48 protein-coding genes (2 of these 48 only partly in view) are annotated in these 57,671 nt (G+C 53.7%); 30 read left to right on the top strand and 18 right to left on the bottom strand.

The genetic code is table 11. The features are described 5' to 3' along the window. Positions 1–19, top strand: the 3' end of a protein-coding gene (locus ACFQPC_RS09140; RefSeq protein ID WP_382271557.1) for a catalase family protein. The gene continues 992 nt to the left of window position 1, outside the view; only the last 19 of its 1,011 coding nucleotides appear in the window; its start codon lies beyond the left edge, outside the window; its stop codon occupies positions 17–19. Between the two features lie 74 nt (positions 20–93). On the opposite strand, the gene ACFQPC_RS09145 is transcribed toward ACFQPC_RS09140, so the two are convergent. Genes ACFQPC_RS09145 through ACFQPC_RS09155 form a run of 3 tightly spaced genes read right to left on the bottom strand, consistent with a single transcriptional unit; the run spans position 94 to position 2,924 of the window. Next, complete coding sequence (locus tag ACFQPC_RS09145; protein WP_382271558.1) at positions 94–1,623, bottom strand: Dyp-type peroxidase; 1,530 nt, start codon at positions 1,621–1,623, stop codon at positions 94–96. A 12-nt stretch (positions 1,624–1,635) separates the two neighbouring features. Then, complete coding sequence (locus ACFQPC_RS09150; protein WP_382271559.1) at positions 1,636–2,331, bottom strand: hypothetical protein; 696 nt, start codon at positions 2,329–2,331, stop codon at positions 1,636–1,638. Positions 2,332–2,333: 2 nt separating this feature from the next. After that, the gene (locus ACFQPC_RS09155) at positions 2,334–2,924 is read right to left on the bottom strand and encodes a hypothetical protein (RefSeq protein ID WP_382271560.1); all 591 of its coding nucleotides are present in this window, start codon (positions 2,922–2,924) and stop codon (positions 2,334–2,336) included. 413 nt (positions 2,925–3,337) lie between these two features. Between ACFQPC_RS09155 and ACFQPC_RS09160 the strand changes: the two genes are divergently transcribed. Together ACFQPC_RS09160 and ACFQPC_RS09165 are read left to right on the top strand one after the other, a co-directional pair. Then, positions 3,338–4,912 (top strand): response regulator, encoded by a 1,575-nt coding sequence (locus tag ACFQPC_RS09160; protein ID WP_382271561.1) that lies wholly within the window; start codon positions 3,338–3,340, stop codon positions 4,910–4,912. A 156-nt stretch (positions 4,913–5,068) separates the two neighbouring features. Beyond that, a complete protein-coding gene (locus ACFQPC_RS09165) occupies positions 5,069–5,407 on the top strand; it encodes a hypothetical protein (protein ID WP_382271562.1) in 339 nt (112 codons plus the stop codon). 34 nt (positions 5,408–5,441) lie between these two features. On the opposite strand, the gene ACFQPC_RS09170 is transcribed toward ACFQPC_RS09165, so the two are convergent. The 3 genes from ACFQPC_RS09170 to ACFQPC_RS09180 are packed head-to-tail and all read right to left on the bottom strand — an operon-like array spanning position 5,442 to position 8,316. Then, positions 5,442–6,524 (bottom strand): GGDEF domain-containing protein, encoded by a 1,083-nt coding sequence (locus ACFQPC_RS09170; RefSeq protein WP_382271563.1) that lies wholly within the window; start codon positions 6,522–6,524, stop codon positions 5,442–5,444. Positions 6,525–6,569: 45 nt separating this feature from the next. Then, on the bottom strand, positions 6,570–7,316 hold the full coding sequence (locus ACFQPC_RS09175) for a sulfite exporter TauE/SafE family protein (RefSeq protein WP_382271564.1): 747 nt from the start codon (positions 7,314–7,316) through the stop codon (positions 6,570–6,572). A 7-nt stretch (positions 7,317–7,323) separates the two neighbouring features. Then, positions 7,324–8,316: a serine/threonine protein kinase gene (locus ACFQPC_RS09180; protein ID WP_382271565.1), complete on the bottom strand. Its 993-nt coding sequence runs from the start codon at positions 8,314–8,316 to the stop codon at positions 7,324–7,326. 131 nt (positions 8,317–8,447) lie between these two features. On the opposite strand from ACFQPC_RS09180, the gene ACFQPC_RS09185 reads away from it, so the two are divergent. After that, positions 8,448–9,152 (top strand): UPF0149 family protein, encoded by a 705-nt coding sequence (locus tag ACFQPC_RS09185; protein WP_382271566.1) that lies wholly within the window; start codon positions 8,448–8,450, stop codon positions 9,150–9,152. Positions 9,153–9,231: 79 nt separating this feature from the next. Here the strand turns inward: ACFQPC_RS09185 and orn are convergent, their stop codons facing one another. Further along, positions 9,232–9,819: an oligoribonuclease gene (orn, locus tag ACFQPC_RS09190; protein WP_382271567.1), complete on the bottom strand. Its 588-nt coding sequence runs from the start codon at positions 9,817–9,819 to the stop codon at positions 9,232–9,234. Between the two features lie 50 nt (positions 9,820–9,869). On the opposite strand from orn, the gene ACFQPC_RS09195 reads away from it, so the two are divergent. From ACFQPC_RS09195 to ACFQPC_RS09230, 8 genes are all read left to right on the top strand, one after another. After that, entirely contained in the window at positions 9,870–11,129 is a 1,260-nt protein-coding gene (locus tag ACFQPC_RS09195) for a M48 family metallopeptidase (protein WP_382271568.1), read from the top strand. Positions 11,130–11,140: 11 nt separating this feature from the next. Beyond that, complete coding sequence (locus ACFQPC_RS09200; RefSeq protein WP_382271569.1) at positions 11,141–11,503, top strand: 4a-hydroxytetrahydrobiopterin dehydratase; 363 nt, start codon at positions 11,141–11,143, stop codon at positions 11,501–11,503. After that, on the top strand, positions 11,503–12,393 hold the full coding sequence (gene rsgA, locus ACFQPC_RS09205; RefSeq protein WP_382271570.1) for a ribosome small subunit-dependent GTPase A: 891 nt from the start codon (positions 11,503–11,505) through the stop codon (positions 12,391–12,393). Before ACFQPC_RS09200 ends, rsgA begins: the two co-directional genes overlap by 1 nt. A gap of 109 nt (positions 12,394–12,502) precedes the next feature. Next, complete coding sequence (gene argF / locus ACFQPC_RS09210; protein ID WP_382271571.1) at positions 12,503–13,417, top strand: ornithine carbamoyltransferase; 915 nt, start codon at positions 12,503–12,505, stop codon at positions 13,415–13,417. Positions 13,418–13,488: 71 nt separating this feature from the next. Continuing rightward, positions 13,489–14,832 carry an argininosuccinate synthase gene (argG, locus tag ACFQPC_RS09215; protein WP_012078711.1) on the top strand — a complete coding sequence of 448 codons (1,344 nt, stop codon included), beginning with the start codon at positions 13,489–13,491 and terminating at the stop codon, positions 14,830–14,832. Between the two features lie 32 nt (positions 14,833–14,864). Beyond that, complete coding sequence (gene ppnP / locus ACFQPC_RS09220) at positions 14,865–15,179, top strand: pyrimidine/purine nucleoside phosphorylase (protein ID WP_012078710.1); 315 nt, start codon at positions 14,865–14,867, stop codon at positions 15,177–15,179. A gap of 94 nt (positions 15,180–15,273) precedes the next feature. Then, on the top strand, positions 15,274–16,308 hold the full coding sequence (gene trpS, locus ACFQPC_RS09225) for a tryptophan--tRNA ligase (RefSeq protein ID WP_382271572.1): 1,035 nt from the start codon (positions 15,274–15,276) through the stop codon (positions 16,306–16,308). A gap of 625 nt (positions 16,309–16,933) precedes the next feature. Continuing rightward, positions 16,934–18,190, top strand: a complete 1,257-nt coding sequence (locus tag ACFQPC_RS09230; protein ID WP_382271573.1) for a hypothetical protein — start codon at positions 16,934–16,936, stop codon at positions 18,188–18,190. Here ACFQPC_RS09230 and ACFQPC_RS09235 read toward each other — a convergent pair whose 3' ends face one another. Beyond that, positions 18,191–19,057: a helix-turn-helix transcriptional regulator gene (locus ACFQPC_RS09235; RefSeq protein ID WP_382271574.1), complete on the bottom strand. Its 867-nt coding sequence runs from the start codon at positions 19,055–19,057 to the stop codon at positions 18,191–18,193. 142 nt (positions 19,058–19,199) lie between these two features. Between ACFQPC_RS09235 and ACFQPC_RS09240 the strand changes: the two genes are divergently transcribed. The 7 genes from ACFQPC_RS09240 to ACFQPC_RS09270 all read left to right on the top strand — a co-directional run bounded on the left by ACFQPC_RS09240 (position 19,200) and on the right by ACFQPC_RS09270 (position 30,532). Beyond that, positions 19,200–22,268: an N-6 DNA methylase gene (locus tag ACFQPC_RS09240; RefSeq protein WP_382271575.1), complete on the top strand. Its 3,069-nt coding sequence runs from the start codon at positions 19,200–19,202 to the stop codon at positions 22,266–22,268. Beyond that, complete coding sequence (locus ACFQPC_RS09245; RefSeq protein ID WP_382271576.1) at positions 22,265–22,966, top strand: hypothetical protein; 702 nt, start codon at positions 22,265–22,267, stop codon at positions 22,964–22,966. The genes ACFQPC_RS09240 and ACFQPC_RS09245 overlap by 4 nt, the downstream gene beginning before the upstream one ends. A gap of 342 nt (positions 22,967–23,308) precedes the next feature. After that, positions 23,309–24,478 (top strand): hypothetical protein, encoded by a 1,170-nt coding sequence (locus ACFQPC_RS09250; RefSeq protein ID WP_382271577.1) that lies wholly within the window; start codon positions 23,309–23,311, stop codon positions 24,476–24,478. Continuing rightward, positions 24,478–26,739 (top strand): hypothetical protein, encoded by a 2,262-nt coding sequence (locus ACFQPC_RS09255; RefSeq protein WP_382271578.1) that lies wholly within the window; start codon positions 24,478–24,480, stop codon positions 26,737–26,739. The genes ACFQPC_RS09250 and ACFQPC_RS09255 overlap by 1 nt, the downstream gene beginning before the upstream one ends. A gap of 94 nt (positions 26,740–26,833) precedes the next feature. Continuing rightward, positions 26,834–27,052 (top strand): TA system antitoxin ParD family protein, encoded by a 219-nt coding sequence (locus tag ACFQPC_RS09260; RefSeq protein ID WP_382271579.1) that lies wholly within the window; start codon positions 26,834–26,836, stop codon positions 27,050–27,052. Positions 27,053–27,532: 480 nt separating this feature from the next. Beyond that, positions 27,533–29,191 carry a hydantoinase/oxoprolinase family protein gene (locus ACFQPC_RS09265; protein ID WP_382271580.1) on the top strand — a complete coding sequence of 553 codons (1,659 nt, stop codon included), beginning with the start codon at positions 27,533–27,535 and terminating at the stop codon, positions 29,189–29,191. A 36-nt stretch (positions 29,192–29,227) separates the two neighbouring features. Further along, a complete protein-coding gene (locus ACFQPC_RS09270) occupies positions 29,228–30,532 on the top strand; it encodes a histone deacetylase family protein (protein ID WP_382271581.1) in 1,305 nt (434 codons plus the stop codon). 51 nt (positions 30,533–30,583) lie between these two features. Here the strand turns inward: ACFQPC_RS09270 and ACFQPC_RS09275 are convergent, their stop codons facing one another. Next, entirely contained in the window at positions 30,584–30,901 is a 318-nt protein-coding gene (locus ACFQPC_RS09275; RefSeq protein ID WP_382271582.1) for a DUF1294 domain-containing protein, read from the bottom strand. A gap of 16 nt (positions 30,902–30,917) precedes the next feature. Beyond that, positions 30,918–31,946 (bottom strand): UDP-N-acetylmuramate dehydrogenase, encoded by a 1,029-nt coding sequence (murB, locus tag ACFQPC_RS09280; protein ID WP_382271583.1) that lies wholly within the window; start codon positions 31,944–31,946, stop codon positions 30,918–30,920. 122 nt (positions 31,947–32,068) lie between these two features. Here murB and ACFQPC_RS09285 point away from each other — a divergent pair, with 122 nt between their 5' ends. Continuing rightward, a complete protein-coding gene (locus ACFQPC_RS09285) occupies positions 32,069–32,554 on the top strand; it encodes a YajQ family cyclic di-GMP-binding protein (protein ID WP_175625305.1) in 486 nt (161 codons plus the stop codon). Between the two features lie 43 nt (positions 32,555–32,597). After that, on the top strand, positions 32,598–33,230 hold the full coding sequence (locus ACFQPC_RS09290; RefSeq protein ID WP_382271584.1) for a retropepsin-like aspartic protease family protein: 633 nt from the start codon (positions 32,598–32,600) through the stop codon (positions 33,228–33,230). 75 nt (positions 33,231–33,305) lie between these two features. Here the strand turns inward: ACFQPC_RS09290 and aroG are convergent, their stop codons facing one another. The 4 genes from aroG to ACFQPC_RS09310 form a co-directional block, all read right to left on the bottom strand. After that, positions 33,306–34,373, bottom strand: coding sequence for a 3-deoxy-7-phosphoheptulonate synthase AroG (aroG, locus tag ACFQPC_RS09295; RefSeq protein WP_382271585.1), 1,068 nt, complete (start codon positions 34,371–34,373; stop codon positions 33,306–33,308). 288 nt (positions 34,374–34,661) lie between these two features. Then, on the bottom strand, positions 34,662–36,122 hold the full coding sequence (gene tldD, locus ACFQPC_RS09300; RefSeq protein ID WP_382271586.1) for a metalloprotease TldD: 1,461 nt from the start codon (positions 36,120–36,122) through the stop codon (positions 34,662–34,664). Positions 36,123–36,207: 85 nt separating this feature from the next. Beyond that, a complete protein-coding gene (locus ACFQPC_RS09305; RefSeq protein ID WP_382271587.1) occupies positions 36,208–37,017 on the bottom strand; it encodes a carbon-nitrogen hydrolase family protein in 810 nt (269 codons plus the stop codon). A gap of 33 nt (positions 37,018–37,050) precedes the next feature. Beyond that, the gene (locus ACFQPC_RS09310) at positions 37,051–41,241 is read right to left on the bottom strand and encodes a YhdP family protein (protein WP_382271588.1); all 4,191 of its coding nucleotides are present in this window, start codon (positions 41,239–41,241) and stop codon (positions 37,051–37,053) included. Between the two features lie 132 nt (positions 41,242–41,373). Between ACFQPC_RS09310 and glnE the strand changes: the two genes are divergently transcribed. Continuing rightward, positions 41,374–44,094, top strand: coding sequence for a bifunctional [glutamate--ammonia ligase]-adenylyl-L-tyrosine phosphorylase/[glutamate--ammonia-ligase] adenylyltransferase (gene glnE / locus ACFQPC_RS09315; protein WP_382271589.1), 2,721 nt, complete (start codon positions 41,374–41,376; stop codon positions 44,092–44,094). Between the two features lie 270 nt (positions 44,095–44,364). Here glnE and gap read toward each other — a convergent pair whose 3' ends face one another. The 3 genes from gap to tkt are packed head-to-tail and all read right to left on the bottom strand — an operon-like array spanning position 44,365 to position 47,954. Then, positions 44,365–45,375, bottom strand: a complete 1,011-nt coding sequence (gap, locus tag ACFQPC_RS09320; RefSeq protein ID WP_382271590.1) for a type I glyceraldehyde-3-phosphate dehydrogenase — start codon at positions 45,373–45,375, stop codon at positions 44,365–44,367. Positions 45,376–45,420: 45 nt separating this feature from the next. Beyond that, positions 45,421–45,963 carry a GNAT family N-acetyltransferase gene (locus tag ACFQPC_RS09325; protein WP_012078696.1) on the bottom strand — a complete coding sequence of 181 codons (543 nt, stop codon included), beginning with the start codon at positions 45,961–45,963 and terminating at the stop codon, positions 45,421–45,423. After that, positions 45,960–47,954, bottom strand: coding sequence for a transketolase (gene tkt, locus ACFQPC_RS09330; protein WP_382271591.1), 1,995 nt, complete (start codon positions 47,952–47,954; stop codon positions 45,960–45,962). Before tkt ends, ACFQPC_RS09325 begins: the two co-directional genes overlap by 4 nt. A gap of 229 nt (positions 47,955–48,183) precedes the next feature. On the opposite strand from tkt, the gene ACFQPC_RS09335 reads away from it, so the two are divergent. From ACFQPC_RS09335 to ACFQPC_RS09365, 7 genes are all read left to right on the top strand, one after another. Beyond that, a complete protein-coding gene (locus ACFQPC_RS09335; protein WP_382271592.1) occupies positions 48,184–48,909 on the top strand; it encodes a 16S rRNA (uracil(1498)-N(3))-methyltransferase in 726 nt (241 codons plus the stop codon). 141 nt (positions 48,910–49,050) lie between these two features. Next, positions 49,051–50,028 (top strand): bifunctional riboflavin kinase/FAD synthetase, encoded by a 978-nt coding sequence (locus ACFQPC_RS09340; RefSeq protein ID WP_382271593.1) that lies wholly within the window; start codon positions 49,051–49,053, stop codon positions 50,026–50,028. Positions 50,029–50,086: 58 nt separating this feature from the next. Next, positions 50,087–52,963 carry an isoleucine--tRNA ligase gene (ileS, locus tag ACFQPC_RS09345; protein ID WP_382271594.1) on the top strand — a complete coding sequence of 959 codons (2,877 nt, stop codon included), beginning with the start codon at positions 50,087–50,089 and terminating at the stop codon, positions 52,961–52,963. A gap of 90 nt (positions 52,964–53,053) precedes the next feature. Next, positions 53,054–53,551, top strand: coding sequence for a signal peptidase II (gene lspA, locus ACFQPC_RS09350; protein ID WP_382271595.1), 498 nt, complete (start codon positions 53,054–53,056; stop codon positions 53,549–53,551). Between the two features lie 55 nt (positions 53,552–53,606). After that, on the top strand, positions 53,607–54,800 hold the full coding sequence (coaBC, locus tag ACFQPC_RS09355) for a bifunctional phosphopantothenoylcysteine decarboxylase/phosphopantothenate--cysteine ligase CoaBC (RefSeq protein WP_382271596.1): 1,194 nt from the start codon (positions 53,607–53,609) through the stop codon (positions 54,798–54,800). A gap of 50 nt (positions 54,801–54,850) precedes the next feature. Next, positions 54,851–55,300, top strand: coding sequence for a dUTP diphosphatase (gene dut / locus ACFQPC_RS09360; protein WP_382271597.1), 450 nt, complete (start codon positions 54,851–54,853; stop codon positions 55,298–55,300). 19 nt (positions 55,301–55,319) lie between these two features. Continuing rightward, complete coding sequence (locus ACFQPC_RS09365) at positions 55,320–56,408, top strand: M48 family metalloprotease (RefSeq protein ID WP_382271598.1); 1,089 nt, start codon at positions 55,320–55,322, stop codon at positions 56,406–56,408. A 97-nt stretch (positions 56,409–56,505) separates the two neighbouring features. On the opposite strand, the gene cynR is transcribed toward ACFQPC_RS09365, so the two are convergent. Next, positions 56,506–57,375 carry a transcriptional regulator CynR gene (gene cynR / locus ACFQPC_RS09370; RefSeq protein WP_382271599.1) on the bottom strand — a complete coding sequence of 290 codons (870 nt, stop codon included), beginning with the start codon at positions 57,373–57,375 and terminating at the stop codon, positions 56,506–56,508. 237 nt (positions 57,376–57,612) lie between these two features. Between cynR and ACFQPC_RS09375 the strand changes: the two genes are divergently transcribed. Beyond that, positions 57,613–57,671: the 5' portion of a Bug family tripartite tricarboxylate transporter substrate binding protein gene (locus tag ACFQPC_RS09375; protein ID WP_382271600.1), read on the top strand. Its footprint extends 916 nt past the window's final position; the window shows 59 of its 975 coding nt (coding positions 1–59); the start codon lies at positions 57,613–57,615; the stop codon falls past the right edge of the window.

Raw genomic sequence — 57,671 nt, forward strand, 5'->3', positions numbered from 1 at the left:
GGGCAGCTGGGAAATCTGAACCATCATTCAAACCACAGCTGAAATAAAAAAGGGAAGCCGCTTGGGCTTCCCTTTTCCTTTCCGGCCCTTGTATCAAGTCGGATCGACAATACCCTTCGCAATCATGCGCAATGCAGTCATGCTCGGGATGAAGAAGTAATCGCCACCACGCGTTTCAACCAGGCGTGGAATCTTCGACAGGAAGTACGGTGCTTCGTCACTATCCGCTGCTACCTGCAACACCGCCTTGCTCGGATGCTCGTCATCATGGTTACCGAGGATGATTTCCTTATCGTTCGCTGCGCGGAAATCATTGCCGTAGTTGATCCACTGCTGCTGCACGAATTCAAACTGGCGATTGATGCTGGAGTTCAGCATCATGATGACGATGCCGTGATTGCCGTCATCGCGCGCCGGATTTTTCACTTCACCATACGGCAAGCCGCGCCGTATCACGCGACGGCGGTTCGCCAGTGCACCCGGCGTATCGAAGGCATTCGGCGTCAACTCCAGCGACGCACGCGGGTTGATGCGGCGCATATGCGAGCTGAATGGGCACTTGGAGCCATCCATATCGTCATCAAAAGTGAAACCGCTCAACATGCGATCGCGTTCAGCCGGGGTAGCGGCGGCGAATTTGGCATCCCATTGCGCCTTGCTCGCGACATCCGGTGCCGACACGATAGGTGCGCCATTGTCACGCCAGCGGCCGACGAATTTCGCCGCCAGCAATTCCTTGCCGCCCGGGTACTTCGCACCTTCCTGTTCCAGGTAGGCATTGAAAGTACCGACATTTTCATGCAGCTTGCGATACACCATGAAGGTGCCGTTACGCGATAACAATTGCGGTGCCGGTGCGATCGGATACTCTTCCGCTTCATCCCGATGCCCGAGGATAAATTCGCCGGTAGCCAGCGGCACCCATTTGCCGCCCTTGAGTTGCTTGCCACGTCCCACCACACGTTCCGGCTTGCCCGGCAAACCTTCGAAGACAGGATCGCCGATACCGTCGGTATAGCCGAAGTGCTCCTTGCTGGTCGCCTTGCCGTTTTCGAATACCGCATGTACATCCTGGAACGGCAGGTGCTCGGCCCCGTCGTCACCCCTATGACCGGACAGGATGGCGACACCGCCGGCGCTGTCATGCACTATTTTTTGCAGCCATTCATAACTCTGTTGCATGGCCTCGCGCGTTTGCCCATTGATCGAAATCCACACATGTACGTCTTTATGACGGTCATGTTCACGGCTCTCTTTCCAGATCGGGTCCCAGTATTCGGGGGCGCTGCGCTTATCGTCACCGAGGATATCGACACGCTTTTTCATCCCCATCACGAATTCCATCGGGAAGCCGATCAGCGATGCGCGCGGCAATTCCAGCGTCTTCAGGCCGGGATAAGTGAAGGCGACATTCACGGTCGACATCGGTTTTTCTATCGGGTTGGGTCCCTGCCCCCAGTTCACGGCAGTCGTAACCTGCTCGGTCACCTTGCGCACGAACTCACGTCCGCGTGCCCCGTCACGGATATTCAAAAATACATAGCGTGCATAGGGAAAATTGTAGCGGCCATAGGCACGGATCACGTTGCCTTGGATATCCATCAAATCCAGAACTTTGCTCACAAGAAGATCCTTCTACGATTGTTTATTGACAGTGGATTGCCCGGGGAGCCAGGTCGGCTCCTGCAAATTGGTCGGGGCTACCCGCTGGATAAATGCCTGGTATGCCTGCTGCAGCTCGGCTGCCGGCAAGCCCTGGTGTTCAGTGACGAAACGCGAGAACTCCTGCTTCAGGTAGAGTCCCTTCAATTGTTCCGGCAACGGCTCATCGTTGGAACCAACGAAGAACAAGGCGGCTTTCAATTGGCATTTCTTGATGTAGGCAATGAAACTATCGGCATCCGATACATGCTCGAAACCATAGCAAAAGCCCCACAGGTGACGGATGTCATCACTGATGGCACTCCACATTTCGCGCAGGTAGGTATCGGGATCGCCGTGGATATTGCAGCACCAGACCAGGTATTTCGATTGCAGGTGGTCTTCTTCCGGCAAGGCGGCACGACGGAAACGATCGGAGAAGATAGACAGGAAGTCGTACCAGGTGCCGCCGAAGTCGGTGCCGGGCAGTGATTCGTAGTACACATCGTCGAGCACAAAGTAGCGGCACAGATATGTCTGCGGCACTTTCGCCATCGGGCTCATTTCATTCAAACCCCAATCCTGCAAACGACGCCGCACTTCATCACTGTAGGCGGTACCGCCGATATGGCCTTTCTGGATCGGACACAGGCAGGTAATTGCATAAGCATTTTTGCTGACATTCCCCATGCTTATTCCCCCTTCGCCTGGTCGGCCAGGCTGACAATCGGCGTTGGCTGCATATCGCCCAGGTCATGCTGCAGGCTGCGCAACAGGGTCTTGTATTGCTTGAGGAATTGCTCCGGTTCCGCTTTACCGAAATTCGCATCGAAAGCGATTAATTCGGCTTTCAATGTTTTCGCCGCCTTCACATCATTCGCCGCCGCCATCGGATAGGCGTTGTAATAGTGATCGGTCTGGACCTGGTTGAATTGGATATAGGAGTGAAACGGCGTCAGCGGGACTGACTTTGGATAGCGGATATTCCATTTCCAGAACAGATCCAGGCCACTTGGAATAGCAAACGTGAAGGAATCAACGTATTGCGCCCAGCTACCGTTGAAATTACTGAAAAACAGCATGTACGCGTAATTCAGTTTTTCCTTCGGTTGCCGTTCATCCAGGTGCGGAAACTGATTCTTGCCGATAATGACCCAGCGCGCATAGTGTATCAGTGACAGGGTAATCAAACCCTTGAGGGTGGCCGGCTTGCGCAGCGCCACCCAGAAAATTATCTTGTTGATCCAAGTCATATACCAACGGATCGGCGTGATCACGTTCATGGCATATGCCTTTCCAGCAATATTGGACATGCATTTCCCCTAGTTGCAGCAGCTAAATAAAAAGCGCACAGGTATGCCACCGCATACCAAATGCGCTCGCTTTACCAACATGCCTGTACATCCGTCGATTAGGTGCTACTTAGGCCCTATGCTCGGCACGCCTATGGCGTTCCGGCCCCGATCCGGCACAGACAAATGCAATCTTTTCCTTCAATAGCATTTCCGCACGGAAAATAACTTTCGCAAGACTACATGAGAAAATGCGCTTTTTGCAATTCAAAACAGGGGGAAACACGGGGCCAGCGCAGGTTTTTATTTAGGTTTACGCTTGAAACCGTGCTTTGATATATTCTTTCCCTGGAGCCAGCCTTTGCTGGTCCAGCTCACGATGCAGGCTTACCCGTCGGGAAATCATGTCTTCATATCTGCCGTTCACAACAAAAAAAATAAGTCCGGCGCAGCGCCAGCGCATAGCGCGACGTCGGGAACATCAGAACAGTACGCTGAGCAACACCCAGCTGGACGAGCGTTTGCTCGATGACCTGCAACGCGTGGTCAACAGCCAGATGAACGGCATCATCGGTGCGCTGGAAATGATCCGGCAAAATGACCTGGCTCCCGACCAGCGCGAAATGATCCACCTGGCACAAAGCAGCGCCGACAACTTGCTGCTTAATATCGAACAATTACTGGAATCGAATACCGACCTTGGCATCCACCAGCTCGCGACCGGTAGCGCCCTGGGCTCACTCAACGGCATACGCATGCTGTTTATAGACGCCAACGAAGAATCGCGTACCCATGTCGTGCGCGAACTGCAGCAGCGTGGCGCACGCATCGAAGGCTTTGATATACCAAAAGTGGCACTGGCGGCATTGGAAAGCGCCGCCATTGCCGGTGATCCCTACCGCATCGCCCTGTTCGATCAAAACATCCCGGGTATCGATGGTGAAACGCTGGGCACCGCCATCGGCAGCTCCCCGCTGTATCGCGATACCCTGGTAGTCTTGATCAGCAACGAACATACGCGCCACGATGCGGATCGCCTGGCACATGCCGGCTTCTCCGCCTGGCTGCCGAAGCCGCTGCAGCAAACCATGTTGCTGGATACGGTAGCGATGCTGTGCACTTGCATTGCGAAGAAAGATGCGCCGCGCTTCGTGTGTGCCGGGGTACATTTAAATGCCGAGTATGTGGTGTCCGACAATGCCCACGCCTTCACCCATACCCGCGTGCTGGCGGTCGACGACAACCCCGTCAACCTGCAAATTGCGGAGCGCATGCTGGCCCGCTTCGGCTGCCAGGTTGATACTGCAGGCGACGGCCAACAGGCTTTGCGCATGGTGCATGTACGGCAGTACGACCTGATCCTGATGGATTGCCAGATGCCGAATATGGACGGCTATCAAACGACTGCCCTGCTGCGCGCCGCAGAAACCGGCGACGAACATGTCCCTATCATCGGCTGGTCATCAGGTGTCAACCGCAGCGAGCGCGATACCTGCCTGGCGATTGGCATGGATGATTTTATTTTTAAACCAATACGCATGCGCCCCTTGAGCGACATGTTGAGCCGCTGGCTGAAGCCGGCGTCCACGGAGCGTTCTATGGTACGTAATGATGATGACCTGGAAGCCACCCAGGCGATGTTTGGCACTGACTTTGCCGAGCTGGTCGACCTGTTCCTGACCGATAGCCCGAAACGTTTTGTTTTCCTGCACGAAGCCATCCTCGCCAATGATGCATTAACGGTTGCCAAGTTTTCCCATGTCTTGTGCGGCAGTACTTCGTCGATCGGTGCAACAACACTGGCCGCCTTGTGCCGTGAACTGGAAATCCGCGCGAAGAATAATATCCTCGGTGACGCCAGCCTGCGCCTGACGGAAATCGAACTTGAATATGCGCGTATAGATAAAAAACTGCGCGAGATGCTGGCCCGTACCGCACCGCATATAGAACTGCCACCGGGTGCACACAATAAACTCTAGCGGTATCCGGCCATCAGCGACCTGCCCCCGACTTCAGCTGAAACCTCTGCTATCTGACACCGGATATGCATTTCTATTCCTGCGCAGCGCCGCATATCACTACAATAGCCACACAATATTTATCCTACGATGAAACAAGCCGGAGCAAGTACGCACATGAGTCCTATCCCTGAATCAAAGAAGAATCACCTGTGGCGCAAAACGATCTGGTACACCGATCCGGAAGCGTATCCGCTCGGCCCGCATCATTCGGCAGAGGTGTATTGCTGTGAAGAATCGAATGGCTATGCCGTCTGGTATGCACGACGCCTAGCCAAGGATGACAGCCGCAATGTATCCAAAACGGAGAATGGCGATTACCTGCTGGCTTACTTTGCCAGTACCAAGCGCGATGATGCAATCGAGTTTGCGGTGCTGATCGCGAATAGCGATAAGGATGTGGACCAGGTCATTGCCAAGCTGGATGCACTGGCCGGCAAGGCGCAAAAAATCTGAAGCCGGGATTGCGGCGGCCGCATTAGCTCAGTAATCAGGCCGCCATTTTCCGGAATTGCTTTTTACCGCCTGCTTTGGCTTCATACATCAGGCGATCTGCCGCCTTCAGTATCTCGTCATAAGTCTGTAACCCGGGGTGCGGCAACACGCATATCCCTATGCTGGCACCCAGGCGCAGATCGCTACGCGGTGCAGTCACCTCGGCGATTGCTGCGAGTATCTTTTCCGCCACCAATTCGACGTCCCGGTCCTGGCTGATATGCCGCAACAGTATCCCGAACTCATCGCCACCCAGTCGTGCCACCCGGTCCGATGCACGTACACAGCCACTGAGTGCGAGCGCAACCTTTTGCAAGGTTTCATCACCGGCCGCATGGCCGCAACCGTCATTGATTGCCTTGAAGCCATCCAGGTCCAGCAACAACACGGCACTGATTTCCCGGGGCTCCATGCGCGACTTCAGTGACCTGAACAAATCATCAAACACATCGGCGAAACCGGCACGGTTCAACAGACCCGTCAGGTGGTCATGCTTGGTCGCCTCTTCGAAGTGCGCCGCACGTTGCTCGAACGCGTACTTATCCTGTTCCAAGCGCTTGACCAATACCACGACGTACAGCGGCACCAGCACATTGAATAACACGATGCCGGTCGCGACACCCGGGATCGTGTGCCATTCCGGTGAAAAATAAAATGCGATCGCCATCAACGCGCCGCCAACCACCGACGACAGCCAGGTGTAACGTGTACCGAAACGCAAACCGTTACCGATCGAACCCAGCGCCGGCACCCACGCTACCAGCCCGGCCAGGAAACCCGCCAGGTACATACCCAGCGCCGGCAAAGCCTGGTCCAGTATGCTTGCCAGGGTGCGACGCAAGCTCGTGTTAAAGATCGAAAAACGAACGACAGCCACCCAGATCAGCGCATAGGCAATGTAACCGGCAGCGCCAATAACCACACTGACGGGTATTGCCTGCCATTGAAAATACCAGGCGAGGATGAGGTACAAGCAAAAAGGTGTGACATTGATGACACGGAACCTGGCCTGGCCAAGTTCGGTACCGATCGCGGACGGCTGGGGGGCAAAACTGGATAACCAACTAAAGCTGCGCATAGATCAGACCATCTTCTTCATCGTGGTTTTTATTAAAGCCGGCTTCTAGGCTAATAGCTTGGGCAAGGACGAACTCAGTAATGCTATGCCGGACAAGGTGAGCAGGCTCAAGACCAGGCGACGGAATGCGACATCAGATATCCGATGATACAGCCTCGCTCCGAGTAGCGACGGTATCAGCATCGCCGGAGCCAGTACCGCAAAATAAGGCAACATGGTGACCGTGATAATGCCCTTGTACAAATAAGCGAGCATGGTGAATATCAGCGCACCCAAATTAAAATTTTGAATGATGACGCGCTGCTTATCCTTGCCCATACCCTGCAGTGTGCACCATAAAGTCGGCACGATCCCGGCAAATCCGCCAAAGCCACTCATCACACCGCCAATCAGGCCGATCGCGCCATCTGCGACACGCCCTTTCGGCTGGAGCTTGGGAAAGCGGGAAACGAAGAGCATGGAAGGACACCAAATGATCAGTATCGCGCCCAGCAGTGCCTTGAACATATCCATATCCAACATCGGCAATAGCAGGACGCCCACCGGGATACCAATTGCGCCGCCGACAAAGAATGGCAGCAAGAGTTGCCAGTCAAAGCCGCGCTTCACGGTGAATGCCGCAATGATTTGCCCGGTCAATGCACCGAACACCGCCAGCGATGCGGCAATCACCGGATCCATGCCCCAGGCCCAGAATGACATGGCCGTCATGCCAAATGCGAAACCTGACAAACCCTGGACGAAGCCTGCAGCGATGCCACCGACTATGATGAAAATGTAGATGGCATCCATCAGATATTCAATTCGTCCACAAGGGTGCTTCATCCATCAACGCCACCTGCTCACGCAATTCCAGTATCCGGTCTTGCCAGTAGCGTTGCGTATTGAACCAGGGGAAAGCCACCGGAAAAGCCGGATCGTCCCAGCGCCGCGCCAGCCACGCCGCATAATGGATCAGGCGCAAGGTACGCAAGGCTTCGATCAGGTGCAATTCACGCGTATCGAATTCGGCAAAATCCTCATAGCCGACCAGCAAATCAGTAAATTGCCGCACCATATCGCGCCGCTCGCCAGACAGCAGCATCCATAAATCCTGGATCGCCGGTCCGCTACGGCTATCGTCAAAGTCGACAAAGTGCGGCCCGGCATCGGTCCACAGCACATTGCCGCAATGGCAGTCGCCGTGCAGGCGCAAGCTGCGCACATCCCCGGCCCGATCAAAGCAGCGACGCACACCGTCCAGCGCCTGCGTCACTACACTGCGATAGGCGTCCAGCAAATCCGGCGGGATGAAATTATGCGCGAGCAAATAATCGCGCGGCTCTTCGCCGAAGGTCTGGATATTCAATGCCGGCCGGTGTTCAAAGCTTTTCAGCGCGCCGACGGCGTGGATGCGGCCGATGAAACGCCCCAGCCACTCCAGCGTCGCCGGATCATCCAGCTCCGGCGCGCGTCCGCCATGCCGTGCAAACACCGCGAAGCGGAAACCGGCAAATTCATGCAAGGTCTTGCCGTTTGCGAGGGTAGTCGCCGGTACTACCGGGATTTCGCTTTCCACCAACTCATGTACGAAAGCATGTTCTTCCAGGATGGAAGCATCGGTCCAGCGTGCCGGCCGATAGAACTTGGCAACCAAAGGCGGCCCGTCTTCCATACCAACCTGGTACACGCGGTTTTCATAACTATTCAGGGCCAATAAGCGGCCATCGCTATACAGGCCGACGCTTTCCAGCGCGTCCAGTACGCAGTCCGGCGTAAGTGTAGAAAAAGACAAGGGAGTGGAATCATTCATTTGAGCATTGTACGGTGCGATGCCTGCTTGCCGCCGCCTGATTGAATAGATTTCATTGCTGCCCAAGCATCGCTTCGGCAAAGGCGTACTGTTACACTGTCGCCCTGATCATCATTGAAGAAAATCCCGCCATGCATCTCGACCAGCCCCTCTCCGACAAGGAATTCGACGAACTCGACAAATTCCTGCTTTCCGACCGCACTGCAGACGACTGCATGGCGATGGATTCGCTGCATGGCTACCTGACCGCCCTGGTGGTCGGCCCGGAAGAAGTGCCGCTGGCTGAATGGCTGCCGCATGTCTGGGGTGAAAACGCGGAAGCGATCCCGAAATTCAAGAACGACAAGGAATACGAACGCATCGTCGGCCTGATCGCACGCTTCATGAATGAAATCGCCATCACGCTGGAAGTCGCACCGAAAGAATACGAACCGCTGTTCTGTGAACACGAATGGGAAGGCAAGCCGGTACTGGACGGTGAAGCCTGGGCCTGGGGCTTCAACCTCGGCATGAGTTTGCGCGCCGAAGCATGGGAGCCTATCAATAGCTCGAATATCGCACCGCTGATGCGCCCTATCTATCTGCTGGGTGCGGAAGAAATCGAAGAAGAAGAAATCGTCCTGGTCGATAATCCGGTCAAATGCCACAAGCTGACGATAGAAATCGAATCGGCGATCCCGGAAATCCACAAGTTCTGGCTGCCGCATCGCAAATCAGCAGTCAAAACCGTACAGCGCGAAGAACCGAAAATCGGCCGCAATGACGAATGCTCATGCGGCAGCGGCAAGAAATACAAGAAATGCTGCGGTGCTGCTACCGAAGGCGGGGCAGAATAAAATATAGAAGTCCAATAAAAAGCCGGCAGTAGCCGGCTTTTTTGCGTCAGGGCGGGCGGCATAGCGCCGCCCACGGTCCTTATTCCTTGATGAAATGTTCGCGGTAGTAACGCAATTCTTCGATCGATTCGAGGATATCGGCCAGCGCCGTGTGCTTTTGATGCTTCTTGAAACCGTTCACCAATTCAGGTTTCCAGCGGCGGCACAGTTCTTTCAGTGTCGACACATCGAGATTGCGATAATGGAAGAAGGCTTCCAGTTTCGGCATGCCACGCGCCATAAAGCGTCGGTCCTGGCAAATCGTATTGCCGCACATCGGCGATTTGCCGCTAGGCACGTATTTCTTCAGGAATTCAATCAGCGCGGTTTCCGCCTCGGCTTCAGTCACAGTTGACGCCTTGATACGATCAATCAGGCCGGAACGACCATGCGTTCCTTTATTCCACGCATCCATGCCATCCAGCACTTCATCCGATTGATGGATTGCAAATACCGGGCCTTCGCCTAGTATGTTTAAATTCGCATCGGTCACCACTACGGCAACCTCGATAATGCGGTCCTTGTCTGGATCGAGTCCGGTCATTTCCATATCGACCCAGACCAGGTTGAACTCGTTCGGGCGTAATGGGGCTGCGGATGACGACTCTAATTCAGTAGCTTGTGACATAATTGTTTTCCTTTAGCCTGCTCAATCCGCCATTTTCTCACAGGAAAAGAATGTCATCGCTCGCGTTTACCGTTTTGTTTGTCACTTTTCTGATTATCAGCCTGCTGGTACGCTTTTGGCTGGCGTCGCGCCATATCCGCCACATCATGGCCAATCGCGCTGCGGTCCCGCCGCAATTCGTCGGCAAAATCCCGCTGGAAGCGCATCAGAAGGCCGCTGACTACTCGGTCGCCAAAACCAAATTCGCACTTTTCGTCGTCATCCTGAATGCCGCCACCCTGATCGGCTTCACGCTGATGGGTGGCTTGCAATGGCTGGCGGAAGGCTCGCTGTTTATCTTCGGCCCGGGCTACCGCTATCAATTGGCACTGGTGCTGTCGTTCGCACTGATCTCCGGCCTGATCGAACTGCCGTTTGATTACTTCCGTCAATTCGTGCTGGAAGCGCGCTTCGGCTTTAACCGCATGTCGCCGCGCCTGTTCTTCACCGACTTGATGAAAAGCACCGTCATCTCGCTTTCGCTCGGCCTCGGCCTGGTCTGGATCACCATCATTCTGATGGAAAAATCCGGCGACCTGTGGTGGCTGTATGCATGGATACTCTGGTGCTCGTTCCAGATGCTGATGCTGGTCCTGGTGCCGCTCTTCATCGCGCCGATGTTCAATAAATTCAAACCGCTGGAAGATGAGAACCTGCGCACCCGCATCGAAAACCTGATGCAGCGCATCGGCTTCAAGGCCAGTGGCCTGTTCGTGATGGACGGCTCCAAACGCAGCGCGCACGGCAATGCCTACTTCTCCGGCTTTGGCGCGGCGAAACGCATCGTCTTCTTCGACACCCTGCTGGAACGCCTGGCACCGAATGAAATTGAAGCAGTGCTGGCACATGAGCTGGGCCACTTCAAACTCAAGCACATCGTCAAGCGCATCGTCGTCATGTTTGCCGCTTCGCTCGCTTTCCTCGCCGTGCTCGGCTATCTGAAAAACCAGACCTGGTTCTACACCGGCCTCGGCGTCGAACCAATGATGGGTGCCAGCAACGACGCGATGGCATTGATCCTGTTTGCCCTGGTCTTGCCGGTCTTCGCCTTCCTGTTCTCGCCGCTGACTTCGCTTAGCTCGCGCAAACATGAATTCGAAGCCGATGCCTTTGCAGCGCAACACACCAATTCGCAAGACCTGGTCTCGGCCCTGGTCAAACTGTACGAAGACAATGCGTCGACACTGACGCCGGATCCCTTGCATTCGGCCTTCTACGACTCGCATCCGCCTGCCACCGTGCGTATCAATAAACTGCTGGCGGCCGGTTGAAGCCGGAACTCATGACCAGCGCCGCCGAATTACGCCTGCAAACATGCCAGCCACAAACACTGGCATTGTCTGCAGACGAGGTGGCTGCGCGCTTGCAGGCACTGCCCGAATGGCAGCTGCAGGATGGCAAAATCGTCCGTGAGTATTCCTTCCAGAATTACTACCTGACACTGGCCTTCGTCAATGCCATCGCGTACACAATCCATACCGAAGACCACCATCCGGAGCTTGTCATCACCTATAAACAATGCGTGGTGAAATACGACACGCATTCGGTCAATGACGGCAAAGGCGGCCTGTCGCAGAATGATTTCATCTGTGCCGCCAAACTGGATGCCATTTATGCGCAATCCGTGCCACGGAATGTGAATTGATGGAACTCATTACAGGCACCGTCATTGCCGCCCATGGCCGTCATTACCTGGTCCAGACCGAAAGCGCCAAACTGCAATGCGTCACGCGCGGCAAGAAAAGTGACGTCGCGGTAGGCGACCTCGTCAAACTGAAATTGACGTCTGCCAACCAGGGCGTGATTGAAGAAATCACCGAACGGCAAACCCTGCTGTATCGCTCCGACCAGTACAAATCCAAGCTGCTGGCGGCGAATGTCACGCAACTCTTCATCGTGGTCGCGACCGAGCCGGGCTTCTCCGATGACCTGGTCTCGCGTTCACTGGTGGCGGCGGAAGCTGCCGGCGTCAAGGTCCACATCATCCTCAACAAGATAGACGTGGTCGCTGCGCTGGAAAAAACCCGGCAGCGCGTCGCCTTCTATGCGGGCCTAGGCTATCCGGTGCATGAAGTATCGGCTACCACCCAGCCGGAAGCGACCTGCACCGCCCTGCTGCCCTTATTAAAAGGACATTCGACTATCCTGATCGGCCAGTCCGGCATGGGTAAATCGTCGATCATCAACCTGATCGTGCCGGATGCCGACATTGCAGTGCGTGAAATCTCTGCCGCACTCGATACCGGCAAGCACACCACCACCTTTACGCGCTTGTATGTAATCGATGAAGAAACATCGATTATCGATTCGCCCGGCTTCCAGGAATTCGGCCTTTATCATCTGACCGAAGGCATGCTGGAACGGGCTTTCCCGGAATTTGCCTCGTACCTGGGACACTGCAAGTTTTATAACTGCCATCATTCGAATGAACCTGAATGTGCGATCCGTACTGCGGTCGCGGCAGGGTCCATTGCCCCCATGCGACATGCGCTCTACCTGCAGTTATTGCATGAATCATCACAAAAGCTTTACTAAAGTCGGCTCAGGCACCGGCCTTAACGCTGGCTTTTAGATGGAAATCCCTTATAATTGAAGCAGTTACAACAATCGGCGGCAGGCGCCAACCTAGCCGCCGTTTTCAATTATGGCAATCAAACACTTTCTGCAGTTTTCCGATTTAACGCTGGATGAATTCGAGCACGTCATCGAACGTACCCGTGTCATCAAGCGCAAATTCAAGAACTACGAACCCTACCATCCGCTCAGCGACCGTACGCTGGTGATGGTGTTCGAAAAGAATTCCACCCGTACCCGCCTGTCCTTTGAAGCCGGCATGCACCAGCTCGGCGGTGCGGCGATTTACCTCAATACCCGCGACAGCCAGCTTGGTCGCGGCGAACCGGTAGAAGATGCGGCACAAGTCATGTCCCGCATGTGCGACATCATCATGATCCGCACCTTCGGCCAGGAAATCATCGAGCGTTTCGCCGCCAATTCGCGCGTGCCGGTGATCAACGGCCTGACCAATGAACACCATCCCTGCCAGGTGCTGGCCGATGTATTTACCTACATCGAACAACGCGGTTCGATCAAAGGCAAAACAGTGGCCTGGATCGGCGATGCCAACAATATGCTGTATTCGTGGCTGCAAGCGGCGCAAGTATTTGACTTCCACGTCAATGTCTCAACGCCGAAAGGATATGAAATCGATCCGACGCTGGTAGCGCAGGACAATACGCATTACACACTGCATGCTTCACCATCCGACGCCTGTGCCGGCGCACACCTGGTCACCACCGATGTCTGGACCAGCATGGGCTTCGAAGAAGAAAACGCAGCGCGCCTGAAAGCCTTCGACGGCTGGATCGTCGATGCCGCCAAAATGAAACGGGCGCAGCCTGATGCCCTGTTCATGCACTGCCTGCCGGCCCATCGCGGCGAAGAAGTGGCCGCCGAAGTCATAGACGGTCCACAATCGGTAGTCTGGGATGAAGCAGAAAACCGTTTGCACGTGCAAAAAGCGCTGCTCGAATACCTGGTCCTCGGCCGGCTCGAATAAGCCAGGACATCATTTATCCGCTCAGTCACGACTGACCCATCAACACATTCCAAGTACGCGAAGCAAACACCATGTCGAATATCCTCCAATCCGTTCCCGTCAATCAAAAAGTAGGCATCGCCTTTTCCGGCGGCCTGGACACCAGCGCAGCCTTGCACTGGATGCGTCAAAAAGGCGCGATTCCATATGCTTACACTGCGAACCTCGGCCAGCCTGACGAAACCGATTACAACGCGATCCCGGAAAAAGCCAAGGCTTACGGTGCCGAACTGGCACGCCTGATTGACTGCCGTGAACAACTGGTAGCGGAAGGTATTGCAGCGCTGCAAAGCGGCGCATTCCACATCTCGACCGCTGGCGTCACCTACTTCAACACCACGCCGCTGGGTCGTGCTGTTACCGGCACCATGCTGGTCGCTGCGATGAAAGAAGATAACGTCGATATCTGGGGCGACGGCAGCACCTTCAAGGGCAACGACATCGAGCGTTTCTATCGCTACGGCTTGCTGATGAATCCGGCGCTGCGCATCTACAAACCATGGCTGGATGACACCTTCATCCAGGAATTGGGCGGCCGCAAGGAAATGTCCGAATTCCTGATCAAGTCCGGCTTCGACTACAAAATGTCAGTGGAAAAAGCATACTCGACCGATTCCAACATCCTCGGTGCGACGCATGAAGCGAAAGACTTGGAAGAATTGAGCAGCGGCATGAAAATCGTGCAGCCGATCATGGGTGTGGCCTTCTGGCGCGATGACGTCGAAGTCAAACGCGAAGAAGTCACCGTCCGTTTTGAAGAAGGCCGTCCGGTCGCCTTGAATGGTGTGGTCTATTCCGACCTGGTGGAACTGATGCTGGAAGCGAATCGTATCGGCGGCCGTCACGGCCTCGGCATGAGCGACCAGATTGAAAACCGTATCATCGAAGCAAAGAGCCGCGGCATCTACGAAGCTCCGGGCCTGGCATTGCTGTTCATCGCTTACGAACGCCTGGTCACCGGCATCCACAACGAAGACACCATCGAGCAATACCGCGAAAGCGGCCGTCGCCTCGGTCGCCTGCTGTACCAGGGCCGCTGGTTCGATCCGCAAGCCATCATGTTGCGTGAAGCGGCACAGCGTTGGGTCGCACGTGCGATCACTGGTGAAGTCACGATCGAACTGCGTCGCGGCAATGATTACTCCATCCTCAATACCGTCTCGGCCAACCTGACCTATGCGCCGGAACGCCTGTCGATGGAAAAAGTCGAAGATGCACCATTCTCGCCGGCTGACCGTATCGGCCAATTGACCATGCGTAACCTCGACATCACCGACACCCGCCAAAAGCTCGGCATCTATAACGATGTCGGCCTGCTGACCGGTAACACTTCGGTTGCCTTGCCACGCATAGGCAAAGACAGCGACAAGAAATAATTTTTAATTTATTTACATATCAGAGTCTATCCATGAGCACACAATTCGACCAAGTCAGCGTCATCAAGAAAGCCAATATCTACTTCGATGGTAAATGCGTATCGCACAGCGTCCTGTTCGCTGACGGCACCAAAAAAACCATCGGCGTAATCTTCCCGTCGACGCTGAAGTTCAACACCGGCGCAGCAGAAATCATGGAATTGAATGCTGGCAAATGCCGCATCCGCCTGGCTGGCGCAACTGACTGGGAAACCTATGAAGGTGGTCAGCAATTCAACGTACCGGCCAACTCCAGCTTCGATATCGAAACCATCGATACCCTGGACTACGTTTGCCACTTCGTCTAAAAAATTTCGTCTGACGCAAGCGACAAAGACCGGATAAACCAACCGGTCTTTGTGCTTTTTTGCCGGACGCATAGTCGCATATCACGGAGTAAACATGTCTTCGAACGCCCCATCGGCAGCAGCCACTTCCCCTGCGATCGTCCTGACCGGCGACCGCCCTACCGGTCCTTTACACCTCGGACATTACATAGGCTCATTGAAGTCGCGCCTGGAACTGCAGGACACACACAAGCAATTCATCCTGCTGGCCGATACGCAAGCCATGACGGACAACGTCGGCCGCCATCAACGCGTGACCGAGAACGTACTCGAAGTTGCACTCGATTACCTGGCCGTCGGCATAGACCCGGAAAAGTCCACCATCTTCATCCAGTCCCAGATCCCTGAACTGTATGAACTGTCCATGGTGCTATTGAATCTGGTGACGGTGTCGCGCCTGGAGCGCAATCCGACCATCAAGGAAGAAATACGCCTGCGCAATTTTGAACGCGATATCCCTGCCGGTTTCCTGACGTATCCAGTCAGCCAGGCCGCTGACATCACCGCGTTCAAAGCGACCCTGGTACCAGTCGGTAACGACCAGTTACCTATGATCGAACAAACCAATGAACTGGTGCGCAAGTTCAACAGCGTGGTCGGCAAAGATATCCTGGTCGAATGCAAGGAACTGCTGTCGGCGACCAGCCGCCTGCCTGGCATCGATGGCAAGGCCAAGATGAGCAAATCACTCGGCAACTCCATCGCACTGGGTGCAAGCGCTGCGGAAATCAAAAAAGCCGTCAATGCGATGTACACCGACCCGAATCACCTGAAGGTGGAAGATCCGGGCCAGGTCGATGGCAATGTCGTGTTTTCATTCCTCGATGCCTTTGATGACGACAAGGCGGCAGTGGAAGAACTGAAGGCACATTATCGCCGTGGTGGCCTGGGTGACAGCGTGGTAAAGCGCCGCCTGGAAGCCCAGTTGCAAGCCATGATAGAACCGATACGCACCCGCCGTGAAGCGTATGCGCAGGATAAAGGCGAAGTACTCGCCATGCTCAAACGCGGCACCGAACGGGCACGTGCAGTCGCAGCCAAAACACTGTCTGAAGTCAATGCTTCGATGGGACTGAACTACTTTGACTGAGCTATTCCATAGGATCAAATAGCAAACAAAAAGCCCGCCTTTGTCATGACTAGCCGTTCTATTAAAGTGTAAATTTTAAATTTGCAAGCTAAAATCCCCCCGTTAATCCTACGAGGGGATTTTTTTGTCTGCTAAAACTAAACATCCACGCATTCCGTTACCAGTCGACGGTATCCAATCCAATTTTTGCAAAACCCCGCGCTGCCTGAATTTTGGTGTTCCACCGTCAAATCATTCGTTAAGAGGACGCTTGCCTGCGGGGCAAGGGTCTGAGGCGCGGGATTCATATGTGTTGACAGGCGGCGGCGTTTCTCGACAGGTCTACGGCTGCAGATTATGTAAAGGTAAAGTGCGATTCAAGAGCAACCGCGCTATTGCGGAGGAGTTCACTCGCCTCATGAAAGTTAACCGAGCGCCGACTGAAAGCAGTTGCCCGACTCAGGACTGCGAAAATCAAGGCCGCAGTATAGTCCTACACCCAAGTTGCTACCGGGCGCATGGAAAGACACTAGCAGGATCCGATCGAATTCAGTGTCGAGCATGCAGGATAACCTTCACACTGAATGCCAAGAACATACGAAAGTCCAAGCGCCCAGATATTTCACTTGTAGTGTTCAAGCTGCTAATGAACAAAATGCCCATGCGGCGAATTTGCGAGACTGCAGAAATTCAGCCTGCGACCCTATATGGGAAAATTCGTCAGATTCATGCCAAGAGCGTTGCATTTTCTGCCAACTACGAGAAGATGTTTGATAAGAATTTACGTGTTTCCCGTCTCTATTTAGCAGTTGATCGACAGGAATACATTTTTAACTGGGGAACCGAACTCGATCGTCGAAACACAATCCTATTAGCCATCGGCAGCGCCGACAATTCCACTGGATATGTGTTTGGTATGCACCTCGATTACGATCCTGAACTTGATGCCGAGACAGTAGAGCGTGATGCGATCCTACGGGGGGACTACGACCAATTTCATCATAATCGTCATTATGCGCGTGTCTGGCTTCAGCGTGAGCATTTAGAAGAGTTTCGAGTGTACGACCGAGAAAAAAGCCGAAAAGGAACGCTGGCGCAACGTATTGCAGACGGTTACAACGATAGCGAAAGCGGGAATCAAGCACCAATAGCTTCTGCGAACTATCGACTGCCACCGCAAGGTATACAGATCCACGCTGAATACACCATGGCAGCGCATTTTTATTATCTAAATGCGCTTACAAAAAACGTCGACAAGATTCGATTCTTTCTTGATCAAGACACGGGCATGCGTACCTCATGTCTAGGAGCATTTAGTGATCGAATAAAAGATCGTTCCGTCGATGCTTTCTTAGTTCGTATCGGTAAAGCTTATACGACAAGTAAAAAAATGTTGCTAAAGGCTAAAAGCGGCACTGCGTTTACAAAAGCAAGGAACGAATGTCCAAGCTTGAATAAAACTGAAATAGAACGTCTGCTTATGAGAAACAGCATTGAACAGATGCAGTTTATCGGCGAAAGTCGCGATCGTTGGCTAATGCATCCGTTCCCAGACATGAGTGAGCCTGAAAAAGCGGTTTGCTATCTCACCGATTTTGAGGATTACGATCTGGATCATCTGGCATCGTTATATCGAAAAGCCAGCCTTCATTCGATTGACCGATTCTTCATGCAATTAAGGCGTCGGATATCGATCCTCGAACGCCCCTTTGTCTCCTCAAGCTCAAATAGAACCTGGTATGGCTATGCAGCGTATAACCCAGCGGTCGCGATACAGCTCATGGAGACTTTTCGCGTAGTCTATAACTTTGTACTTATTGGGAAGGATGGCCTAACGCCTGCAATGCGATTGGGTATCGTTGATAGGCCAATGACGCTTGGCGATTTACTGGGAGAAGCTTGATTATAGAAATTTAAAGCGAGTCGCTAACGCGGGGTCGGCTAGGCATATGTGTGGGTGCGACTCAGATCGATCATCCAAGCGCAGAGCGATTAATAAATATCCCACCAGTGAACGACGCACTTCACATCGGCAGACCCAACCAATTTTTTTCTCTTTGTGCATTCCGTATTCCGCAGCCACGATCATTTTCTGTGTGTCACTCAAATCTGGTTGAGTCCGTATTTCAACTGTCTCGATCGCGTTCCAGTTCACATCGTTCTGCACTGGAACGGTGCTAGTACGATTCAAGGGCTTGGCATCCAATATCCGTAATAAAACGAGATCCACAAAATCTTCGCGAAGGCCATCATAGGCGCGTACGTGCCATCGAAGTCCTGCAAAAACCAGTGCATGAGGCCATACTTCACGCTCGCTCGGTTCGGGATTTGAAAAAGACTGGTAGCTAATGCGCAGGCCCATCCGTTGACTCAACGCCCGTGTCATCTCTCGTAGCACTTTAGGATTAATTGTGCCGCTTGGTATTGGTAGGCCAACCGTTGTCACACCATTTCCGATGGGTGGCAATAGTGTTGCTGACTTCGATTCGTGAAATGCGCGCAGCATAGCTAAATACTCTTCACCTGAACCAGTAGCAATTTTAGGCTCGAAATCTCTACCTGGCCGATATGCGCGCGCAGAGGGGTCATAGGCCAGGTTGTCGGGGAACGCAGTCCGATAAGCCGTGAAATCTTTTGTAATGTGGTTTTCGCTTAATTCAAAGGCGTGCGAAACCCGCGGACGGTCAACCATCCCCTCCCAATACGCAACAGACTCGATGTATTGCAGTCGCTGACGCTGGGCATAACCGAATGATTCAGACAGTTCCATGTATGGTAATCAAAAGATGTATTGTAAATTTATTCGTTGCTACAATTTATTTGATTATTACACTTTATTTAATTGTAGTACATGTATAATTGTTGATACGCAATTTAATTAGTATAAAGCATAATTTCGCGAGCGCTTGAAAATGACGACCCCTACCGATAAATGGCTGCGCACACTGGGCTATACCAATAGCCCGGCGGACGTATATACGCGCGGCCAATTACCTGCAGAGCATGCATATGGGTCAGAAATTGAAGCGCTTCTGGAAGATTGCGCCGGCATTGGTGCCACTGCTGTATACACAGTAGATGGCTTGCCTACCGTTTGCTTTGTTGAGGCGCCAACGGTAACTGAGCAGCCGGGCGATTTGATCGACTTGATTCGGCAGAAAATCTGGAATCAAAGTTTGATTTCTTTGATCATAGTGGTTGATGATCAAACGGCACAGCCATTATCTGTGGCAAAAAAAGGAAAGAGCGCGACGTGCCTTAATCTAGCTGAGGCTTCGCAGACTGGTCCGTACTCAGCAATCGACGTCATGTCAGGCGCAATCGAGGAGCGACATCCTGATTGGTTTTCTGAGGAGGGACGCGTCGATCGTGATTTACTTCGCAATTTGTCCCTAGCAGTGGAACAATTGCAAAAATTCGGAATGGGCCGCCAGCCAGCGCAATACGTACTGGGCCGTTGCTTATTCGTTTCATTTCTGGAGCACCGCGGAATCGTCGGACCTGACTATCGTGAACGTCGCAGTGTGGGGCAACTCCATGAGCTGATTGCTCAGCGCGACCGTACTGGCCTGGCCAAATTACTCAATAGCTTGAAGGATGATTTCAACGGCGATTTTTTGCAGCCGGAGAAGGATGTTCCACTCGACTGGAAACCGTTTTCAGATGATGTACTGGGTAGCTTGGATAACTTCCTCAGTCGAGTGGATTTGGAAACTGGACAGCGGTCTTTTTGGGCATATGATTTTAGGTACATCCCAGTCGAGCTCATCTCAGGTATTTACGAAACATTCTTAGACCATGAAAGCAAAAAGCTTTCTGGTGCCTATTACACGCCGCGACACCTCGCTAATTTTGCAGTCGATCAGGTCTTTGCAGATTCTAAAGATGTCTGCGAGGAGGTGGTCTATGATGGGTCGTGCGGCTCAGGAATTTTGCTAGCTACCGCGTACCGTCGCATGTTGAGGGTAGCGTCCCGGCGATCTGGCGGGAACATTAATTTTCAGCGGCGCTGTGAGCTACTGCTCACACACATCCATGGAAGTGACATCGACGAAACTGCCTGCCGTGTTACGGCATTTAGTTTGTACCTGTGTTTGCTGGAAAATCTCCAACCTGTTGATATCGCGCTTCTCCAAGAAGACGAAAAGGTCAAACTCCCACCGCTACTCGGCAGAACCATCTTTTTCGGAAATGAGCAGGGCGACTTTTTCTCTGAAAAAAATCCTTTCGCCTCCAAGAAGAGTTGCACCATTTATTTGTCCAATCCACCTTGGTCTGAGCCGCAAGGCGCGTCGGCGAAATTATCCTTTGAAACTTGGTCGAAGAGTCACGGTAAAGCGATGTCTTACCGGCAGATCGCCATTGCGTTCGCGCATAAGGCACCCCTCACTGTGGTTGATGGTGGCCGTTTCTGTTTAATTTTGAATGCAAAGCCGTTTCTATCTCGGTCAAGCCAGCCTTTTTTAACGCAATGGCTCAGAGACTGGAAATTGTCGCGCCTTATCAACTTTTCCGATATTCGAAAGTTGCTTTTCCCTGCGGCCAGCCATCCTTGCGTGGTTGCTGTCGGAAGTCCGCGCGCGAACGAACCGATGTCTGGCGCTGAAGAATTCGAATATTGGGTACCAAAGAGCGACGTGAGTTTAGCATTCGGCAGACTCACAATCCATGGGATCGATCGCCAACGTGTGCAGACAAGTGCCATTGCGCGAGACAACCAACGTCTGAGGTCATTCTTCTGGGGCGGCCCTCATGATCAAGCCTTGATTGCGCGTCTACGTTTGAGTGGCACGGTACAAGATCTATTGGACCGGCAAAATAAATCAGCCCCTCGCTGGATAAGTGGTAAGGGCTTTCATCATATTGACAAGACGGTGACTCCAAGCCCACCAGGGAAGCTTGCAGCCATCCCATTTTACGATGCGAATCGCAAGCCTTCGCTGCCTGTACTTGACACGCAAATTTTGCAGCCATTCCCGGCAAAATTTTTCGAAGTTGCGTCGTTCGGTGCGCATGACGGTCAATTGTTCCACGGACCTCGCGTCATCTTCAATGATGGCGCCTCCGATGAATTTGAACCGCAAGCTTTTTTTTCGGACCAAGCATTTAGCTTTCAAAGCTCTGTTGGGGCATTTGCTGGCCCGGAGCATGATCGCGGTCTGTTGAAGTTTTTCGCCGTCTATTTACGCTCTAGTCTTGCTAAATATGTGTTGTTGCACACATCGTATGCTCTAGCGACAGAACGCACGCGTGTATCGATGACAGAGGTCGCAACCTTGCCGTTTGTCGTGCCCGAAAAGCATCGGAATCCAGATGCGGCAGCCAAAGCAGTTAATCGTGCCGCAGTGCAGGTAGACATGCTTGCAAAGATGACCGCGTTCGGGCAACAGCAAACTTATGAAGAGCTGCGTCGTACTCTAGACGAAATCGTGTTCGACTATTTTGGGCTAAATTCTGCAGAGCGCCTTCTAGTCATAGAAGCGGTTAACACGTTGATTCCAAGTGTGCAACCAAGTTCTTTAGCGACGTTGCGCAAACCAACATTGAAGCGCGCAACAGAAGCCGATATCCAACAGTATGCAATGACGCTGCAGGTTGAACTTCGGCGAATTCAGGGACAGATCGGTGGCGAAGGTGAGATCGCTCTAGATACATTGGTCCAACCTTATGACGGGATTGGATCGATCGGGATCTGCCGTATTTCGCTTGCGAAGCAAGCGTCGAAGCCCACTGTTAAAATTGGTAATAAAGTGGTATTAGAAACACTGGACTGGTTACGCGAGCAAGAAGTGCTTCCGATGCCAGTAGGTGAGTCCTTTAGTTTAGTGTCGGATTTTCTTTTCTTCTTTGGAGATTCCATTTACTTAGCTAAACCATTGATTTCCCGATTTTGGTTGAGTGGGCAAGCATTGCGTGATGCGACGCGCATTATTGATGCTATTCAAGCGGGAGAAGACAACCGTGAATTGAGCGCCCAATGACGCGAAAGGATTGGCTTTCAAGTTCATGGGAAAAAGCGTTTCCGAGCCGACGCGATCCCAAGAAAGTAGTTCAGTTCATGCATGAACAGTGGCGAGAGCTATTTAAAACAAATCCAGCTGCAATCGATGTGGATATTCCTGGAAATCGTGAGCCAAAAATCACAGAATTTTTTTGCGAACATTTGAGAAATAATTCGGTGGCCGGTGGTTTAACCGGTTATTTTTCTTACGAGAACCAACACGGCACCATCGAGCCTGGGGCGACAAAATTATCACGACGAATCCGCACTGACATTCAATACCTTTTCTATGCGCCCAATTCACCCAGCATCGTGCATCTGGTTTTTGAATTTAAAAAACTTAAGAATACTGCCGCAAGCAGGAAGTCTTATTATGGAACTGACGGAATGCTCCGTTTCATTTCCGGAGATTATCAATCTCGGTGGGCATACGGATTCATGGTAGGCCTTCTTGACCGTGAAGGTGCAGAAGCGGTGAAACAACTAAAAACCGCACTTCAAAAACCAGGAGTTGCCAGCCATCCGCTGCATCTCATCAAGGATATCAACGGTAAATTGATATCTGATCCCTCCTTAAATATGCCGAATATCGCGCATTTCGACACAAAACATTCGCGTACGTTGCACGGTGAAAATCGCGATCTGATGCTGTGTCATCTTTTTTTTGATGTGCAGTAGTTCTATCAACTCTGACTCAATTCGACGACACCTGTAGTCAATGGTATTGATCTTTTAGAGCAGCGATTGAATCGTCCCGAGTAATTTTAAAAGCATGCCTTTTACATCTCAAGTCTCGGTTTCAATCGAATGTTTACTTTGGGTAGAAAGCTGACGTCTAACATTTGAGTACAGTTCTGCACATTAATGGTCGCCTTGGAACCTTACTAGGTGGGTAATTGAACGTGTAGATGACTGACCACTTATTGCTCGTACTAGTTCTACTCGGTTAACACTTCCTGTGCAATCGTTTGGATGGTTTAAAATACGCCTCACTTCGAACTGCCAAATATTGGAAAATTCATGAAGCTTCCTCAGACGATAGAAGAACTAGAAGAGCTACTTGCGTCACCGATAACAATTCCTGATAATTTCAATCTGGATGCTTCTTCTGTTCTGACTCGATCTTCATTTCCAATTGAGGATATCGCGCGAGCTCAAACGCTGAATAGCCTCATTCGTAAAATTCCTACTAGTCACGGAAGCATTAAATTTTCAAGTCAAGAACAAGAAGTAGAGGCGCTAAATATACTTGGCACTATTCCTTTAGGTTTGCTCTTAATAGCCCGCGCTCGTGAATGGTTTCCAAAAAATGAGCAATCACGACTCAAATCGATTCGCGCTGATTACTTTGAGCAACTACATTCTTGGCCAGACTTAGCAAGAAGAGATTCAACTTTCCTGCTCTGTGATGACGAATACAGTAAAGGTCTGCCTTTTCCGCTATTTGATGCAACAGGAAAACTTAAGAGCGGGCAATATTTTGAAAAATTTGTGCCTTCTTTGGTTGAAAGTGTTATGCAGGCCGAAGAGCTCCGTGGTGAATTCATTTCTCAATCTTCATTGCTGACAACTTTACTGTTTGAACTTTTTAAAAATACTCAAGACCATGCACTGTTTGATGCAAGGAATCAAGGCATTGTTGGTTCAGTAAGATTGATTTCATGCAGGTTTTATGACTTAAACGACTTGGTTGTACCGAGTCAAAAGGATTCGTCTGTTCCTCTTGAACCTCATATCGCCTTTGTAAAATCTCTTCAAAAAACTGGCTTGAGTATGAGGGAACAAGCTAAAAAGCATTATCAAGGGATCTTGGAATTCTCCGTTATGGATAGTGGTCCAGGTTTTGTAGGAAGTTGGTTAAGACGACCTGTGACAGTGGACGAAGATATTTCGACTGAGTACCAAGCGGTGCTTTCCTGTCTTCGAGCCGGGCATAGCACCGCTCGTAATCCAAACCGAGGATTGGGCCTTACCGACGTCCTTCGAGCACTTCGCAAGCTCAACGGCTTTATTCGTATTAGGACAAACAGAATATCCGTTTACCGCGACTTCAATTTGCTCAAAGATGATATGAAAGATCCCGTCGATGCTGTTCTTCATGACTGGCGAAAAGGGCTTTCGTCTAAGGCAAGCGTATTCGGTGAAACCACGGGTGCTGCCGTCTCAGTTCTTGTGCCGGTGGAGGTCTGATGTCTCATTTTTCCTTATACTCGCATTATTGCTATGGTGAGCATGTAACAAGCCTGAATCGTCAAATTTCAATCGTCTTGCATTCAGATAGTCAATCTGTTGAGGACTTGGCTAGAGACATAGCGCAACAACTTCGTAATAACTCAGCTCCAGCACGTGTTTTAATTTTTGGTCGTACTTGCCATATCGATCTGATTCGAGCTCTCTTTGTAAAAGATTCTCCCTTTCATCAGCGACTGACTTCAGCTTCTGGCCGAGCTTTGTCTGAGAATGATTGTTTTGGAATAATTTGGCAAAATGGATCGAATGCTTATCAAGCAATCGGTCACAGCACAATCACATTGAATCAAATATCTGCAGAGGTTCGCTATGCAGCGAGCATGACCGCGCAGGCCATTTTTAAAGATACTGGATGCCTTCATCTTGCGCCTAGAGGCAGTCATTTCAGCAAAACCTCAAAAGCACACAGCGACGCATTTATACGCGCCTCAAACGCCCTTATATGGTCGAGGCACACACTTACCTTGGCCTATTGGCTTCAGCCATTTATTTCACAGAAGGCAAGCAGAATCCTTGTTGATACATCCGCGATTGCGTCGTTGGTTTATGCTGCTTGTCATCTCGGCATAAAAACGCAGCATTTGTCAGAGATGCCCGTTATAGATTCGTTTCGATCCTATGAAGGTCTATCTGATGAGGACTTGGTCGATGTCAAAAACTCCCTTTTTATTTTGTCAGCTAGCACTTCTGGCAACCTAGCTAGGGAGGCCTTCTCTAAGCAAGTCACTCGCAGTCGTCTGACCACGCTGTTTCTTCTTAGTTCAGATCAGTCAGACCAAGATGCACTTTGCTATCTGCGAAAAGACGTGGAGAAAAATCCTGAAGGTTTTGATTTGCTACAAAGTTGGAAGGAAGCCGAATGCCAGCTTTGTAGCAGTGGCTCGGCTCCTGTCAAAATAGGCGGCGATCTATTCCTCACCTCATTGCCAACTACAAACAATGTGTCGCTTCTTAAACGCCATATTCCAACTGCGCAGAGAAAGCTGCTGGAAAAATTTGCCGGTACGGGGGTTTTTCGCGTGCACCGAAAAATTGGAGAGCGCATAAGCGAAATTACAATTGATCTGACACCACTTTTGAATCCTGCAGAAGCCGAATCAGATACTGTGAATGAATTCCAGCAATCATGGAGTCGTTTATTAAGGACAAGCATTTCAGCTAACATCAGTCATATAGTTTATCCAACATATCCATTAAGCGATGATCTTGCGGCTGCCGTGTGTTCTTATACGGCGCAGTTTGTTAAAACTTCAGCATCCCCAACAGCCGGGAATGCATTAGTGGATATCGTTCCTGTTCAAAATGGCTCTGCAGCGATTGTTGCAACTTGCGTCGATGACCCAGTGGAAATGATGGGTATTAGTCGAGATTTACGAAGCTTAATTCCAGGTGGCTCTGCTTCATATTTTGTCCCTTTTCTCAAGGCTCGATCAGAGGCGGAAGCCCGAGGTATCTGCATCAATCTTACGTATGGTGATAGAGGTTTAAATACACATACATTGCACAAAATGTATGAGTTGCATCTGCCAAGCGATCCGACAGAAGATTCTTGGGATACTGAACTCAAATATATTATTAGGCTATCTGAATGGCTTGAAGACCGCGACGGTAAAGTTCCAGCAGAACTTCTTAATCGCCGAAACGCACTTAGAGCCTCCACCGAAATGGGTATTGGAGAGAACATTTTTTGGCCAGATCAATACGGTAAAGCTTTAACCATTAGATCGAACTTTGTTCTTCTTGACACTGACGATGGCAAAAGATCGTTGACCCAAGCGGATATTTTTGTAGTTGTCTCATCACTTTTAAATAACCTTAGGCATATCGACACAAATGAGAGTTTACGTGTCACCCAATTTGATAGAAAAGTAATTAGCCCAGATGATTTTCACAAATTTAACGACGGGGTTATTCAAGCAGCGATATTAAGGGCTGCTCGCGGAAACGAATTGAATTATGTAGCAGCTGACACTGATAACTACAGCACAAAAATGCGAGATATTCTGCTTAAAATGCTTGATGGCGGTGTGCCGTGCGATCAAGAGGCAATTACGGAATTCATGTTGGCAATTGCGGTTGGACGACTGCGTGTCGACTTGGCACATCGCGACCAGATTTGCCAAGCAGTAGTGAAGTCTCGAGAGGGGACAGAAGATATAGCGTCATATATCTCCGCAGGCATATTAAGCGGTCTTGTATGACAACCGAACGTAGCCAATGGATCGCGGGTATTTTGAGGAAATTTAAATATATTTTTTAGTGAATTACAATTAAACATAAACACTAAGGAGTTGTATGGCAATCGCATTGAAATTATCGGATGAGCTAATTGATCTGGCCAAGCCATATGCCATTGCTGAGCATCGTTCAGTTTCGAAGCAGATAGAATATTGGGCGCGTCTCGGAAAGGCTGCTGAGGATAATCCTGAACTGCCAATTCGTTTCATAAAAAGTACATTACTTGCTATTGCTGAAGCAGACGCTACTCAATTTATTGAGTACTTATCGGTTTGAATCCGTTGCCAACAGCGACACTTACTCAGTAATCTTTGACTAATGCGCGATGGCGCACTGATTACATGCATAGTGCCTACTTGAGGTTGCAATCTGTTGGTTACTTGGATACGAATACTCTGTGTCTTGCATAACACCTTCATCAGTTACGTCGACGGTCACGAATAACGCCAAGACGACATATAACTTCACTCGCTATCTATATCAGGGAGTAAAAAATCCCCTCTAAGCTAGGTTAGAGGGGATTTTTGACCGTTTTACACTTTAATAGAACGGCTGGTTGTCATGAAGCCGGGCTTTTTTATTAAAGGTGAAGTATCTGGCTCCAATAGCACTGCCCTCATTTTGAACTGTAGTCTGGACGGCCTTGCATGCCTTCCACCATAATGACGCTGTTAAAGATTGCTCTCTGCCAGTTTGAATTAACTTACATTTACATCGCGCGACTTACCCGCTGTGTTTTAACTAAGAAAGAAAAGCATGATTCTTGGAATTGATGTCGGCGGCACCCATACCGATTCGGTATTGATGCAAAACCGCAAAATCATCCGCAAGTCCAAAGTACTGACCGACAAGAACGATATCCTCGGTTGCGTCATGCGCGCGACCCAGGCCGTGGCTACTCCGGACGATATCAGGCAATTGCATCGCATCGTCCTCAGCACCACCATCTCCACCAATGCCGTGGCACAGAACCAGCTCGATCCGGTCGGCCTGATCGTCATGAACGGCCCCGGCGTGTCGCCCAAGGATTTGCCACTCGCTGACCAGACCCACCTGATCGCCGGCTATATGAACCATCGCGGCAAGGAAGCCGAAGCGCTGGAAGATGACGAGCTGGAAGCCCTGAAACAGCAATTCCGCGCCGACAAGATAGACAACCTGGCGGTGATCGGTAAATTCTCTACCCGCAATCCGGTACACGAACAGGAAGTCGGTGCCTACTTTGATGGGCAAGCCAGCCATGTTTCACTCGGCCACCATCAATCCGGCGTCCTGAATTTCCCCCGCCGTATCGCAACCACCTACCTGAACGCTGCAATCTGGCGCCTGCACAGCCGCATGGTTGATCAATTGGCCAGCTACCTGCAGGGACTGGGTGTCGATGTCCCGCTCTTCATCCTGAAGGCAGACGGCGGCACCATAGGCGTCGAGCAATCACGCAAGTATCCGGTACAAACCATCCTGTCCGGCCCGGCTGCCACCATCATGGGGGTGCTGCCTTTCGTCAGCTCGACTGCTGATTCGGTTTCGATCGACGTCGGCGGTACCACCACTGATATCGCATTGTTCGCCGATGGCGCGCCGTTGCTGGAACCACAAGGCGTAGAGATCGAAGGGCACAAGACACTGATCCGCGGCCTGCTCACGCATTCGATGGCGCTCGGTGGCGACAGTCATGTGCAAGTGATCGATGGCGCATTGCAGATAGGCCCGGAACGCAAGGGATCGGCGATGGCCTTCGACGGCCCGGTACCAACACCGACCGATGCATTGATCGTACTTGGCCGCGCCAACATAGGCGACCAGGCCAAGGCATTGCGTGCGATGGAGAGCCTGGCGGGCAGCTTGCAGCAGACACCACAACAAGTTGCACAAGCGATCGTTGATGCCATGTGCGCGCGCATCGCGACCAAGGTCAACGAAATGATTGCCGAGGTCAATAGCAAGCCGGTCTACACCATCCATGAACTGCTGGAAGGCAAGGTACTGAACCCGCAGCAATTGATCGCGGTCGGTGGCCCGGCGCCATACATCGCCGAACAGGTTGGCGCATTGCTGGCCTTGCCTGCCATCGTGCCGCAGGATTCGGAAGTGATCAATGCCAGCGGTGCGGCAATGGCGCGCACAACGGTAGAACTGAATCTGCTGGCCGATACCGAATCGCAGCAACTGAGCTTCGCCGAAGACGGTCGCAAACAAAAGATTTCTTCGCGCATCAGCGTCGATGAAATCGTCGATATCGGCAAGGAAAGATTGCTGGAAATCGCCAAGGCTGCTGGTGCACGTGACGAAGACCTCGAAGTGGAAGTCGCTGACCTGCAGTCATTCAACGTCATCCATGGTTACGCCACCACCGGCAAAAACATACGCGTCCGCTTGCAGATCAAACCCGGACTTATCAAGCAACAACAATAAACGACAGTAAGCAAGAACAAGTGTGAGGAACACATCGTGACTAAGAAAACAGGATTGGTATTTTTCCCGGCATTTGATTATGCGATTTCACCAACGCATCCGGAGCGCGAAGAGCGATTGCTGTACACGCAGGACCAGGTATTCGAAGAAGGCCTGCTGGACTTCGACAATATCAAGGAATTCAAACCCGGCGTCGCCACCGCGGAAGATATCCAGCGTGTGCATTTTTGCGTGCCCGGCATCGATGAGATCGTGCATGCGTCGCACCTGATTGCGGTCGGCGGCTGTATTACCGCAGCAGACAAGGTGATGACCAAGGAAGTCGATAATGCCTTCGCGCTGGTGCGCCCTTGCGGCCACCACTCCTATCGCGTGGTACATGGCAGCCGTGGCTTTTGCACGCTGAACATGGAAGCCATCATGGTCGAATACATCCGCCACAAATATGGCGTGAAGAAAATCGCCATCGTCGATACCGATTGCCATCACGGCGACGGTTCCCAGGATATTTTCTGGCACGACCCGAATACGCTCTTCATCTCGATGCACCAGGACGGCCGCACCCTTTACCCGGGCTCCGGCTTCGCCGATGAACTCGGCGGCCCGAATGCCTTCGGCACCACCATCAACCTGCCGATGCCACCGGATACCTGCGAAGAAGGTTTCCTCTACGTGCTGGATGAAATCGTCATGCCTATCCTCGATGAATTCAAACCGGACCTGATCATCAACTCGGCCGGACAGGATAATCACTACTCCGATCCGATCACCAATATGAAATTCACCGCGCATGGTTATGCCGTACTCAACCAGCGCCTGAAGCCGGACCTGGCAGTGCTGGAAGGCGGTTACTCCATCGAAACCGCGCTGCCCTACATCAATACCGGCATCATCCTGGCAATGGCAGGCATGGATTTCAGCCATATCCAGGAACCGGACTACGATGCGGAAAGCCAGAAGCAACCGGCCAACATCACTGCTTATCTGGAAAAACTGAAGGATGCGACTTTCCATCACTGGAACAATCGCCACGCCTTGCGTGAACAGGTGTATCCGGAACAAGAGTTCCACAAGCGCAGCATGGATGTTTACTACGATACCGACGGTATCCGCGAGACCATCAATGAAACCGTGCGCTCATGTCCGGATTGCGGCGGCACCGTGGTGATAGATTCACGCTGCGACGATACGCGTAACCATATCCTCGCGGTACAAATTCCGCGCTATGCCTGCGCACCCTGCCGTAGCTATGGGGAAGAGCAATACGCGAATGCGACTGTCGGCCGCTACACGCAAGTCTTCCTGCAAGACAAGGACAAGGATATCTACCTGTCCAAGTAAGGAAATCCGGATCAGTACCGGCCCGGTCCGGGTCGGTACTGCATAAGGATTTTATCCGGCACTTCCGATGGCCTGCAGCATATCGCTGCCATAAGGCGATAACAGCCAGCCTACCAGGGCACAGTGCAGTGCGACCGTCACCCAATAAATCCGCTGGAATGAAGGCTTGCTGGTTTTATGCCGCAGGATTTTTTGCGCCAGCCAGCCACCCGGCCATCCACCAAGCAAATCCAGCAGGTGCAAATTGTTTTCACTGATGCGCCATGTACCTTTGCGTGCCGCCGATTTATCAATCGCGTAAGCGGCGAAAGACAGCAGGCCAAGCGCAAGATAGCTACCCGCGACCTGCAATAAAAATTTCGTATCCATACGGTATTTCCAGGAATCAAAGGAAGATGGGTTCAGGCTCGAGCTGCACATCGAAACGTTGCGCCACATCGGCCTGTATGGCTGCTGCCAGTTGCGCAATGTCGGTACCGCTGGCACCGCCCCGATTCACCAGCACTAGTGCCTGCTTTTCATAGACGCCGGCAGCACCGGCGGTCCTGCCCTTCCAGCCACACTGGTCGATCAGCCAGCCTGCCGCCAGCTTTACGCTGCCATCCGGCTGCGCGTAATTCACCATCTGCGGATAGCGCTGCAACAAGGCATCCCGCTGCGCTGCCGTCACTACCGGATTCTTGAAGAAACTACCCGCGTTGCCAATGACTGCGGGGTCCGGCAATTTACGGGTACGGATGGCGATCACTGCTGCGCTGATGTCTTGCGGCGTCGGCTGGCTGATACCACGTGCCGCGAGTTCCTGCGTGACATCGGCATAGCGCAAATTGGCTTGCCATTGCCTGGGCAAGGCAAAGGTGACGTCCAGCACCACCGCGCGGTCGCGCAGCCGATGCTTGAACACGCTGTCACGGTAGCCAAACATGCAGGCTTCCTTGTCCAGTACCAGCTGTTCGCCGGTTTCGAAATCGAATAGTGTCAACGAGTGGAAACTATCCTTGATCTCGACGCCATAGGCACCGATATTCTGGATAGGTGCCGCACCGACGCTACCGGGGATCAGCGACAGGTTTTCCAGTCCGCCCAGGCCCTGCGCCAGCGTCCACTGCACAAACTGGTGCCAGTTTTCACCGGCGGCGGCACGGACATAGGTAGCACTATCATCCTCGCCGACGATTTCTATACCCTTGATACCGATATGCAATACCAGGCCGGGGAAATCGCGTGTCAAAAGGATATTGCTGCCTCCACCCAGCACCAGGCGCGGCAAGGCAGCCAGCGCGGCATCCTGCCGCACTTGCTCCAGTTGCGCCACATTGCTTACGGGGAGATAGGCTTGCGCACTTGCCGCCACGCCGAAGGTATTCAGCTGGCGCAAGGAAAAGTTGTACTGTACGGGCAAGGAATGAGTCATAGTGGGCGATTATAATCGCAGCACTAGCTGCCCGGTTTTTTGTCCGTTAGAATGGCAGCCAAACCAATGAACAACAGGCTTTCGCGGCTACCTGCCGCGAGCCAAGCAAGAAGGAAACCGCCATGCCATCATTTGATACCGTATCCGAAGCCAATATGGTCGAAGTAAAAAACGCCGTCGACCAGGCCGGCAAGGAAATCACCACCCGTTTCGATTTCAAGGGCAGCGATGCCCGCGTTGAACAAAAAGACCGTGACCTGACCGCCTATGCCGATTCCGAATTCCAGTTGAACCAGGTACTCGACGTCCTGACCGGTAAACTGGTCAAACGCAATGTCGACGTCCGCTTCCTCGACCGCGGCAAGATAGAAAAAATCGGCGGCGACAAGGTCAAGCAAGTCATCAAAATCAAGAACGGCATCGAAACCGAAGCTGCGAAGAAAATCGTGCGCATCATCAAGGACAGCAAGATGAAAGTGCAAGCCAGCATCCAGGGTGACGCCGTACGCGTGACCGGTGCCAAACGTGACGACCTGCAAGCCGCGATGGCAATGCTGCGCAAGGAAGTCGCCGACCTGCCACTGGAATTCAATAACTTCCGCGACTAATCATCCCCGACCGGCAAGCAGTTCATTCCAGCCCAGGCTACCCATGAAAACGACACTGCTTACCACCCTGCTCAGTCTCAGCGCCCTGCAGGTACAGGCGGCTGACATCAGCGTCGTCGGCCTGTTTCCCGGCAAGGCGGTATTGGTGATTGATGGCGCTGCACCCAAAACCTATTCGGTCGGCAATACCGTGAGCTCCGGTGTCATGCTGGTCGATGTGAACCAGACCAGCGCCACCTTCGAAACCAACGGTAAAAAGCAGCGCATCGATATCGGCGGCCACGTCAATCGTGCCGCGCCATCCGGCACCAGCAGCGTCACGCTGCAAGCCGATGCCCGTGGCCACTTCCTGGTCCAGGGCCAAATCAATGGCGGTACCATGCGCATGCTGGTGGATACCGGCGCCTCGATGATCTCCCTCTCCGCCGCCGATGCCCGTCGGCTCGGCATCGATTACAAGAAAGGCCGCCCGACCTACGTCAATACGGCGAACGGCACCGTCCCCGCGTACCACGTCATCCTGAATACGGTGAAGGTTGGCGACATTGTGCTCAACCAGGTTGATGCACTGGTGCAGGAAAACGACCTTGGTTTTGCGCTGCTCGGCATGTCCTTCCTCAAGCGTACCGAGATGCGGCGCGAAGGCGAGCAAATGTTGCTGACCAAACGCTTTTAAATCTTTCGATAAAATTCGCGGCAATAAAAAACGGGCACTGAATTCAGTGCCCGTTTTGCTTTTCGCTTAATTAACTCAAGCGTCCGGATCCTTGACGTGGCGACGTTGTTTGACCGCTTCCGCCAAGCCTTCCAATACACCCAGGCTGTCTTCCCAGTTGATGCATCCATCAGTCACGGATTGGCCATAGACCAGTTCCTTGCCCGGGATCAGGTCCTGGCGACCGCCGACCAGGTGCGATTCAATCATCACGCCGACGATACGGGTGTCACCACCGGCAACCTGCTTGGCGATATCGGCACAGACCGGGATCTGGTTTTCCGGTTTCTTCGAGCTGTTGGCATGCGAAGTATCGATCATCAGGCGCGATGCCAGGCCGTTTGCAGCAATGTCCTTGCACGCCTGTTCGACGCTGGCAGCATCGTAGTTAGGCGTTTTACCGCCGCGCAGGATGATGTGGCAATCCTCGTTGCCAAGTGTCGACACAATCGCGGAATGACCGCCCTTGGTCACTGACAGGAAGTGATGCGGCTGCGATGCGGCCTTGATCGCATCCACCGCGATCTTCACATTGCCATCGGTACCGTTCTTGAAGCCGACCGGGCACGACAGGCCGGACGCCAGTTCGCGATGCACTTGCGATTCTGTAGTACGTGCGCCGATTGCACCCCAGCTGATCAGGTCGGCGATGTATTGCGGGCTGATCACGTCGAGGAATTCGGTACCTGCCGGCAGGCCGAGTTCATTGATGTTCAACAGCAGTTCACGCGCAATCCGCAAACCGTCATTGATGCGGAAGCTGTTGTCCATGTATGGATCATTGATCAGGCCTTTCCAGCCGACCGTGGTACGTGGCTTCTCGAAGTAGACGCGCATCACGATTTCCAGTTCGCCGGCAAAGCGCTCGCGCTCCTTGATCAGGCGGTTCGCATATTCCATCGCGGCCTTGGTGTCATGGATAGAGCATGGTCCGATCACCACCATCAGGCGGTCATCCTGGCCATGCAAAATGCGATGCAGTGCGATACGCGCATTCGCTGCGGTCGTTTCTGCCTTGTCGGAGATGCCAAGCTCGCGAATCAAATGTGATGGTGGCGTCAGTTCTTTCATTTCTCGAATCCGTAAATCATCTGTGCGTGGCATGTTTTTCTCCAGTCAAAATCTGTTCTGCAAAAATAAAAAACCGCCATCGCGGGCGGTTTTTTAAAGAATTTCGGTCTAAGCTTTTTTTACCTGCGCGCTTACCGCTTCTCCACCGCCGTTGGGCTGGAATAGCTAAAGTAAAAGTAAAATTGGAAGCGCGAGGAAGTCATGTTTTCACGTGTAATGCAGTTATCTGTCAGTAATAGTGCAATAAATCAGCAGGTTTCGCAAGTAAAACGGTAAAAAGGCGTAGCAGATATGGCAATTATGGCTTGAATACCAACACTATCAAGCCGTACCACCCACTGTAACGCCATCTATACGCAGCGTAGGCTGACCGACGCCTACCGGCACGCTTTGTCCTTCCTTGCCGCACACACCGACGCCGCTGTCTAGGCGCATATCGTTACCTATCATCGATACGCGATTCAAAACATCAGGGCCGTTACCGATCAGGGTCGCACCCTTGACCGGATAAGTTACCTTGCCGTCTTCTATCATATAAGCCTCGCTGGCCGAGAACACGAATTTGCCGTTGGTGATATCGACCTGACCGCCGCCGAAGTTCACCGCATACAAACCGTTCTTTACAGAAGCGAGGATTTCCGCCGGGTCCTTGTCGCCACCCAGCATATAAGTATTCGTCATGCGCGGCATAGGCAGGTGCGCGAACGATTCACGACGTGCGTTACCAGTCACCGGCATTTTCATCAGGCGCGCATTCATCGTGTCCTGGATATAGCCTTTCAGGATACCGTCTTCAATCAGTGTCGTGCACTGCGTCGGATTACCTTCATCATCGATATTCAGTGAACCGCGACGATCAGCAATGGTGCCGTCATCGACCACGGTCACGCCTTTGGCCGCGACGCGTTCACCGATGCGACCGGAGAATGCACTGGAACCCTTGCGATTGAAATCGCCTTCCAGGCCGTGACCGATCGCTTCGTGCAAGAGCACACCCGGCCAGCCAGGGCCAAGCACCACGGTCATCGGGCCGGCAGGTGCCGGACGCGCTTCAAGGTTCACCAGCGCCGAAGCAACTGCTTCGCTCGCATATTTTTCCAGCAATTCATCGTCGAAGTAAGCATAGCTATAGCGACCACCGCCACCACTGGAACCCATTTCACGACGACCGTTTTGCTCGGCAATGACAGTAATCGAAACGCGTACCAAAGGACGGATATCGGCTGCCAGCACACCATCGCTGCGCACCACCAGTACCACGTCGTATTCACCGGCGAGGCCGGCCATGACTTGCACCACACGCGGATCTTTGGCGCGTGCGATACGTTCTATTTTTTCCAGCAGCTTTACTTTTTCCGTTGCATCCAGCGAAGTCAGCGGATCATGCGGCAGGTACAGCGAACGGCCGCCAGCAGGCTGGATCGCCGACGCCACCTTGATCTTGCCTGCGCCCTGGCGTGCGATGGTACGGGTCGCCTGCGCGGCCTCGAGCAAGGCGCGTTCGGAGATTTCATCCGAATACGAGAATGCGGTCTTGTCACCGGACACGGCACGCACACCGACGCCCTGGTCGATGGAAAAGCTACCGGTCTTGACGATGCCTTCCTCCAGACTCCAGCCTTCACTCTTGGTGAACTGGAAATACAAATCTGCATAGTCGACGCGATGCGTAAACATCGACCCCAGCGTTTTGATCAGGACGGATTCATCCAGGCCAAAAGGCGTCAACAGTACATCGCGGGCGACGGCTAGCGTTTTGAGATTTGGTTCGAATGGAGTCATTGTGTCTTTGCTATTCACGCGTCAAGCGCAAAAATTGATTCGGATAGGCGAATTGTAGAGCAAATGGCTCCTTCGCCCCCAACTACTACAGCTTGCGATGTTTCAATGCAGGAAGATTTTCCCGAACACCTGATAAATAATGGGGTTCGATATCGCCAATTACAAGCCCCTCGCCCTCTGCCAGCACGGTTTTGACATCACCCCAAGGGTCGATCAGCATGCTGTGGCCCCAGGTGGTACGGCCGTTTTTATGGCGGCCGCCCTGCGCCGCCGCCAGCACATAGCACTGGTTTTCAATCGCACGGGCGCGCAGCAGGATTTCCCAGTGCGCCTTGCCGGTTGTATAAGTAAATGCGGCCGGTACCACGATCAGCGTGCAATCACCCATCGCGCGATATAGCTCAGGGAAACGCAAGTCGTAGCAAACCGACAAACCGACCTTGCCAAACGGTGCCTCGAAGGTCGTCACATCGTGGCCATCCACGATGGTGCGTGCTTCATCATAGGATTCTTCACCTTTGGTGAAGCTGAACAGGTGGATTTTGTCATAGCGCTGCACGCGCTCACCTGCCGGGTTGTACACCATCATGGTGTTCAGGACTTTGTCAGCGACCTGCGCCGCCAGCGGCAAGGTCCCGCCTATCAGCCAGATTTGATGTTCGCGTGCAGTCGCGGCCATGAATTCCTGGATAGGTCCCGCATCCACTTGCTCGGCATAACCCAGCTTATCGGTCTCATGCATCCCCATCGCCGCCCAGTATTCCGGCAGCAAGATCAATTGCGCACCCTGCTGTGCCGCCTCGGCGATCAGGCGTTTGGCCGTCGCAATATTCTCCTCTATCGAAGGAGAGGAAATCATCTGGATCGCGGCAACGCGCGAGAGGGAATTCGTCATGATTCAGCTTTCTGTACGCTCGTTTTCAACACATTAACCGGGCGTTGGTGGTGGCACGGGTGTTGAAGATTGTTCGTTTTTGCGATCTACCTTGGTGACGTTCGGGTCTTTCCACGGCCCGGTAATCATGTATTCAAACGTAAATGCGCGCGCCAACGGTTCACGCAAGAATAATTGTGCCAGGAAGGTACCGGCACCGATGACCGGATTGACCGCCAGCGCATACGCAACCGAGGCAGCCCCGGCATTGATTTCCGGGATCACCACTGCACGCAGGTTTTGTGATTCCTTGTCGATATCAGCCGAGCCGTCTATCAATACCGTGGCGCTGACGCCGCGCATTTTCAGGTTGTTGGTGGAAGCCACACCATTGTTGATATTGGCGCTCCCGGTGATGCCGTCGAACGCAAAGCCGTCAGAAAAGACATCGCGGAAATCCAGGGTCAGGCGACGCGGTATCGATTGCAGGCTCAACACACCCAATAGTTTGGCCGCGCCCGGTTCGACTTTGAGGAACTGGCCGGAGGCCATGTCGAGGTTGATATTGCCGGACAAGCTCGGGTAATCGATGGAGAACGGCAAGCCCTTCCAGCTGATGGTGCCTTCCATTTTTCCTTTGCCACCACGCAGCACATCAGCAAAGCCGAAACGACCGAGCAGGTTGCCCGCGTTATTGATGTTCATGTTGTAGTCGAGGCTGGAACTATTGCCGCCCCGCTTCGCCAGCCAGCTGCCACTGGCCTTCAGGCTTGCATCCGGATTGCTCAGCGACAGATTGCGGATACGCCATTCCCTGCCTTCGGTCGCGCGCACATAGTTCGCAATCAATTCGAGATGACCGAGTTTCTTGCCCATCAATTCAAAGTTGTCGGCAATCACATCCAGTGCCGGCATTTCGGTTGCGGTATCCACGCCGTCGAGCAGGTTCTTGACTTCGGTATTGGCCGTTTTCGGTATCGTCAGCGAGGACAACCTAGCGGTCACTTTACCCAGGCCACGTCCGGATGAAGACTCTATCCACGTTATGTAGCCGGACATTTGCGCCGCATCGACGTTGGCTTGCCACGCGCCTTTGTCATGCGTGGCACCCAGTACAACGTTGTCAAATTTCTTATCGAGCAAATTTAATTCAGTGGCGCGTACCGCGATGCTGGTCGGATCGACATACTGCGACAGATTAATGACGCTTAACGGATCCACGGCTACCTTCTTCTTCGGGTCAGGTGCATCGGTCGCCATCACTTTGAGCCAGTCATCAACATTCAGGCTGCGCAGGCTGAGATTGAGTGCCAGTCCGCTGTTCGGCGTCGGGGCTGGTGTATTCACACCGATGCCGCCGTAGACCACGCGCCATTCAGGATTAGCGACCGAGGTATTTTTTTCGCGTGCGTAATTGGCGACAATCGAAGGCCCCAATGCCACCTTGATGTTGTCGCGCATCATGGTCGCGCTATCGGATTGCAAGCCTATCTGTTCAAACTTAAGTGGCAAGGCATCTTTGGCAGCCTTGTTCAGCGGTGCCGGGAAGTCCAGTCCCAGGCCGCGCAGATTGGAGTCGACCACGATATCCACGCGCTTGCTGCGCACGCCTATACTGACGCCGAAGCGCGTACTGCCATTGATTTTGTCGGTCAGTTTTTGCATCGCAGGCGACGGGTAGTTTTTACGCAAACCCAATGCGGTAAGCGTGCCGTCCGCCTTGATCAGGATGTTGCCATCCTTTTGCGTACCGCCGGACACCGTCAGCGGTCCGCCGAGGAAAGTCGACTTGACGCCATTCAGCGTCAAACCTTTTTCATTGAACTCCAGTTGCCCCGTGGTACCCGACATCATCGGGATCACATTTTGCAACGTCACATTATTGTTATTGAATTTCAGTATGCCCTGCACCTTGGCATCGATCATTTTGTGCAACGGCAATTGCAATTTGAGTCCCAGGGTCGCATTGCCGCTGGCTTTGGTTTCATCGGTGAAATGATCTATCCATTCCGCCACCGGGCTGTCCAGCGTGTACTGCACCAGGGTCTGCAAGGTACCGGCGGCATTGCCGTCGATTTCCAGCACAGGATTATCCGACAGCAAATCGGGAATCACCGCTTTCACATTCGATACATCCGCGCCATTGGTCTTGCCGCTTTCACCCTTGATTTCCATACGGGTGCGGTCGAACAGGATGGTGCCCTTCACTTTTTCCAGTAAAGGCCACATCGGCTTCTTGCCATCCTTGGCAAACAAATCAGGCGCATAGTTCAGGCCGCCATCATCGATCCGGCCACCGAAGGTAAATTCGCCTTTTGGCTTTTCATTCGGTTTGGTGGTGTGGAAGGGAAAATGCGCCAGGTCACCCTTCAACTTGATACGGCCATCGCGCAGGGTACCGGCGATCAAGGCATGCGATAACCAGTTGCGGAAATCCGGATTCATCGCGGTCGGCAGGTAATTGCCTATCTTGTTCAATTCCAGGCCGGAGATATTGCCGCTCACATCGATCGTACCCAGGTCATGTCCGGCCTTCTTGTGCAAAGGCATCAGGTGTGTGCCGGACAAGGAAGCAGTCAAACCCTGCTGTACAAAATTCAGGCCCTTCACGCTGAGCAGGAATTGATCGTTCTTCTGGAAGGCCCATTGCGCATCCATATTGAAGGTATCGAAAGCCACTTCAGGCTCGGAGAAATACGTCGGCAAGGCCAGCTTGAGCTGGTCGGATGCCAGCACGATGTTGCCGCCCTGGCTGTTGGCATCGATGCGTCCGGATAAATTCTCGAAGCCCGGGATCGCCGGGACCGCCGCTTGTGCCGGTGTACTCGCCGTCGCGGCGCGGGCTGAACGGGCCGGCTGCGCGTTCAGCGCCAAATTCGCAAAATCTCCCTTGATTTTGTATGAAGCAATCTCCGGATAAGCACCCGTCCACTGTGCCGAGAAATCCTTCAATAGGCCACGTGGCGCAAAATCGCTGATCATGCGCAACTGCTCTTCCGGCAGCGGCAAACGACCGGCGAAGTTGGCCCAGGCCTGCAAGTCCAGTTGCTTGACCAGGACTTCTGCATGCTCCGGAACGTCTTTTTTTGCCGCCACATAACGCTTGCTCAAGGTCGTGCTCGGCAACACCAGGCCATCGCGTGTCTGCAGCGCAAAATTCATCAGTGAAATCGTATAACCCTGTGCACCGAAGGTCGGCTTGCCATCACGCGGACTCGCATCCAATGGTTCACTGATTGCGATACGGCCATACGCCGACGTCAATTCCAGCGGCACCAGATCCTTGCGTAATTGCGCCGACACATCGGACAAGGCGAGGTCAGCGGTCAGGTCGGCGATGCGCGCATGGTCGAAGCTCAGCCACGCACGTAAAGAACCTTTGGCTTGCTGCAACTCAAACGGGAAGTCGATATAGGTTTTCCATGCCGCCAGCTCGGTATCGCGGACCGCGGTATAAATGGTGCCGGTCCAGCGTGTCGCGTCGGAAATTTTCTTGGAAAAATAAGGATGATCAAAAGCTGCACGCACATCCAGCGGTGCAGCTATGGCAGCAGGTGGGGTCGCCTTCAGTGCGAACTGATGATGCCGGCCTTCATTATGCAAGACCATATTCACATCACTGAGCAACAACTCCGGTGCCTGCCGTGATTTATCCTGCCAGCGCAACCGCCCGTCCTTGATACGGATTTCACGCTGCGACAATATCCAGTTGGCAGCCTTGCCGTCGCCATCCTTTTGCATATCGATCAGCATGCCGGCGACATAGAAGTTGCCATTGGCGTCGCGCTCGACGTCCATATCCGGCTTTTCTATCTGCAGGCTGTGCAGGCGCAGGTCAGCCACCATGACTGACCACCATGACACGGTGGCCGACACTTTCGGCAGGCGCAAGGCGACATCGCCGGCCTTGTCGTAAATCGCTACATTGTCCAGTGACAGGAAAGGACGCAAGCCGTGCCAGGAAGCGTCGATAGAACCGATGGTGACCGGACGCCCGATCGCCTTGGTCGCGACATTTTCCACATCGACACGGTAGTTGGAGATTTGCGGCAAGACGACGTAGCGCAAACCGAGGAACAGCACACAGAATATGAAATAAGCCACCAGCAACAGCTTGCCCAGCCAGCACAGCGCATTAAAGCTGGCCCGGTTTGCATAGCTTACGCATGCCTGGATCGAGCGCCAGCCTGTCTGCAACTGATGGGCATTTGGGCTCGGTTCTGGTGGACGTTGATCTGTAGGCATCAATCAAAAAGGTCGGTGAGTCGACTTCGCGTAGAATAAAACAGCCGGCAGGCCAAAAACTGACATAAGCCGACAACAGCGCGGACTTACACCGCAATCATCAAGAACCCCTAGGATACTCTCTCCCAGCCCGTGACGAACATACCTTTGACCCAAGTTGCTGCATCCCGGTTTTATACCCGATGGATTAACGCGGATGAATCCCGCGCACAAAAGGTAGCCGAAGTCGGCAAATTATCCCTGAACCCCGAGGTTTTCGCTCGGATTTTACAAAACGAAACAGATGGCGGCGCCTCGTTGCCGGCCGCAATGCGGCGTTTGCGCAATCTGGTGATCGCCACCCTGATCCGGCGCGACCTCAGCGGGCAGGCCGACCTGGCCGAAGTGGTCGACACCATGACCGCCTTCGGCGACTTCGCGGTACAGCGGCACCTGGCTGCCGTCATGGCCGATATGGTGGCTATCCACGGCACGCCGGTCGGTGCCGAATCGGGCGAAACCCAGGAAATGATCGTGCTTGGCATGGGCAAGCTGGGCGGCGGCGAATTGAACGTTTCTTCAGATATCGACCTGATTTTTGTCTATCCGGAAGATGGCGAAACCGTCACCACCACGCCGGAACAGCGCCAGCTGTCCAACCATGAGTTCTTTACACGGCTCGGCAAGAAGCTGATCGCCGCGCTGTCCGAGATCACCGAAGACGGTTTTACCTTCCGCGTCGACATGGCTTTACGGCCTAACGGCGTGTCCGGCCCACTGGCCGCCAGTTTTGGTATGGTCGAGGAATACCTGATCGTGCAAGGCCGCGAATGGGAGCGTTATGCCTGGGTCAAGGCACGCGCACTGACCGGCAAACCGGCCGATATCGCAGCGCTGGAACAAATCATCCGTCCCTTCGTCTATCGCCGTTACCTGGATTACGGCTCGATTGATGCAATCCGCAATATGCATGCGCAAATCCGTGCCGAAGTCACACGGCAGGAAGCGCGCCACCCGGATCGTAGCAATAACGTCAAACTGGGTCGCGGCGGCATCCGCGAAATCGAATTCCTGGCGCAGGTATTCCAGTTGATACGCGGCGGCCGCGATGCCGCGTTGCGGGACCGCTCAACCCGCCGCACGCTGCGCATCCTCGCTGAAAAGCAGTTATTCAAACCCGAAGTGGTCGAGCAATTGCTGCATGCCTATACCTTCCTGCGCAACCTGGAACACCGGCTGCAATACCTGGACGATGCGCAAACCCACACGCTGCCGGCGAATGAAGCCGATCGCCTGATCGTCGCGCAAATGATGGGATACAACGATGTCGCCTCGCTGCTGGCGGCGCTGGAAGAACAACGCAAGCTGGTTGCAACCCAATTCGATGAAATCTTCAGCGACAAGGCCAGCGACACTGCCACCGATGAAAACGTCGATGCAGAGCTGAGCGCAGTCCTGAGCGATAGCGACAATGCGGAAGCAATAGAAACCTATCTGACCACCCTGTCCTTCGACCATGCGGCCGACGCCGCGCAGCGCTTGCTGTCGACCTGGCACTCGCCACGCCTTCAATCACTGCCGGAAGCCAGCCGCAACAAGTTGGTGGCACTCGTTAATGCATCATTGCCTATCATCGCCAAAGTCACCGAAACCCGTTCGCTGGCTTTGAATCGCCTGTTGAATTTCTTCGAGGCAATTGCGCGACGTGCTGCTTATCTGGCACTGCTGACCGAATATCCGCATGCACTGGAACGGGTGATCCGCATGATCGCTGCCAGCGATTGGGCCGCGCAATACCTGACGCGCCACCCTATCCTGCTCGACGAATTGCTGGACGACCGCACGCTAAAAGCGGCACCGGACTGGAATGCCTTTGCGCGAGACTGCCGCCAGCGACTCAATGAAACACCCGGCGATACCGAACGGCAAATGGACGTGCTGCGCGAAATGCACCACGCGCAACTGATACGCCTGCTGGCACAGGATCTGGTCGGCGACCTCAGCGTCGAACGCCTGGCCGATCATCTATCCGAACTGGCAGATAAGCTGGTGGCCGAAACCATCCATGCGATCTGGAAAACGCTACCGACCCGCCATCGCGAAGAACCCAAGTTCTCGGTGATTGCCTACGGCAAGCTGGGTGGCAAGGAACTAGGCTATGCGTCCGACCTCGACGTCATCTTCCTCTATGACGACGACGACCAGGAAGCGCCGGGCTTGTACGCCAAACTGGCACAACGCTTCATCACCTGGATGACTGCGCACACACCGGCCGGCATCCTGTTCGATGTCGACATTGCGTTGCGACCTGACGGTGCCAGTGGTTTGCTGGTGTCGACTGTTTCTTCTTTTGAGAAATACCAGACCACCTCGGCCTGGCCCTGGGAACACCAGGCCCTGACGCGCGCCCGTTTCTGTGCCGGTGATGCCGACATCGGTGCCCGCTTCGAAGCAATACGCGTCAAGGTATTGCGCCAGACGCGAGACCCGGTGAAGTTGAAGGGTGATGTGCTGGATATGCGCAAGAAACTGCATGATGCGCATCCGAACCGTACAGATCTGTTCGACCTCAAGCACGACAACGGCGGCATGATCGATATCGAATTCATCGTGCAATTCCTGGTCTTGCGCGATTCGGCACAGCATGCGCAGTTGACGGGTGATATCGGCAATATTGCCTTGCTGAAGTTATGCGGTGAGCTGGGGCTGATTGACCAGACCTTGTCAGGCAAGGTGGCGGATGCTTACCGTACCTTCCGCAAGATGCAGCATCAGATACGATTGCAAGGGGCTGAGCGAGCCCGGGTTGAGACTGAGCGGGTTGCCGAGGAAATTGCGAACGTAGAAGCTTTGTGGAGTGCAGTATTCAGCTAATACTCCCACTCATGTCAGCGCATGCCCACTTTTGAGCATGAAATGAAATCACTTATCTATCAATGACATAAGTGACTTGCCCTAAGGTTATCCACAAGCCTGTGCACAAAAAACGGGGATAACTTTGGGACTTATACACATCGCACCGCGCCACATCCGGCAACGCACTTCGCCGCGAAGAAGGAACCGAATCCGCCCGGCTAGAACGAAAGCAGCCCACCAATAAAAAACGCCCCGAATCCCGGGGCGTTTTACTTATGCATAGCTGAATTACTTGGCAGTCATCAAAGCAACCGTAGTATCCAGCATACGGTTCGAGAAACCCCATTCGTTGTCATACCACGACGACACTTTCACCAAACGGCCCGACACTTTGGTCAGGGTCGCATCGAAGTTGCTCGAAGCAGGATTGTGGTTAAAGTCGACCGATACCAGCGGCTCGGTTTGGTAAGTCAGGATGCCTTTCAACGAACCTTCCGACGCTTCCTTCATGACCGCGTTGACTTCTTCAACCGTCGTGTCGCGTGCAGCGATGAAAGACAGGTCAACCAGCGAAACATTGATGGTCGGAACGCGGATTGCGAAACCATCCAGCTTGCCGTTCAGCTCCGGCAAGACCAGGCCAACCGCTGCGGCTGCGCCGGTTTTGGTCGGGATCATCGACTGGGTTGCCGAACGGGCGCGACGCAAGTCTTCATGCATCACATCGGTCAGAACTTGATCGTTGGTGTAAGAGTGAACAGTTGTCATCAAGCCGTTAACCACACCGATCTTGTCGTTCAAAGGCTTGACCAATGGAGCCAGGCAGTTGGTGGTACACGATGCGTTCGAAATCACGGTGTCGGTGGATTTCAAGACATTGTTGTTGACGCCGAACACTATGGTTGCGTCCACGTCGTTGCCGCCTGGTGCCGAGATAATGACTTTCTTGGCGCCGCCCTTCAGGTGGGCCGAAGCTTTTTCCTTGGTGGTGAAGAAGCCGGTGCATTCCAGCACGACGTCTACGTTCAATTCACCCCAGCCGATGTCAGCCGGATTGCGTTGTGCGAATACGCGGATCTTGTCGCCATTGACTACCATGTAATCGCCGTCAACTTCAACGGTGCCTGGGAATTTGCCATGCGCGGTGTCATAACGGGTCAGATGGGCATTCGATTTAACATCGCCGAGATCATTGATCGCAACGATTTGAATGTCATTCTTTTTGCCGCCTTCGTAATGTGCACGAAGGATGTTGCGGCCGATACGGCCGTAGCCATTAATTGCAACGCGGATGGTCATCTTTTTCTCCAGAAAAATTCAACAGCAAACAAAAATATTCAGTCCTTATTCAGCACAAGCCTGCCGCAGTGCAGGCAGGTCGCGCCAGCCGTAACCGGCTTCCATCAAATCCAGGCCGTCCCATGTGAACGGCTGTTCAATCAGCAACTCTGCACCCAGCTGTTCGTAAAACTGGCGTGCACCCTGGTTGCCTGCAATGACCCACACCAACAAACTGTGCGCGCCCTGCTTTTGCAATGCTTCTGCCACCAAGGCCAGCAAACGGCGACCAACGCCGCCACGCTGGGCAATCGGTTTGAGATAAATCGCCGTCAATTCGGCATTCATCTCATGCTTCTCCGGCATCAGGTACATGCCGGCGGCAAAGCCGACCAGTTCAGTCCCTGCTTCCGCCACGAAAATCGAAATCGTCGGCAAATCCGCCAGCAATACCTGCGACCACATCGCAGCACTTTCTTCCGCACGCATGCTATCCAGATAGGCATCCGGCATCACGCCACGATAAGTCGTGCGCCAGCTGTCTACGCGCAAGGCCGCTATGGCCTCGGCATCGTTAGCCGTCGCGCGGCGGAAAGTGATCTCGGTCACGCCAGTGTCTTCTTGACGGCAGCGATGACGTTTTCGACCGTGAAGCCGAAGTGCTTGAACAGCACGCCGGCCGGAGCCGATTCGCCAAAGGTGTCGATACCGATGACGCCGCCTTCGAGGCCGACATATTTGTACCAGAAGCTGGTGACGCCGGCTTCGATTGCCACGCGTGGCACGCCTTTGGTCAGGACGCTGGCTTTATAAGCTGCATCCTGACGGTCGAAGACGTCAGTCGAAGGCATCGAAACAATGCGTACTGCCACGCCGTGCTTGGCCAATTCATCCGCCGATTTGCTTGCCAGTTCGATTTCGGAACCGGTCGCGATCAGGATCGCCTTGGCATTCGGTGCGTCACGCAAGACATAGCCACCACGTTTGATGTTGGCGATTTGTTCTGCTGTACGTTCCTGGAACGGAAGGTTCTGGCGCGAGAAAATCAGTGTGCTTGGACCGTCTTTGCGTTTGACCGCTTGCTCCCATGCCACTGCCGACTCAACGGTATCGCATGGACGCCAGTTATCGAGGTTAGGAATCAGGCGCAGGCTGGACACGTGTTCAACCGATTGATGGGTCGGGCCGTCTTCACCGAGGCCGATCGAATCGTGCGTGAATACAAAGATGGAACGCAGCTTCATCAGTGCGGCCATGCGCAATGCATTACGGCTGTAATCTGAGAAGGTCAGGAAGGTCGCGCCGAACGGGATGTAACCGCCATGCAGGGCGATACCGTTCATGATTGCGCTCATACCGAATTCACGCACACCGTAGTTGATGTGGTTACCGGCCTGGTCAGCGCGGACTGCAACGCATTCTTTCCAGTTGGTCAGGTTGGAACCGGTGAGGTCAGCCGAACCGCCGAGGAATTCCGGCAATACCGGTGCCAGCGCCTGGATCGCGTTTTGGCTCGCTTTGCGGGTGGCGATGGTTTCTTTTTTCTCTACGCATGCAGCGATGTAAGCGTCGACCGCCTTGTTCAGGTCGCCCGGCAATTCGCCGGCCATGCGGCGTGCCAGTTCGGCGGCTTCTTTCGGGAATTTTTCGCTATACGATTTCAGCAAGCCATCCCAGTTGGATTCCAGTACCTGGCCTTTTTCCTTCGCATCCCATGCTGCATACACGTCTGCAGGCACGTCGAATGGCGCATAGGTCCAGCCCATCGCTTCGCGGGTTGCGGCGATTTCCTTGTCACCCAGCGCTGCGCCGTGCACATTGTGCGTGCCTTCCATGTTCGGCGAACCTTTACCGATGACGGTACGGCAGCAGATCAGCGTTGGCTTGTCGGAGGCTTTGGCTTGCTTGATCGCTGCGTCAACTGCATTGACGTCATGGCCGTCCACTGCGCGGATGACATTCCAGCCGTAGGATTCAAAACGTTTAGGCGTATCGTCGGTGAACCAGCCTTCAACGTGGCCGTCGATCGAGATGCCGTTATCGTCGTACAAAGCGATCAGCTTGGACAGGCGCAAGGTGCCGGCCAGCGAGCATGCTTCATGCGAAATGCCTTCCATCAGGCAACCATCGCCGAGGAACACATAGGTGTGGTGGTTAACTACTTCAAAGCCCGGGCGATTGAATTCAGCCGCGAGCAGTTTTTCTGCCAATGCCATACCGACGGCATTGGTGATGCCCTGGCCCAGCGGACCGGTAGTGGTTTCAATACCTGGCGTGATATCAACTTCAGGGTGACCCGGGGTTTTCGAGTGCAATTGACGGAAGTTGCGGATTTCATCCATCGACAGGTCGTAACCGGTCAGGTGCAACAAGGCGTAATGCAACATCGAACCATGACCGTTCGACAACACAAAGCGATCGCGGTTGACCCATTTAGGGTTGGCCGGATTGTGCGAATAATGATTGGCCCACAAAGCGACGGCAATATCTGCCATCCCCATAGGCATACCGGGGTGACCGGAATTGGCCTTTTGTACTGCATCCATTGCCAGCGCACGGATTGCGTTGGCCATTTTGGTAGTCGGGAGCGTGGAAGTCATGTGATTTGTGTAGATGGCGAGTCGAATGGAATAGAATCAAATCCGGAACAAAATACTGGTGCACAAGCAAATAAAAAACTCTTTGCTGCGAAGCCGCATATTTTACCAGAGTGGCGCGCCCAGACTAAAATCGAATTCCGGCCTTTGGCCGAAGTTTCACCTAAATTAAACATTGCGATGCCCTATTTTGTCGCAAAACCATGTCGAAAAGACAAGCAACGGATCACAGATGCCTCGTTTTTATTGCCCGCAGCCGCTCACCATCGGCGCGGTAGTCACCCTGCCAGACCATGTCGCCCACCATATCCAGGTGGTGCGCCTGGGCAGCGGTGACCATATCACGCTGTTTAATGGCGAAGGCGGCGAATACACCGCCACCATTACCACTATAGAAAAGAAACGGGTGACAGCTGAAATCAAACTGTTTACCCCGCGCGAAGTCGAATTGCCGTACGCGGTGACCGTGGCGCAGGCGCTGCCCGAAGCATCCAAAATGGACTGGATCATCGAAAAAGCCGTCGAACTTGGCGTCCATGCCATTCAGCCGTTGGCCGCACAGCGTTGCGTGGTAAGGCTATCCGCCGAGCGCACAGCCAAAAAGATGCAGCATTGGCAAGGGGTGATCGTCGCCGCATCCGAACAAAGCGGGCGCAATCGCCTGACGGCGCTGGCCGAGCCGGTCGATTTCAACCAGTGGGTGCAGCAAAAGGATTTACATAAACGCATCCTGCTCAGTCCGCGCGCCGAACAATCCCTGTCTGACTGGGCGCGCCATCATCCACCGCAATCGGTCGCCCTGATGATAGGACCGGAAGGCGGCTTTACCGACAAGGAAGAAGACCTCGCGCTGGCGCAAGGCGCGTTGATGCTGTCCATGGGCCCACGTGTGCTGCGCACCGAGACCGCCGGATTGTCGGCGCTGGCGGCCCTGAATGCGGTCTGGGGCGAGATGTAGCAAGCGCCTCGGCGCACGTCCTTATGCGGAAAATCAGCTTTCCGCGCAGCGGTTTGCCCCATTCAACGATCTTAGTCGCAGGGAAACCCGACGAAAGCATTTATAATTCAAGGTTTTGCGACAGTTTCACTCACTCATTACATGAAGGTATTTCGCGGACTTCCCAATGCTGCTTCCCGTGCGCCCTGCGCGCTGGCAATCGGCAATTTCGACGGTGTGCATCGCGGCCATCAGGCCCTGCTGGCACGCTTGCGCGAAGTCGCGTCGAAAATGGGGCTGGAATCAGCCGTGATGACGTTCGAACCGCACCCGCGTGAATTCTTTGCCGCGCGTGCCGGTGATCCATCCAAGGCGCCGACGCGTATCGCCTCCCTGCGCGACAAATTACAGTCGTTGGCAAAAGCCGGCGTCGATCGCGTCATCGTCGAACATTTCAATGCGCACTTCGCTTCCCTGTCACCACAGGAATTCGTAGAAAAAATCCTGGTGCAGGGCTTGCACGTCAAATGGCTGATCGTCGGTGATGACTTTTGCTACGGTGCCAAACGCGCCGGTAATGTTGCAACGCTGATCGAAGCAGGCAAGCAATACGGCTTCCATGTCGAATCGCAGCCTACCGTGACCAGCAGCGGCACCCGCATTTCTTCATCGGCGGTGCGTGAAGCCTTGCTGCATGGCGATTTTGCCCGTGCAGAAGAATTGCTCGGCCATCCGTATGCGATGTCCGGCCATGTCATCCACGGCAAGAAGCTGGGTCGCACCATAGGCTTCCCGACGCTGAATGTACGCGTCGCGCACAAACATCCTGCGCTGTCCGGTATATATATAGTGCAAGTGCATGGTCTCGACGACCATCCATTGCCCGGCGTCGCCAGCATAGGCGTGCGCCCGACTGTGGACGATAGCGGCCGCGTATTACTGGAAACGCATTTGTTCGACTACTCGCACCTATGCTATGGCCGCCTGATCCGCGTGGAATTCCTGAAGAAACTGCGCGACGAAGAAAAGTACACAGACTTGCCGACGCTGACCGCCGCGATTAACCGCGATGCGGTGGAAGCACGTGCCTATTTCAAGCAACTGACCGACGCGGCTACTTCCGCGACTGACCGAATTTGACGATGGCCCGCTGAAGTATCACGACCGTTGTTTCACCGACCACCTTCGAAAAAATATTATGTCTGACAATCAAAACAAACCTGGCAAGCCGGCAGCAAAACCGCAAAGTAAATACCCGGTCAATATGACCGATACCCCATTCCCTATGCGCGGTGATCTCGCCAAACGCGAGCCACAATGGGTCAAGCAATGGCAAGAGCAAAAGGTCTACGAAAAAATCCGCAAGGCTTCCAAAGGCCGCCCGAAGTTCATCCTGCATGACGGCCCACCGTATGCGAATGGCGACATCCACCTCGGACACTCAGTCAACAAAATCCTGAAAGACATGATCGTCAAGACGCGCCAGTTCGCAGGCTTTGACGCACCGTATGTACCGGGCTGGGATTGCCACGGCATGCCGATCGAAATCCAGATCGAAAAACAATTCGGCAAGAACTTGCCAACCGCAGAAGTTTTGTCCAAGGCACGTGCTTACGCGAATGAACAAGTCGAACGCCAAAAGAAAGACTTCATCCGCCTCGGCGTCCTCGGTCAATGGGACAAGCCATACAAAACCATGGACTTCGGCAATGAAGCCGATGAGTTGCGCGCGCTCGGCAGCCTGATGGAAAAAGGTTACGTCTATCGTGGCCTGAAACCAGTCAACTGGTGTTTCGATTGCGGCTCGGCACTGGCTGAAGCGGAAGTTGAATACCAGGACAAGCGCGACCCGGCAATCGACGTCGGCTTCCCGTTTGCCGAACCGGAAAAAGTAGCGAAAGCATTTGGCCTGGCGAAGCTGCCAACCGACAAAGGTTACGCCATCATCTGGACCACCACCCCGTGGACCATTCCGGCCAACCAGGCGCTCAACGTCCATCCTGAATTCACTTACGCTTTGGTGCAAACCGAACGCAATGGTATAACCATCCTCATCATCCTCGCGGCCGATCTGGTCGAAGCCACGCTGCAACGTTACGGCCTGACAGGTACCGTCATCGCGACTTGCGTCGGTGAAGCGCTGGCCATGATCAAGTTCAAGCATCCGTTTGCAGATGTTGATCCGGGCTACAACCGTTTGTCGCCTATCTACCCGGGCACCTATGTCACCGCTGACAGCGGTACCGGCATCGTGCACTCGGCACCAGCCTACGGTATCGAAGATTTTATTTCCTGCAAATCGCACGGCATGCGCGACGATGAAATCATCGCGCCGGTCATGGGCGACGGCAAATACGCATCATGGTTGCCTTTGTTCGGCGGCCTGACCATCTGGGAAGCATCGAAACCGATCTGCGCCAAGCTGGATGAAGTCGGCTCGCTGTTCAAGCTGGTGATGTTCGACCATAGCTATATGCATTGCTGGCGTCATAAGACACCTATCATCTACCGTGCCACTTCGCAGTGGTTTGCCGGGATGGATGTGATGCCGAAGAACCAGGGCGCAACCCTGCGTGAAACCGCATTGCAGGCCATTGAAGAAACCGAATTCTTCCCGAGCTGGGGCAAAGCGCGCCTGCACGGCATGATCGCGAATCGTCCGGACTGGACATTGTCGCGCCAACGCCAGTGGGGCGTGCCTATGGCTTTCTTTGTTCACAAGGAAAGCGGTGACCTGCATCCACGCACACCTGAGTTGCTGGAACAGATCGCACAACGCGTGGAAAAAGAAGGCATAGAAGCATGGCTGACACTGGACCCGAAAGAGTTGCTCGGTGCCGATGCAGATATGTACCTGAAGAACAAGGACACGCTGGACGTCTGGTTCGATTCCGGTTGTACCCATCAAACCGTCTTGCGCGGTTCGCACAAGGAAGAGCTGGCCTTCCCGGCTGATCTCTACCTCGAAGGCTCGGACCAGCATCGCGGCTGGTTCCATTCGTCGCTGCTGACGTCGTCGATGATGAACGGTCGTGCACCTTACAAGGCATTGCTGACGCACGGCTTCACGGTCGATGGCGAAGGCAAGAAAATGTCGAAGTCGCTCGGCAACACCCTGGCACCGCAAAAGATTTCAGACACACTGGGTGCGGACATCCTGCGCCTGTGGATCGCATCCACCGATTACTCCGGTGAATTGTCGATCTCGGATGAAATCCTCAAGCGTGTGACCGAAAGCTATCGTCGTATCCGCAATACCGTGCGCTTCCTGTTGTCGAATACTTCTGACTTCGATGCAGCGAAAGACCTGGTACCGGTCGCCGACATGCTGGAAATCGATCGCTATGCGATTGCGCAAATGAACGCGCTGCAAGCTGAAATCCAGGCGCATTACCAGGTCTATGAATTCCACCCGGTGGTGTCGAAACTGCAGATGTACTGCTCGGAAGACCTCGGCGGCTTCTACCTCGACATCCTGAAAGATCGCCTCTACACCAGCGGCGTGACTTCACATGCACGTCGTTCGGCGCAAAGCGCGATCTGGCACCTGACGCACTCCCTGCTGCGCCTGATGGCACCGATGCTATCCTTCACCGCAGAAGAAGCGTGGGCGGTATTTGCCAGCCCGGAAATGAATGCCGACGGCACCATCTTCACGCACACTTTCTATCAATTGCCGGAAGTGGCGGACGGTGCAGCTTTGCTGGGCAAGTACGCGCTGCTGCGCGAAGTGCGTAATGACGTTACCAAGCAACTGGAAGAAGTACGCGTCGCCGGCGGTATCGGTTCTTCGCTGCAGGCGGAAGTCGCATTGCAAGCGAGCGGCGACAAGTTCGATGCACTGGCCAGCCTTGAGGATGATCTGAAATTTGTCCTCATCACTTCGCAAGCCAGCGTCAGCAAGGTCGCCAAGGCCGAAGAAGAAAGCGTAGCGGTCACACCATCGGCGGCACAGAAGTGCGAGCGCTGCTGGCACTACCGCGCCGATGTCGGTTCGCATGCGGAACATGAAGGCTTGTGCGGCCGTTGCGTCGCCAATTTGTTTGGCAAGGGCGAAGCACGCCGTTTTGCATAAGACTGCCGCAAACGGCATCATTGATTTGCGCACACCTCGCTCCGGCCACGGCCGGAGCGATTTTTACGACACTTACCGGCAAAGATAGCGATGGCTTCCAATAAACGTTACTTCTCCTCTTCCAGCAGCATGGTTCCCTGGCTAGGCATCGCCGCCATCCTGGTCCTGCTCGATCAAATCACCAAAATTACGATTACCCGCCTCTTCGTCTATGGCGAATCGCATGCGGTCACTTCCTTCTTCAACCTGGTCCTGGTCTATAACAAGGGCGCAGCGTTCAGCTTCCTCGCGTCCGAGACCGGCTGGCAACGTTACTTCTTTACAATAATGGGGATAGGCGCTGCCATCTTCATCATTTACCTGCTGAAAAAGCATGCCGGACAACGCCTGTTTTGCTGGGCGCTGGCCCTGATCCTCGGCGGCGCCATCGGCAATGTGATCGACCGCGTGCTGTACGGCCATGTCATCGATTTCCTCGATGTCCATATCGGCGGCTGGCACTGGCCTGCCTTCAACATCGCCGACAGCGCGATTTGCATAGGCGCAGTATTGTTTATCTATGACGAACTGCGGCGCGTCGGAAAATGAGCCTGCGGCGCGCAAGCTGATACACTAGCCCGCACATCTTTCAGGAGCGTCCTTCATGGATCTTGCTGGTAAAAAAATCGTACTGGGATTAACCGGCGGCGTCGCCTGCTACAAAGCGGCTGAATTGACACGCGCCCTCGGCAAGGCCGGCGCGCAAGTGCAGGTTGTCATGACGAATGCCGCCACCCACTTCATTACACCGGTCACGATGCAGGCGCTGTCCGGCCATCCGGTCGTGACCGATCAATGGGATGCGCGCGTAGCCAACAATATGCCGCACATCGACCTCACGCGTGACGCGGATGCGATCGTGATCGCGCCCTGCTCCGCCGATTTCATCTTCAAGCTCGCGCATGGTGCATGCGACGACCTGCTCTCCACTTTATGCGTGGCCCGTCCCGACACCCTGCCTTTGCTGGTAGCACCGGCCATGAATGTAGAGATGTGGCAAAACCCGGCGACCCGGCGCAATGTGGCGCAACTGAAAGCGGATCGTATTGCGGTGCTCGGCCCTGACGCCGGTGAACAAGCCTGTGGCGAAACCGGTATGGGCCGCATGCTGGAACCCGAACAATTGCTGGAAGAAATCATTGCATCCTTCCAGCCCAAGCTGCTGGTCGGCAAAAGCGTGATGGTGACCGCCGGACCGACCTTTGAACCGATAGACCCGGTACGCGGCATCACCAATCTCTCGTCCGGCAAGATGGGCTATGCGATTGCCCGTGCCGCGCGTGAAGCCGGTGCCGACGTCACACTGGTATCCGGCCCGACCGCACTCGATGCACCGTATGGCGTACAACGCATCAATGTACAGACCGCAGAACAAATGCACGACGTCGTGATGTCGCGCATCAGCGCACAACACATCTTCATCGCAGTAGCTGCCGTCGCCGACTGGCGCGTCGCCAATGTCAGCGCACAGAAACTGAAAAAAAATGCAGCCGGTGATGCACCGTCGCTGGCCTTCGAACAAAACACCGACATCCTGGCCGCTGTTGCCGCATTGAAAAATGCACCGTATTGCGTCGGCTTTGCCGCCGAGTCGGAAAACCTGCTTGAATACGGCGAAGCCAAGCGCAAGAAAAAGAATATCCCGCTGCTGGTCGGCAATATCGGCCACCAGACTTTCGGCCAGGACCAGAACGAACTCGTGCTGTTCGACGACAAGGGCCATACCGCCTTGCCACTCGCAGACAAACAAAAACTGGCGCGTCAGCTGGTGCGTGAAATCGCACAGCGCCTGTCCTGATTCCGCCTCTCCAGATCCAACTATCTACCTATATCCCCATCATCCAGCCCATGAAGACTATCGAAGTAAAAATCCTTGATCCCCGCATGCAAGACCAACTGCCAGCCTATGCCACCGCAGGCAGTGCCGGCCTGGATTTACGGGCCTGCCTAGATGCACCTATCGTCATCAAACCGGGCGAAACCCATCTGGTACCGACCGGCCTGGCAATCCACCTGGCTGATCCGGCTTATGCGGCGATGATCCTGCCACGCAGTGGCATGGGCCACAAACATGGCATCGTTTTGGGGAACTTGGTCGGCCTGATCGACTCCGATTACCAGGGCCAATTGATGGTGTCGACATGGAATCGTGGTCAGACAGAATTTACCCTCAATCCGATGGAGCGCCTGGCGCAATTGGTCATCGTTCCGGTCCTGCAAGTCGGCTTCAATGTAGTTGAAGAATTTGATACAAGCGAACGCGGTATTGGCGGCTTCGGCAGCACCGGGAAACACTGAATTTCTAGGAGAATTTTTTATGCATGCCCTGCTGCAACCTGTAGTAAGCAAAATGAAGCGGCTATCGCCGGCCACCACCGCCCTGTTTCCCATCGCTTTATTGCTGGCCGGTTGCAGCACTGTCTCGCTCGATACTCCTAGTGCCCGTCCCGGCACCGTGGCACCTGCCCCGGTCACCGAATCCGCACAAAAGCAAGCCTTGCGCAATGTCACCGCGCAGCAGGATCGCCTGTATCGCCTGGCCGCACCACTGCTGGTCAATAATGCACCGCTGTGCAAAGGCAATGCGCGCAACCTGATCGGCTTCAGCGCCAAGACCAAGTATTCATTCTCGGAAGACTATGTAGAAGCGGCGCAATCGCTGGGCTTCGATGAGCGCCTGCAAGTCACCGGCGTCCTGAACAATAGCGGCGCAGCACGTGCCGGCGTCAAACGTGGCGATATCCTCGCCACGGTACAAGACAAACCGATGCCGCAAGGACCGAACGCCGAGCGCCAGGCTGCCGCGATACTCGGACCGCTGGTCAACTCGACCAGCAACGTCAAACTCGGCCTGATCCGTAACGGCAGCAATGTCGCGGTCACCGTGCCGCTGACCCGTGCTTGCGGCTTCGGCATTGAGTTGGGTAACACCGATAATGTCAGTGCGTATGCTGATGGCCGTCGGGTACTGGTGACACGCGGCATGCTGAATTTTGCCCGCAACGACAATGAAGTCGCTTACGTACTGGCGAAAGAACTGGCGCATAACGCGCTCGGTCATCCGGCCCAGCAAAGGATGAGCGCAACCGTCGGTGGCGTCATCGACAATATGATACGTATCACGCCGGATGCCGGTGCCCTCGGTGGCAGCGGCGGCATCAAGGCCGTACCACAGGAAACCGATGCTGCAGCCGATCGCCTCGCGCTCTACATGCTGGTACGTGGCGGTTACAACATCGATGGCGTCAGCAGCTTCTGGCAACGCCTGGCAACGCAATATCCGGCCAGCGTCACCAACAGCTATACCGCAATCCACCCGGCGACCGCGTATCGCGTGACCGTGATCGACAAGACTGTCAGCGAAATCAAAGCCAAGCAGGCAGCGAAACAAAACCTGGTGCCGTGATAGACAGATCAGATGTGAAATAAAAAAGGAGCGCAATGCGCTCCTTTTTTGTTGCCTCAAACGTTAAGCCCTATCGGAGTATCACACACCATCCAGCTCAAAAGCGCTGCCGTATCGTATCAACCAGCGCGCGTGCTGCCGCCGATAAATGACTGTTGCGGCGCGTGAACAGGCCTACCGTATGCGCCACGGTCGGCGTCAGCGGCACCTGGTGCAGTCCCGGCATTTCATCCACCAGGTTGGCCGACAGGATAGTCGCGAGTGAACTATTGCGCACGGTAGCAAGTATCGGTTCTATCGCATTCATTTCCATCACGATACGCGGCGTGATGCCGTTCGCCAGCAAAATCGCATCCATCATTTTTCGCGAATTGTATTCATCCGAGAGCATGATCAGTTCATGCTCATTCAATTCGTTTAGCGCAATTCCCGCACTACCCACGAGTGGATGACGATCGCCCACCACCAATGCAAGCGGCACGGTAAAGAGTGGTTCGACATTGATCTGTTCTGTACTGGACGGTGCGTATGCCACGCCAAAATGCAACTCGCCGTCCAGCAGGCGTTCTTCGATCTCGCCTGAACGCAAACGCAAGACCGTAATCTTGATGCCGGGATAAAGCTGGTTGAAATCGGCCAGGATAGGCGGCAGGTGAAAGGTACCGAACGAAGACAGCACGCCAAACGTCACCCTCCCGTGCTTGAGATTTTCCAGTTCGTTCAAGGCATCAAGGCCTGCATCGACTTCCAGCAACGCGCGCTTCGCATAAACCTGGAACAGTTCGCCGGCAGTCGTCAGTTTGACGACACGACCAACCCGATCGAATAACTGTATGCCCAGCTCATCTTCTATTTGCTTGATTTGATGCGACAGCGTTGGCTGCGTGATGTGCAGGCTCTCCGACGCGCGCGTGAAGCTCTGTGACTGCGCCGCCGCCAGAAAGTAACGCAAATGTCGCAATTCCATACTGTATTTGCTCCCTGCATTTACGCCTGATACCGGCTTTCCATAGCCATCGGTTTAAGGCTGGCTTATCCATAGTTTCATCAATGTTATATGAAAATACATAGATGACATCTATAAATTATATAAATTTAAATCATTTGTGCAGATATATGGCGCGGGCTTAGTCTGTAAAAAAACGCGCAAGGACGCGTCAGCAAGCCGGTTTATCCATGGATAAAAAATATCAAGGAGACAAGGATGAAAAAGCTGTTTGCACTCACGCTCACTACCTGCCTGACGCTGGCCGGCACGGCTGC

The organism is Herminiimonas glaciei, from assembly GCF_042664955.1.
Classification (GTDB): Bacteria; Pseudomonadota; Gammaproteobacteria; order Burkholderiales; family Burkholderiaceae_D; genus Oxalicibacterium; species Oxalicibacterium glaciei.

What these genes read in the sequence shown, in the direction of transcription:
- ACFQPC_RS09150 (WP_382271559.1), bottom strand. Translation starts at nt 2,331, where the DNA reads ATGGGGAATGTCAGCAAAAATGCTTATGCAATTACCTGCCTGTGTCCG.
- ACFQPC_RS09155 (WP_382271560.1), bottom strand. Translation starts at nt 2,924, where the DNA reads ATGAACGTGATCACGCCGATCCGTTGGTATATGACTTGGATCAACAAG.
- ACFQPC_RS09160 (WP_382271561.1), top strand. Translation starts at nt 3,338, where the DNA reads ATGTCTTCATATCTGCCGTTCACAACAAAAAAAATAAGTCCGGCGCAG.
- ACFQPC_RS09165 (WP_382271562.1), top strand. Translation starts at nt 5,069, where the DNA reads ATGAGTCCTATCCCTGAATCAAAGAAGAATCACCTGTGGCGCAAAACG.
- ACFQPC_RS09170 (WP_382271563.1), bottom strand. Translation starts at nt 6,524, where the DNA reads ATGCGCAGCTTTAGTTGGTTATCCAGTTTTGCCCCCCAGCCGTCCGCG.
- ACFQPC_RS09175 (WP_382271564.1), bottom strand. Translation starts at nt 7,316, where the DNA reads ATGGATGCCATCTACATTTTCATCATAGTCGGTGGCATCGCTGCAGGC.
- ACFQPC_RS09180 (WP_382271565.1), bottom strand. Translation starts at nt 8,316, where the DNA reads ATGAATGATTCCACTCCCTTGTCTTTTTCTACACTTACGCCGGACTGC.
- ACFQPC_RS09185 (WP_382271566.1), top strand. Translation starts at nt 8,448, where the DNA reads ATGCATCTCGACCAGCCCCTCTCCGACAAGGAATTCGACGAACTCGAC.
- orn (WP_382271567.1), bottom strand. Translation starts at nt 9,819, where the DNA reads ATGTCACAAGCTACTGAATTAGAGTCGTCATCCGCAGCCCCATTACGC.
- ACFQPC_RS09195 (WP_382271568.1), top strand. Translation starts at nt 9,870, where the DNA reads ATGTCATCGCTCGCGTTTACCGTTTTGTTTGTCACTTTTCTGATTATC.
- ACFQPC_RS09200 (WP_382271569.1), top strand. Translation starts at nt 11,141, where the DNA reads ATGACCAGCGCCGCCGAATTACGCCTGCAAACATGCCAGCCACAAACA.
- rsgA (WP_382271570.1), top strand. Translation starts at nt 11,503, where the DNA reads ATGGAACTCATTACAGGCACCGTCATTGCCGCCCATGGCCGTCATTAC.
- argF (WP_382271571.1), top strand. Translation starts at nt 12,503, where the DNA reads ATGGCAATCAAACACTTTCTGCAGTTTTCCGATTTAACGCTGGATGAA.
- argG (WP_012078711.1), top strand. Translation starts at nt 13,489, where the DNA reads ATGTCGAATATCCTCCAATCCGTTCCCGTCAATCAAAAAGTAGGCATC.
- ppnP (WP_012078710.1), top strand. Translation starts at nt 14,865, where the DNA reads ATGAGCACACAATTCGACCAAGTCAGCGTCATCAAGAAAGCCAATATC.
- trpS (WP_382271572.1), top strand. Translation starts at nt 15,274, where the DNA reads ATGTCTTCGAACGCCCCATCGGCAGCAGCCACTTCCCCTGCGATCGTC.
- ACFQPC_RS09230 (WP_382271573.1), top strand. Translation starts at nt 16,934, where the DNA reads ATGAACAAAATGCCCATGCGGCGAATTTGCGAGACTGCAGAAATTCAG.
- ACFQPC_RS09235 (WP_382271574.1), bottom strand. Translation starts at nt 19,057, where the DNA reads ATGGAACTGTCTGAATCATTCGGTTATGCCCAGCGTCAGCGACTGCAA.
- ACFQPC_RS09240 (WP_382271575.1), top strand. Translation starts at nt 19,200, where the DNA reads ATGACGACCCCTACCGATAAATGGCTGCGCACACTGGGCTATACCAAT.
- ACFQPC_RS09245 (WP_382271576.1), top strand. Translation starts at nt 22,265, where the DNA reads ATGACGCGAAAGGATTGGCTTTCAAGTTCATGGGAAAAAGCGTTTCCG.
- ACFQPC_RS09250 (WP_382271577.1), top strand. Translation starts at nt 23,309, where the DNA reads ATGAAGCTTCCTCAGACGATAGAAGAACTAGAAGAGCTACTTGCGTCA.
- ACFQPC_RS09255 (WP_382271578.1), top strand. Translation starts at nt 24,478, where the DNA reads ATGTCTCATTTTTCCTTATACTCGCATTATTGCTATGGTGAGCATGTA.
- ACFQPC_RS09260 (WP_382271579.1), top strand. Translation starts at nt 26,834, where the DNA reads ATGGCAATCGCATTGAAATTATCGGATGAGCTAATTGATCTGGCCAAG.
- ACFQPC_RS09265 (WP_382271580.1), top strand. Translation starts at nt 27,533, where the DNA reads ATGATTCTTGGAATTGATGTCGGCGGCACCCATACCGATTCGGTATTG.
- ACFQPC_RS09275 (WP_382271582.1), bottom strand. Translation starts at nt 30,901, where the DNA reads ATGGATACGAAATTTTTATTGCAGGTCGCGGGTAGCTATCTTGCGCTT.
- murB (WP_382271583.1), bottom strand. Translation starts at nt 31,946, where the DNA reads ATGACTCATTCCTTGCCCGTACAGTACAACTTTTCCTTGCGCCAGCTG.
- ACFQPC_RS09285 (WP_175625305.1), top strand. Translation starts at nt 32,069, where the DNA reads ATGCCATCATTTGATACCGTATCCGAAGCCAATATGGTCGAAGTAAAA.
- ACFQPC_RS09290 (WP_382271584.1), top strand. Translation starts at nt 32,598, where the DNA reads ATGAAAACGACACTGCTTACCACCCTGCTCAGTCTCAGCGCCCTGCAG.
- aroG (WP_382271585.1), bottom strand. Translation starts at nt 34,373, where the DNA reads ATGCCACGCACAGATGATTTACGGATTCGAGAAATGAAAGAACTGACG.
- tldD (WP_382271586.1), bottom strand. Translation starts at nt 36,122, where the DNA reads ATGACTCCATTCGAACCAAATCTCAAAACGCTAGCCGTCGCCCGCGAT.
- ACFQPC_RS09305 (WP_382271587.1), bottom strand. Translation starts at nt 37,017, where the DNA reads ATGACGAATTCCCTCTCGCGCGTTGCCGCGATCCAGATGATTTCCTCT.
- ACFQPC_RS09310 (WP_382271588.1), bottom strand. Translation starts at nt 41,241, where the DNA reads ATGCCTACAGATCAACGTCCACCAGAACCGAGCCCAAATGCCCATCAG.
- gap (WP_382271590.1), bottom strand. Translation starts at nt 45,375, where the DNA reads ATGACCATCCGCGTTGCAATTAATGGCTACGGCCGTATCGGCCGCAAC.
- tkt (WP_382271591.1), bottom strand. Translation starts at nt 47,954, where the DNA reads ATGACTTCCACGCTCCCGACTACCAAAATGGCCAACGCAATCCGTGCG.
- ACFQPC_RS09335 (WP_382271592.1), top strand. Translation starts at nt 48,184, where the DNA reads ATGCCTCGTTTTTATTGCCCGCAGCCGCTCACCATCGGCGCGGTAGTC.
- ACFQPC_RS09340 (WP_382271593.1), top strand. Translation starts at nt 49,051, where the DNA reads ATGAAGGTATTTCGCGGACTTCCCAATGCTGCTTCCCGTGCGCCCTGC.
- ileS (WP_382271594.1), top strand. Translation starts at nt 50,087, where the DNA reads ATGTCTGACAATCAAAACAAACCTGGCAAGCCGGCAGCAAAACCGCAA.
- lspA (WP_382271595.1), top strand. Translation starts at nt 53,054, where the DNA reads ATGGCTTCCAATAAACGTTACTTCTCCTCTTCCAGCAGCATGGTTCCC.
- coaBC (WP_382271596.1), top strand. Translation starts at nt 53,607, where the DNA reads ATGGATCTTGCTGGTAAAAAAATCGTACTGGGATTAACCGGCGGCGTC.
- dut (WP_382271597.1), top strand. Translation starts at nt 54,851, where the DNA reads ATGAAGACTATCGAAGTAAAAATCCTTGATCCCCGCATGCAAGACCAA.
- ACFQPC_RS09365 (WP_382271598.1), top strand. Translation starts at nt 55,320, where the DNA reads ATGCATGCCCTGCTGCAACCTGTAGTAAGCAAAATGAAGCGGCTATCG.
- cynR (WP_382271599.1), bottom strand. Translation starts at nt 57,375, where the DNA reads ATGGAATTGCGACATTTGCGTTACTTTCTGGCGGCGGCGCAGTCACAG.